General features: G+C 69.4%; 57 protein-coding genes and 1 tRNA gene (2 of these 58 only partly in view). 20 read left to right on the top strand and 38 right to left on the bottom strand.

What is annotated here, in order from left to right; all coding sequences use genetic code 11:
* Both NHL51_RS10605 and NHL51_RS10600 read left to right on the top strand, forming a co-directional pair.
* Positions 1-178: the final stretch of an aldo/keto reductase gene (locus tag NHL51_RS10605; RefSeq protein ID WP_434143608.1), read on the top strand. It extends 656 nt beyond the left edge of the window; only the last 178 of its 834 coding nucleotides appear in the window; the start codon falls outside the window, past its left edge; the stop codon is at positions 176-178.
* 119 nt (positions 179-297) lie between these two features.
* Positions 298-786, top strand: coding sequence for a Dps family protein (locus NHL51_RS10600; protein ID WP_434143606.1), 489 nt, complete (start codon positions 298-300; stop codon positions 784-786).
* Between the two features lie 49 nt (positions 787-835).
* On the opposite strand, the gene NHL51_RS10595 is transcribed toward NHL51_RS10600, so the two are convergent.
* Entirely contained in the window at positions 836-1630 is a 795-nt protein-coding gene (locus tag NHL51_RS10595; protein ID WP_434143605.1) for a glutamine amidotransferase, read from the bottom strand.
* 141 nt (positions 1631-1771) lie between these two features.
* On the opposite strand from NHL51_RS10595, the gene NHL51_RS10590 reads away from it, so the two are divergent.
* On the top strand, positions 1772-2227 hold the full coding sequence (locus tag NHL51_RS10590) for a VOC family protein (RefSeq protein WP_434143604.1): 456 nt from the start codon (positions 1772-1774) through the stop codon (positions 2225-2227).
* 67 nt (positions 2228-2294) lie between these two features.
* Here the strand turns inward: NHL51_RS10590 and NHL51_RS10585 are convergent, their stop codons facing one another.
* The 6 genes from NHL51_RS10585 to aceE form a co-directional block, all read right to left on the bottom strand.
* Positions 2295-3536, bottom strand: coding sequence for a beta-ketoacyl-[acyl-carrier-protein] synthase family protein (locus NHL51_RS10585; protein WP_434143603.1), 1242 nt, complete (start codon positions 3534-3536; stop codon positions 2295-2297).
* A 144-nt stretch (positions 3537-3680) separates the two neighbouring features.
* On the bottom strand, positions 3681-3929 hold the full coding sequence (locus NHL51_RS10580; protein ID WP_434143601.1) for an acyl carrier protein: 249 nt from the start codon (positions 3927-3929) through the stop codon (positions 3681-3683).
* A gap of 95 nt (positions 3930-4024) precedes the next feature.
* Entirely contained in the window at positions 4025-5029 is a 1005-nt protein-coding gene (locus tag NHL51_RS10575) for a beta-ketoacyl-ACP synthase III (protein WP_434143600.1), read from the bottom strand.
* A gap of 19 nt (positions 5030-5048) precedes the next feature.
* On the bottom strand, positions 5049-5981 hold the full coding sequence (locus NHL51_RS10570) for an ACP S-malonyltransferase (RefSeq protein ID WP_434143599.1): 933 nt from the start codon (positions 5979-5981) through the stop codon (positions 5049-5051).
* An 80-nt stretch (positions 5982-6061) separates the two neighbouring features.
* Positions 6062-7363, bottom strand: coding sequence for a PucR family transcriptional regulator (locus NHL51_RS10565; RefSeq protein WP_434143597.1), 1302 nt, complete (start codon positions 7361-7363; stop codon positions 6062-6064).
* Complete coding sequence (gene aceE, locus NHL51_RS10560) at positions 7275-10001, bottom strand: pyruvate dehydrogenase (acetyl-transferring), homodimeric type (RefSeq protein ID WP_434143595.1); 2727 nt, start codon at positions 9999-10001, stop codon at positions 7275-7277. The genes NHL51_RS10565 and aceE overlap by 89 nt, the downstream gene beginning before the upstream one ends.
* A 386-nt stretch (positions 10002-10387) precedes the next feature.
* Between aceE and NHL51_RS10555 the strand changes: the two genes are divergently transcribed.
* Together NHL51_RS10555 and NHL51_RS10550 are read left to right on the top strand one after the other, a co-directional pair.
* A complete protein-coding gene (locus NHL51_RS10555) occupies positions 10388-10852 on the top strand; it encodes a peroxiredoxin (protein WP_434143593.1) in 465 nt (154 codons plus the stop codon).
* Between the two features lie 72 nt (positions 10853-10924).
* Positions 10925-10998, top strand: a tRNA-Val gene (locus tag NHL51_RS10550).
* Positions 10999-11273: 275 nt separating this feature from the next.
* Here the strand turns inward: NHL51_RS10550 and NHL51_RS10545 are convergent.
* Positions 11274-12497: a benzoate/H(+) symporter BenE family transporter gene (locus NHL51_RS10545; RefSeq protein WP_434143592.1), complete on the bottom strand. Its 1224-nt coding sequence runs from the start codon at positions 12495-12497 to the stop codon at positions 11274-11276.
* Positions 12498-12520: 23 nt separating this feature from the next.
* Here NHL51_RS10545 and NHL51_RS10540 point away from each other — a divergent pair, with 23 nt between their 5' ends.
* Entirely contained in the window at positions 12521-13051 is a 531-nt protein-coding gene (locus NHL51_RS10540; RefSeq protein ID WP_434143590.1) for a helix-turn-helix domain-containing protein, read from the top strand.
* A gap of 41 nt (positions 13052-13092) precedes the next feature.
* Here NHL51_RS10540 and NHL51_RS10535 read toward each other — a convergent pair whose 3' ends face one another.
* From NHL51_RS10535 to NHL51_RS10525, 3 genes are read right to left on the bottom strand one after another with little or no spacing between them, the layout of a single operon-like run.
* Positions 13093-13881, bottom strand: a complete 789-nt coding sequence (locus tag NHL51_RS10535) for a phosphatase PAP2 family protein (RefSeq protein ID WP_434143588.1) — start codon at positions 13879-13881, stop codon at positions 13093-13095.
* Positions 13878-14702: a TrmH family RNA methyltransferase gene (locus NHL51_RS10530; protein WP_434143586.1), complete on the bottom strand. Its 825-nt coding sequence runs from the start codon at positions 14700-14702 to the stop codon at positions 13878-13880. Before NHL51_RS10530 ends, NHL51_RS10535 begins: the two co-directional genes overlap by 4 nt.
* Entirely contained in the window at positions 14699-15601 is a 903-nt protein-coding gene (locus NHL51_RS10525) for an alpha/beta fold hydrolase (RefSeq protein ID WP_434143584.1), read from the bottom strand. The genes NHL51_RS10530 and NHL51_RS10525 overlap by 4 nt, the downstream gene beginning before the upstream one ends.
* A 123-nt stretch (positions 15602-15724) precedes the next feature.
* Here NHL51_RS10525 and NHL51_RS10520 point away from each other — a divergent pair, with 123 nt between their 5' ends.
* The gene (locus NHL51_RS10520) at positions 15725-16426 is read left to right on the top strand and encodes an exonuclease domain-containing protein (protein WP_434143583.1); all 702 of its coding nucleotides are present in this window, start codon (positions 15725-15727) and stop codon (positions 16424-16426) included.
* A 53-nt stretch (positions 16427-16479) separates the two neighbouring features.
* Here NHL51_RS10520 and NHL51_RS10515 read toward each other — a convergent pair whose 3' ends face one another.
* Both NHL51_RS10515 and NHL51_RS10510 read right to left on the bottom strand, forming a co-directional pair.
* Positions 16480-16728 (bottom strand): type B 50S ribosomal protein L31, encoded by a 249-nt coding sequence (locus NHL51_RS10515; protein ID WP_434143580.1) that lies wholly within the window; start codon positions 16726-16728, stop codon positions 16480-16482.
* A 95-nt stretch (positions 16729-16823) separates the two neighbouring features.
* The gene (locus NHL51_RS10510) at positions 16824-17615 is read right to left on the bottom strand and encodes an ABC transporter ATP-binding protein (RefSeq protein WP_434143579.1); all 792 of its coding nucleotides are present in this window, start codon (positions 17613-17615) and stop codon (positions 16824-16826) included.
* 81 nt (positions 17616-17696) lie between these two features.
* On the opposite strand from NHL51_RS10510, the gene serB reads away from it, so the two are divergent.
* The gene (gene serB / locus NHL51_RS10505) at positions 17697-18341 is read left to right on the top strand and encodes a phosphoserine phosphatase SerB (RefSeq protein WP_434143577.1); all 645 of its coding nucleotides are present in this window, start codon (positions 17697-17699) and stop codon (positions 18339-18341) included.
* A gap of 11 nt (positions 18342-18352) precedes the next feature.
* Here the strand turns inward: serB and NHL51_RS10500 are convergent, their stop codons facing one another.
* Together NHL51_RS10500 and NHL51_RS10495 are read right to left on the bottom strand one after the other, a co-directional pair.
* Positions 18353-18667 (bottom strand): EthD family reductase, encoded by a 315-nt coding sequence (locus NHL51_RS10500; protein WP_434143576.1) that lies wholly within the window; start codon positions 18665-18667, stop codon positions 18353-18355.
* Positions 18668-18711: 44 nt separating this feature from the next.
* Entirely contained in the window at positions 18712-19266 is a 555-nt protein-coding gene (locus NHL51_RS10495; RefSeq protein WP_434143574.1) for an amino acid synthesis family protein, read from the bottom strand.
* A gap of 123 nt (positions 19267-19389) precedes the next feature.
* Here NHL51_RS10495 and NHL51_RS10490 point away from each other — a divergent pair, with 123 nt between their 5' ends.
* Positions 19390-20235 (top strand): LysR family transcriptional regulator, encoded by an 846-nt coding sequence (locus tag NHL51_RS10490; RefSeq protein ID WP_434143573.1) that lies wholly within the window; start codon positions 19390-19392, stop codon positions 20233-20235.
* Between the two features lie 37 nt (positions 20236-20272).
* On the opposite strand, the gene fabG is transcribed toward NHL51_RS10490, so the two are convergent.
* Entirely contained in the window at positions 20273-20983 is a 711-nt protein-coding gene (gene fabG / locus NHL51_RS10485) for a 3-oxoacyl-ACP reductase FabG (RefSeq protein WP_434143572.1), read from the bottom strand.
* A 76-nt stretch (positions 20984-21059) separates the two neighbouring features.
* On the opposite strand from fabG, the gene NHL51_RS10480 reads away from it, so the two are divergent.
* From NHL51_RS10480 to NHL51_RS10465, 4 genes are read left to right on the top strand one after another with little or no spacing between them, the layout of a single operon-like run.
* Positions 21060-21467 (top strand): DUF3099 domain-containing protein, encoded by a 408-nt coding sequence (locus NHL51_RS10480; protein ID WP_434143570.1) that lies wholly within the window; start codon positions 21060-21062, stop codon positions 21465-21467.
* Positions 21464-21703: a hypothetical protein gene (locus NHL51_RS10475; RefSeq protein ID WP_434143569.1), complete on the top strand. Its 240-nt coding sequence runs from the start codon at positions 21464-21466 to the stop codon at positions 21701-21703. The genes NHL51_RS10480 and NHL51_RS10475 overlap by 4 nt, the downstream gene beginning before the upstream one ends.
* A complete protein-coding gene (locus NHL51_RS10470) occupies positions 21696-22601 on the top strand; it encodes an SURF1 family cytochrome oxidase biogenesis protein (protein WP_434143567.1) in 906 nt (301 codons plus the stop codon). The genes NHL51_RS10475 and NHL51_RS10470 overlap by 8 nt, the downstream gene beginning before the upstream one ends.
* Positions 22594-23445, top strand: coding sequence for a cutinase family protein (locus NHL51_RS10465; RefSeq protein WP_434143565.1), 852 nt, complete (start codon positions 22594-22596; stop codon positions 23443-23445). Before NHL51_RS10470 ends, NHL51_RS10465 begins: the two co-directional genes overlap by 8 nt.
* Before the next feature lie 39 nt (positions 23446-23484).
* Here NHL51_RS10465 and NHL51_RS10460 read toward each other — a convergent pair whose 3' ends face one another.
* From NHL51_RS10460 to sufB, 10 genes are all read right to left on the bottom strand, one after another.
* Positions 23485-25083, bottom strand: coding sequence for an ABC-F family ATP-binding cassette domain-containing protein (locus tag NHL51_RS10460; RefSeq protein ID WP_434143563.1), 1599 nt, complete (start codon positions 25081-25083; stop codon positions 23485-23487).
* 85 nt (positions 25084-25168) lie between these two features.
* A complete protein-coding gene (gene pgl / locus NHL51_RS10455) occupies positions 25169-25903 on the bottom strand; it encodes a 6-phosphogluconolactonase (RefSeq protein ID WP_434143561.1) in 735 nt (244 codons plus the stop codon).
* Positions 25903-27339 (bottom strand): NADP-dependent phosphogluconate dehydrogenase, encoded by a 1437-nt coding sequence (gene gndA, locus NHL51_RS10450; RefSeq protein ID WP_434143559.1) that lies wholly within the window; start codon positions 27337-27339, stop codon positions 25903-25905. Before gndA ends, pgl begins: the two co-directional genes overlap by 1 nt.
* On the bottom strand, positions 27332-28300 hold the full coding sequence (locus tag NHL51_RS10445; RefSeq protein ID WP_434143558.1) for a glucose-6-phosphate dehydrogenase assembly protein OpcA: 969 nt from the start codon (positions 28298-28300) through the stop codon (positions 27332-27334). The genes gndA and NHL51_RS10445 overlap by 8 nt, the downstream gene beginning before the upstream one ends.
* Complete coding sequence (gene zwf, locus NHL51_RS10440) at positions 28297-29832, bottom strand: glucose-6-phosphate dehydrogenase (RefSeq protein ID WP_434143556.1); 1536 nt, start codon at positions 29830-29832, stop codon at positions 28297-28299. Before zwf ends, NHL51_RS10445 begins: the two co-directional genes overlap by 4 nt.
* A gap of 115 nt (positions 29833-29947) precedes the next feature.
* Complete coding sequence (locus tag NHL51_RS10435; RefSeq protein ID WP_434143554.1) at positions 29948-30298, bottom strand: metal-sulfur cluster assembly factor; 351 nt, start codon at positions 30296-30298, stop codon at positions 29948-29950.
* A 28-nt stretch (positions 30299-30326) separates the two neighbouring features.
* Positions 30327-31088, bottom strand: coding sequence for a Fe-S cluster assembly ATPase SufC (gene sufC, locus NHL51_RS10430; RefSeq protein WP_434143552.1), 762 nt, complete (start codon positions 31086-31088; stop codon positions 30327-30329).
* A gap of 4 nt (positions 31089-31092) precedes the next feature.
* Positions 31093-31419 carry a non-heme iron oxygenase ferredoxin subunit gene (locus NHL51_RS10425; RefSeq protein WP_434143550.1) on the bottom strand — a complete coding sequence of 109 codons (327 nt, stop codon included), beginning with the start codon at positions 31417-31419 and terminating at the stop codon, positions 31093-31095.
* Positions 31419-32606: a Fe-S cluster assembly protein SufD gene (gene sufD, locus NHL51_RS10420; protein WP_434143548.1), complete on the bottom strand. Its 1188-nt coding sequence runs from the start codon at positions 32604-32606 to the stop codon at positions 31419-31421. Before sufD ends, NHL51_RS10425 begins: the two co-directional genes overlap by 1 nt.
* Before the next feature lie 2 nt (positions 32607-32608).
* The gene (sufB, locus tag NHL51_RS10415; protein ID WP_434143546.1) at positions 32609-34027 is read right to left on the bottom strand and encodes a Fe-S cluster assembly protein SufB; all 1419 of its coding nucleotides are present in this window, start codon (positions 34025-34027) and stop codon (positions 32609-32611) included.
* Positions 34028-34306: 279 nt separating this feature from the next.
* Here sufB and NHL51_RS10410 point away from each other — a divergent pair, with 279 nt between their 5' ends.
* Entirely contained in the window at positions 34307-35236 is a 930-nt protein-coding gene (locus NHL51_RS10410) for a COX15/CtaA family protein (protein WP_434143544.1), read from the top strand.
* A gap of 196 nt (positions 35237-35432) precedes the next feature.
* Here the strand turns inward: NHL51_RS10410 and NHL51_RS10405 are convergent, their stop codons facing one another.
* Together NHL51_RS10405 and NHL51_RS10400 are read right to left on the bottom strand one after the other, a co-directional pair.
* Positions 35433-36590: a trans-sulfuration enzyme family protein gene (locus NHL51_RS10405; protein WP_434143543.1), complete on the bottom strand. Its 1158-nt coding sequence runs from the start codon at positions 36588-36590 to the stop codon at positions 35433-35435.
* Between the two features lie 113 nt (positions 36591-36703).
* Positions 36704-37636, bottom strand: a complete 933-nt coding sequence (locus NHL51_RS10400) for a heme o synthase (RefSeq protein WP_434143541.1) — start codon at positions 37634-37636, stop codon at positions 36704-36706.
* 83 nt (positions 37637-37719) lie between these two features.
* Between NHL51_RS10400 and tkt the strand changes: the two genes are divergently transcribed.
* Genes tkt through NHL51_RS10385 form a run of 3 tightly spaced genes read left to right on the top strand, consistent with a single transcriptional unit; the run spans position 37720 to position 42499 of the window.
* A complete protein-coding gene (gene tkt, locus NHL51_RS10395) occupies positions 37720-39783 on the top strand; it encodes a transketolase (protein WP_434143539.1) in 2064 nt (687 codons plus the stop codon).
* Positions 39784-39815: 32 nt separating this feature from the next.
* Complete coding sequence (gene tal, locus NHL51_RS10390; protein WP_434143537.1) at positions 39816-40925, top strand: transaldolase; 1110 nt, start codon at positions 39816-39818, stop codon at positions 40923-40925.
* Positions 40922-42499 carry a glucose-6-phosphate isomerase gene (locus NHL51_RS10385; protein ID WP_434143535.1) on the top strand — a complete coding sequence of 526 codons (1578 nt, stop codon included), beginning with the start codon at positions 40922-40924 and terminating at the stop codon, positions 42497-42499. Before tal ends, NHL51_RS10385 begins: the two co-directional genes overlap by 4 nt.
* A 71-nt stretch (positions 42500-42570) precedes the next feature.
* On the opposite strand, the gene NHL51_RS10380 is transcribed toward NHL51_RS10385, so the two are convergent.
* The 9 genes from NHL51_RS10380 to uvrA form a co-directional block, all read right to left on the bottom strand.
* Positions 42571-42936, bottom strand: a complete 366-nt coding sequence (locus tag NHL51_RS10380) for an RNA polymerase-binding protein RbpA (protein WP_434143533.1) — start codon at positions 42934-42936, stop codon at positions 42571-42573.
* A 47-nt stretch (positions 42937-42983) separates the two neighbouring features.
* Positions 42984-43232, bottom strand: a complete 249-nt coding sequence (secG, locus tag NHL51_RS10375) for a preprotein translocase subunit SecG (protein ID WP_434143531.1) — start codon at positions 43230-43232, stop codon at positions 42984-42986.
* A gap of 72 nt (positions 43233-43304) precedes the next feature.
* On the bottom strand, positions 43305-44099 hold the full coding sequence (gene tpiA / locus NHL51_RS10370; RefSeq protein ID WP_434143529.1) for a triose-phosphate isomerase: 795 nt from the start codon (positions 44097-44099) through the stop codon (positions 43305-43307).
* Positions 44096-45298 carry a phosphoglycerate kinase gene (locus NHL51_RS10365; RefSeq protein WP_434143528.1) on the bottom strand — a complete coding sequence of 401 codons (1203 nt, stop codon included), beginning with the start codon at positions 45296-45298 and terminating at the stop codon, positions 44096-44098. Before NHL51_RS10365 ends, tpiA begins: the two co-directional genes overlap by 4 nt.
* Before the next feature lie 55 nt (positions 45299-45353).
* A complete protein-coding gene (locus NHL51_RS10360) occupies positions 45354-45971 on the bottom strand; it encodes a superoxide dismutase (RefSeq protein ID WP_434143526.1) in 618 nt (205 codons plus the stop codon).
* A 104-nt stretch (positions 45972-46075) separates the two neighbouring features.
* Positions 46076-47050, bottom strand: coding sequence for a DNA-binding protein WhiA (gene whiA, locus NHL51_RS10355; RefSeq protein ID WP_434143524.1), 975 nt, complete (start codon positions 47048-47050; stop codon positions 46076-46078).
* 63 nt (positions 47051-47113) lie between these two features.
* Positions 47114-47992 (bottom strand): RNase adapter RapZ, encoded by an 879-nt coding sequence (rapZ, locus tag NHL51_RS10350; protein ID WP_434143522.1) that lies wholly within the window; start codon positions 47990-47992, stop codon positions 47114-47116.
* Positions 47989-49947 (bottom strand): excinuclease ABC subunit UvrC, encoded by a 1959-nt coding sequence (uvrC, locus tag NHL51_RS10345; RefSeq protein ID WP_434143521.1) that lies wholly within the window; start codon positions 49945-49947, stop codon positions 47989-47991. Before uvrC ends, rapZ begins: the two co-directional genes overlap by 4 nt.
* Entirely contained in the window at positions 49944-52943 is a 3000-nt protein-coding gene (uvrA, locus tag NHL51_RS10340; RefSeq protein WP_434143519.1) for an excinuclease ABC subunit UvrA, read from the bottom strand. The genes uvrC and uvrA overlap by 4 nt, the downstream gene beginning before the upstream one ends.
* 143 nt (positions 52944-53086) lie before the next feature.
* Here uvrA and NHL51_RS10335 point away from each other — a divergent pair, with 143 nt between their 5' ends.
* From NHL51_RS10335 to NHL51_RS10325, 3 genes are read left to right on the top strand one after another with little or no spacing between them, the layout of a single operon-like run.
* Complete coding sequence (locus NHL51_RS10335) at positions 53087-53725, top strand: hypothetical protein (protein WP_434143517.1); 639 nt, start codon at positions 53087-53089, stop codon at positions 53723-53725.
* Positions 53722-54393 carry a hypothetical protein gene (locus tag NHL51_RS10330; protein ID WP_434143516.1) on the top strand — a complete coding sequence of 224 codons (672 nt, stop codon included), beginning with the start codon at positions 53722-53724 and terminating at the stop codon, positions 54391-54393. The genes NHL51_RS10335 and NHL51_RS10330 overlap by 4 nt, the downstream gene beginning before the upstream one ends.
* Positions 54394-54424: 31 nt before the next feature.
* Positions 54425-55108 (top strand): GyrI-like domain-containing protein, encoded by a 684-nt coding sequence (locus tag NHL51_RS10325; protein WP_434143515.1) that lies wholly within the window; start codon positions 54425-54427, stop codon positions 55106-55108.
* Positions 55109-55142: 34 nt separating this feature from the next.
* Here the strand turns inward: NHL51_RS10325 and uvrB are convergent, their stop codons facing one another.
* Positions 55143-55400: the 3' portion of an excinuclease ABC subunit UvrB gene (gene uvrB / locus NHL51_RS10320; protein WP_434143513.1), read on the bottom strand. The gene runs 1833 nt beyond the window's last position; 258 of the gene's 2091 nt are visible here — the last part of the coding sequence; its start codon lies off the right edge, out of view; the stop codon is at positions 55143-55145.

Raw genomic sequence — 55400 nt, 5'->3', positions numbered from 1 at the left:
GCTGCGCTGGCACCTGCAGCAGGGGCGCATCGTGATTCCGAAGTCGGTCACCCCGTCGCGCATCGCCTCGAACCTCGACGTGTTCGGCTTCGTGCTCGACTCCGACGAACTCGCTGCGATCGACGGTCTCGAGCGCGACGGGCGCACCGGCCCGCACCCCGCCAGCTTCAACGGCTGAGCAGGCCGCACGAGCCGTGCGCGAGTTGAGCGCAGCCTAACCTTGCTTGCGGCATCACAGACGCGACGCGTACCGTGAGCAGTAGACAGAACCGACCGAACGAATAGGGGATCATCCAGATGGCAACCAAGCAGATCAACATTCCCGCAGCGCAGGGCGACCTCCAGCGCCCGACCGGCGTGGCCCAGTACCTGAGCCCGGTGCTGCACGACCTCGTCGCACTCGCGGTCAACGGCAAGCAGGCGCACTGGCACGTGCGCGGCGAGAACTTCATGGGCGTGCACGAGTTCCTCGACCAGGTCGTGCTGCACGCGCAGGACGCGGCCGACGAGGTCGCCGAGCGCGTCGTCGCACTGGGCCTGCCGATCGACGGCCGTATCGGTACCGTCGCGGCGCGCACGACGACGCCCGAGCTGAGCTCCGGCTTCCAGCAGTCGAACGTCACCGTGCGCGAGATCGTCGCCCAACTCGATGCTGCGCTCGTCACGCTCTACGCAGCGGTCAAGGGCCTCGACGAGATCGATCTCGTGAGCCAGGACATCGTGATCGGCATCGCGCAGCAGCTCGATAAGGATCGCTGGTTCCTGTTCTCGCACTACGCCGAATAATCGATGCGGGGGAGCGCGGCTCCGCCCGGCCCGGCCTCGTCGGTACGCCCTATGCGGCGACCGGCGAGGCCGGTTCCGTTCCCGGGCCGGGAATCGGCGCAGGGGCCGGGGAAGACGACAGGTACTCCTCGACGAAACGGCCGAGCACCATGTGCGACGCGCGAACGTCGGCTCGAGCGACCTGCTCGATGATCGCATCGACCTCGCCGGGATGGAAATACCCGTGATCGGCATAGGCGCGTACGCGCGAGGCGAACGAATCGGGGTCGAGCTCGGGATGGAACTGGGTCGCGTACACGTTGCGGCCCACGCGGAAAGCCTGCACCGGGCAGGTCGGCGAACCGGCGAGCACGACGATGCTCTCGGGCACCTCGCTGATCGCCTCCTTGTGCCCGACGAACGCGTCGAAGCGAGCGGGGAGCTGGTGGAAGAGCCGATCCCTGGCGCCCTCATCGGTCAGCGAGATGCGCACCGCCTGCGAGGATTCACCGTAGGTGCGATCGACCCGCGCACCCTGGTGCGCACCGATGGTGCCGATGCCGTAGCAGACGCCGAGGAACGGCACGTCGAGACGGACGACCTCGTCGAGCAGGGACGAAAGCTCGCGCTCGACCCGCAGTTCGGTCTCGGTCTTCTTCTCGACGGGCTCGCTCACGGTGAACGGGCTGCCGGCGAGGATGATGCCCGAGTACCGGTCGAAATCGACCGGGCCGAGCGGTGCGCGGTCGAGGCGCCGCCACTCGAGGTCTTCGGGCAGCAGGCCCGTCAGCCGGCAGTACGCGGCATGCTCGTCTGCGGCCTCGAGGTCTTCACCACGGGTCGAGATCAGCAGGAACGGCTTCATCCCTCTACCGTATCGCGATTCGGAGCGCACCGAGGCCGAGCCGTCACCCGGCGACATGCGCGGTCGAGAGCCGGAGGAGACGACCTGTTCAACAGGCCCGTGCCTTGCGTACGGGCCACGACCGGGGATAGAACTGGAGTCATGGCACTGCATTGGAAACTCGTGATCGATTGCGCCGATGCGCCCGCACTGTCGGAGTTCTGGGCTGCAGCGCTCGACTATACGCTGGAGGACTCGTCGCCGCTGATCGCCGCGCTGCTCGCAGCCGGGCGTCTCGATGAATCCGCGGTCGTGGATCGCGATGGGCGCCGACTCTTCCGCGGCCTCGCCGGCATCCGGCACCCCGATGACCCGTTCGATGCCGCCAGCGGTGCCGGGCACGGGCGCCGATTGCTCTTCCAGGAGGTGCCGGAGCACAAGGCGGCGAAGAACCGGCTCCACATCGATGTTCACGCCGGAGACGAGACGCTCGATCGGCTCGTCGTGCGCCTCGAGGCGATCGGCGCGACGAGGGTGCACGAGGTCGATCAGGGCCCCGCCGGCCACTGGTGGGTCATGCAGGATCCCGAGGGCAACGAGTTCTGCGCCGCGGGGTAGCCGAGGCCGTGCAGACGGTCGGGGCCCGGGACGACGCATCGCGCGTCCCGGGCCCCGACCGTGGAGGTCACGCGTCGTAGCTGCGGATGGCGACGACGGCGTTGTGCCCGCCGAACCCGAAGGAGTTCGAGATCGCCAGCTGCGGGCCGTCGCCGAGGGGCTGCGGCTCGCGCGAGGCGCGGAACGGAATCTCCGGATCCTGATCGACCAGATTCGCCGTCGGGGGAGCGACCCGGTTCTGCACGGCGAGCACCGTGAAGAGCGCCTCGAGCGCGCCGGTACCGCCGAGCAGGTGACCGGTCGCGGCCTTCGTCGCCGAAACAGGGATCTCGTTCACGCGCTCGCCGAACACCTTCTGCAGCGCCACGAATTCGTTGATGTCGCCGACAGGGGTCGACGTCGCGTGCGCATTGATGTGCGTGACCTCATCGACCTCGGCGCCGGCGACGCCGAGCGCGAGCTCGACCGCACGGATCGCACCGCGGCCCTCGGGGTCGTTGGCCGTGATGTGGTACGCATCGGCGGTCACGCCGCCGCCTGCGATCTCGGCGTAGATCTTCGCCCCGCGGGCGAGCGCGTGCTCCTCGGTCTCGAGCACGAGCGCGGCCGCGCCCTCGCCCATGACGAAGCCGTCGCGGTCGGTGCTGTAGGGGCGCGAGGCCGACTCGGGGGAGTCGGTGCGCTTCGAGAGCGCCTGCGCCGAATTGAACGCGGCGAGGGTGATCGGGTGGATCGCGGCCTCCGAGCCGCCGGCGATGACGACGTCGGCGAGCCCCGCCTGCAGGTGCTCGTACGCGTTGACGATGGCCTCGGTGCTCGAGGCGCACGCCGATGCGACGGTGCGCGCAAAGGCGCGGCCCTCGAGGTGCATCGAGATCGCGGCCGAGGGCGCGTTCGGCATGAGCATCGGCACCGTCAGAGGCATGACGCGGCGCGGACCCTTCTCGCGCAGGGTGTCCCATGCATCGAGCAGCGACCACAGGCCGCCGATGCCGGTGGCCCAGTCGACGCCGAGACGCTCGGCCGGAATCTCGGGGCTGCCCGCGTCGGCGAAGGCTTCGAAGGCCGCGACGAGCGCGAACTGGCTCGACGGGTCGAGGCGCTTCGCGACCGGGCGCTCGAGCACCTCATCGGGGCGCACCTTCGCCTTGCCGGCGAAGTCGACGGCCAGTCCGTACTTCTCGGCCCAGTCGTTGTCGAGGGTATGGATGCCGGTCTCACCGGCGAGGAGCGCCTCCCAGCTCTCGGGGGCGGTGCCGCCGATCGGGGTAGAGGCACCGATTCCGGTAACGACAATCTTCTTCGTCATGATGCGTGCTCCGCTGATCTGAGGAATGGTGTGTATTCGGGTGTCCCGAGAAGTCTGTGTGTGCGGCGCAGGGCGCGCGCTGCTGCCGCCGAGTGCTGGCGGGTGGCTCGTGCCAGGGGCGACGGCCACCCGCCTCGCAGCAGCTTAGGCCTGGGCCTGGGCGATGAAGTCGACGGCGTCGCCGACGGTCTTGAGGTTCTTGACCTCTTCGTCGGGGATCTTGACGTCGAACTTCTCTTCGGCGTTGACGACGATGGTCATCATCGAGATCGAGTCGATGTCGAGGTCGTCGGTGAACGACTTGTCGAGCGCAACGACGTCAGCGGCGATGCCGGTCTCGTCGTTGATGAGCTCTGCAAGACCTGCGAGGACCTCTTCGTTGCTGAATGCCATGGGGTTTCTCCTTGTATTGATGGGGGATTGAGTGGATTGTAGGGCCGTACTAGTCTGGCCCGGAACCGCGGGTCGCAATGCGCGACTCGCGGAAATCAGGGCAGCTCGACGACCTGCGCGGCGTAGACGAGTCCGGCTCCGAAGCCGATGGTGAGCGCGAGGCCGCCCGAGAGCTCGGGCTGAGCTTCGAGCAGCGTGTGCATCGCGAGAGGGATCGAGGCCGCGGAGGTATTGCCCTGCATCTCGATGTCGCGCGCGATCGCGACGGTGTCGGGGAGCTTCAACTGCTTCGCGAACTCGTCGATGATGCGCATGTTGGCCTGGTGCGGGATGAAGGCGGCGAGCTCGCCGGGTTCGACGCCGGAGACCTCGAGGGTGCGGCGGGCGACCTTGGCCATCTCCCATACGGCCCAGCGGAACACGGTCTGGCCGTCCTGGCGGAGCGTCGGCCAGGCCACCTCGCCGGGGTTGCTGCGGTACTCCTCGAACGTGGAGGTGACACGGATGGTGTCCCACTTCTCGCCGTCGGAGCCCCACTCGGTCGGGCCGATGCCGATGTGGTCGCTCGCGCCGACGATCACGGCGCCGGCACCGTCGGCGAGCAGGAACGAGATGCTGCGGTCGGTCGGGTCGACGATGTCAGAGAGCTTCTCGGCGCCGATGACGAGCACGTTCTTGCACTGACCCGAGCGCACGAGCGCGTCGGCCTGCGCGACGCCGTATACGTAGCCGGCGCAGGCGGCCGAGATGTCGAATGCGGCCGCGGGGGTGAGCCCGAGCCGGTGCGCGGCGAGCGAAGCCATCGAGGGCGTCACCGCGACGTTCGAGATCGTCGAGATGATCACGCCGTCGATGGCGGCGCGGTCGAGGCCCGAGCGAGCAATGGCCTCTTCGCCGGCTTCTACGGCGAGGTCGACGGCCTGCACCGATGCGCTGGCGCGGCGGCGCTGGACGATGCCGGTGCGCTGGCGGATCCACTCGTCGGAGGAGTCGATCGGCCCGACGAGGTCGTCATTCGGCACGTCGAGGTCGCCGCGCGCGGCGCCGACCGAGAGGATGCGCGTGTGGGCAGGGCCGGTCTGCTGGAGCAGGGATGCCATGGTTCGGGAGTCCTTCCGGTCAGGCTGCGTCGGCGATCATCGCGACCGCGGCTTCGAGGTCGTCGGGCGACTTGATCGCGACCGAGGGCACGCCCTTCAGCGCGCGCTTCGCGATGCCGACGAGGGCGCCGGCGGGGGAGAGCTCGATGATGCCGGTGATGCCCGCATCCTGGAAACCGGTCATACAGGCATCCCAGCGCACCGGGTTCGCGATCTGCGTGACCAGCGAGTCGAGGAAGGCCGTGCCGCTCCTCACGAGCGATCCGTCGGCGTTCGTCCACAGGGCGCGCTGGGGGTCGTGCACTCCGTGCTCGCCGGCCGCGACGCCGTCTGCGGCTTCGCGCAGTACAGGGATCGCCGAAGCCATGTAGTCGGTGTGGAAGGCGCCCGCGACCTGCAGCGGGATGACGCGTGCGGCGCGCGGTGCGTTCTCCGACAGCGCGGCGAGCGCATCCTTCGCACCGGCCGCGACGATCTGGCCGCCGCCGTTGCGGTTCGCCGGGGTGAGGCCCTGGGCCTCGATCGCGGCGATCACATCGGCTTCGACGCCGCCGACGACCGCGGACATGCCGGTCTCGGCGCGGGCCGCGGCCTCCGCCATCGCGCGGCCGCGGATGCCCACGAGGCGGAGCGCGTCGCTCGCGTCGAGCACGCCGGCGACCGCGGCGGCGGCGAATTCTCCGACCGAATGGCCGGCCACGCCGGCGGCCGACGTGTCGGCGCGCTGCGAGAGCGCCTCGAAGGCGAGCAGGCTCGCTGCGACGATGAGCGGCTGCGCGATCGAGGTGTCGCGGATCGTATCGGCGTCGCTGACGGTGCCATGGGCGATGAGGTCGGTGCCGGCGCTCTCTGAGGCGGCGCCGAGGCGCTCGCGCGCGCCCGGAAGTTCGAGCCACTCGTTCAGGAAGCCGGGGGTCTGTGAGCCCTGTCCAGGGCATGCGATAACGATCACGTGTTTCAGTCTCTCAGATCAAACGGCACGATTCTGCATATATTCCACCACAAATCTGCCGGAGTGCTGTCGGAAAGCGCCTAATTCCGACCGGATGTCGGCCCTCGGCGGGCCTGGTGGGCGATCGAACCGGCGATGAGCGCCGACTGCAGGATGAGCGCTTCGCGCGCACCCGTCGCGTTCCACCCGATGAGCTCGGACACCTTCTTGAGCCGGTAGCGCACCGTGTTCGGGTGCACGAAGAGCTCGCGGGCCGTCGCCTCCAGCGAACGGCCGTTGTCGAGGTAGCACCAGAGGGTCTCGAGCAGTTCGGGGGACTGCGCGCGCAGCGGTTCGTAGATCTGCTCGATGAGCGTGCGCCGGGCGAGTCCGTCGCCCACGAGCGCGCGCTCGGGCAGCAGATCGTCGGCCGCGACCGGGCGCGGCGAATTGCGCCACGAACGCGCCACCGCGACGCCTGCGAGAGCGGCGCGCGCGCTGCGCGATGCCTCGATCAGGTTGTCGACGGTAGGCCCGAGCACGAGCGGGCCGTCCGAGAAGCCGTCGGCCAGGCGCCCGGCGATCTCGAGGAAGCTGAGCGCCTCCGCCGGCTGGCCCGACGCGTCGCGCTGCTTCGGCTCGATGCGCCCGAGCACCAGCACGAGGCGGCTGCCCTGAAGGCCGACGAGCAGGTCGGCGCCCGCGTGGCGCGCGCTGCGCCGCAGCTGGTCGACATCGACGACCCGTTCGGCGGTGCCCACGAGCACCGCCGATTCTCCGTCGCCGTGCCAGCCGAGGGCCGCGATGCGGCTCGGCAGCTCGTCATCGCTCTCGCCCGTGAGGATCGAGTCGACGACGAGGGCCTCGAGCCGGGCGTCCCAGAGCCCGCGCGCCTCGGCGGCGCGGGCGTACACGTCCGCCGCCGCGAAGGCGACATCGCGCGAATAGTGCAGCACAGCATCCCGGAGGGCCGCGCTGCGGGGTGCGACGCGCTCCTCGACGACCGAGACGACGACGCGGATCAACTGCAGGGTCTCCTGCAGGCTGATCGAGCGCAGCAGCTCGCGCGGTGCGGCCCCGAAGACATCCGAGGCGATCCACGGAGTCGATGTCGGGTCCTCGTACCACTGGATGAACGATGTGATGCCCGTCTGCGCGACGAGGCCGACGGCGCTGCGCCTGGACGGCGGCATATCGCCGTACCAGGGCAGCGTGTCATCGAGTCGTGTGATGGTGCGGGTGGAGAGCTCGCCCGTGATCGAGCGGAGCCACGCCAGCTCCTTATCCTTCACCGCTCCGTGTCCGGTCACCGGGTCAGGCCTCGCCGCCCGCTCCGCCCGTCGAACCGGCGTTGACGTCGTCGAGGCGGTACTTCTCGGCCGCGCGGCGCGGCACGTCGGCATCGATCTTGCCCTGCAGGGCGAGGCGCTGCAGCACCTTCACGACGACGGACTCGCGGTCGATCCCGAAGTAGCGGCGCGCCGCAGCACGGGTGTCCGAGAAGCCGAAGCCGTCGGCGCCGAGCACCGAGTAGTCGCCGGGCACGTACGGGCGGATCTGCTCGGGGACGAGGGTCTCCCAGTCGCTGACCGCCACGAAGGGGCCCTCGGCGCTCTGCAGCTTCTGCGTGAGGTAGGGCACCCGGGGGTCGTCGCCGAAGTGATGGAAGTTGTGCTGCTCTGCGGCGAGGCCGTCGCGCTGCAGCTCGTTCCAGCTCGTGACGCTCCACACGTCCGCCGCCACGCCCCAGTCGTCGGCGAGCAGCTGCTGCGCCTCGATCGACCACGGCACGGCGACGCCCGAGGCGAGGATCTGCGCGCGGACGCCGTCCCCTGCGGCTTCGCTCACGCGATGGATGCCCTTGACGATGCCTTCGGCATCCACGTCCTCGGGCTCGGCCGGGTGGATGATCGGCTCGTTGTAGACCGACATGTAGTACATGACGTTCGGGTCGGGGTGGGTGCCGCCGTACATGCGCTCGAGCCCCGAGCGCACGATGTGCCCGATCTCGTAACCGTACGCCGGGTCGTACGAGACGACCGCGGGGTTGGTCGACGCCAGCGCCATCGAGTGGCCGTCGGCGTGCTGCAGGCCTTCGCCCGTGAGCGTGGTGCGGCCGGCGGTGGCTCCGATGATGAAGCCGCGCGCCATCTGGTCGCCGGCGGCCCAGAACGCGTCGCCGGTGCGCTGGAAGCCGAACATCGAGTAGAAGATGTAGATCGGGATCAGCGGCTCGCCCTGCGTCGAGTACGAGGTGCCGACGTTCGTGAACGCGGCGGCGGCACCGGCCTCGTTGATGCCGACGTGGAGCAGCACGCCCTGCGCGCTCTCCTTGTACGCGAGCAGCAGCTCGCGGTCGACCGAAGTGTAGTTCTGGCCGTGCGGGTTGTAGATCTTCGATGTCGGGAAGTAGGCGTCCATGCCGAAGGTGCGGGCCTCGTCGGGAATGATCGGCACGAAGCGCTCGCCCATGCCCTTGTCGCGCATGAGATCCTTCAGCAGGCGCACGAACACCATGGTGGTCGCGGCCTCCTGGTGGCCGGTGCCCTTCGCCGCGATCGCGTAGGTCTTCTGCTCCGGGAGCGCGAGCGGCGCATGCGACGAGCGTCGCGAGGGCAGAAAGCCGCCGAGTTCGCGACGGCGTTCGTGCATGTACTGGATCGTCGGATCGTTCTCGCCCGGGTGGTAGTACGGGGGCAGGTACGGGTTCTCCTCGAGCTGCGCATCAGTGATCGGCACCTGCATGGTGTCGCGGAACATCTTCAGATCGTCCAGCGTCATCTTCTTCATCTGGTGCGTCGCATTGCGCCCGGCGAAGTGCGGGCCGAGACCGTAGCCCTTGATCGTCTTCGCGAGGATGACGGTCGGGCGGCCCTTGTGCTCCGTCGCGGCCTTGAAGGCGGCGTACACCTTGCGGTAGTCGTGGCCGCCGCGGCGCAGACCCCAGACCTCGTCATCGGTGTAGTTCTCGACGAGACGCAGAGCGCGCTCGTCCTTGCCGAAGAAGTGGTTGCGCACGTAGGCGCCGTTCTCGGCCTTGTAGGTCTGGTAGTCGCCGTCGGGCGTCGTGTTCATGACGTTGAGCAGCGCGCCGTCGGTGTCGCGGGCGAGCAGCTCGTCCCATTCGCGACCCCAGATGACCTTGATGACGTTCCATCCGGCACCGCGGAAGTAGCTCTCGAGCTCCTGGATGATCTTGCCGTTGCCGCGCACCGGGCCGTCGAGGCGCTGCAGGTTGCAGTTGATGACGAAGGTCAGGTTGTCGAGGCCCTCGTTCGCGGCGACCTGCAGCTGGCCGCGGCTCTCGACCTCGTCCATCTCGCCGTCGCCGAGGAAGGCCCAGACATGCTGATCCGAGGCATCCTTGATGCCGCGGTTGGTGAGGTACTTATTGAGCTGCGCCTGGTAGATGGCGTTGATGGGGCCGAGGCCCATCGACACCGTCGGGAACTGCCAGAAGTCGGACAGCAGACGCGGGTGCGGGTAGCTGGGGAGTCCGTTCGCGGCACGCGACTTCTCCTGGCGGAAGCCGTCCAGCTGATCGTTGCTCAGGCGCCCTTCGAGGAAGGCGCGCGCGTAGATGCCGGGGGAGGCGTGGCCCTGGATGAAGATCTGGTCGCCGCCGCTCGGGTGATCCTGGCCGCGGAAGAAGTGGTTGAAGCCGACCTCGTAGAGCGACGCCGCCGACGCGTAGGTGGAGATGTGGCCGCCGACGCCGATGCCGGGGCGCTGCGCGCGGTGCACGGTCATCGCGGCGTTCCAGCGGATCCAGTGACGGTACTTGCGCTCGAGCGGCTCGTCGCCCGGGAAGTCGGGCTCGTCATCGCTCGCGATGGTGTTGACGTAATCGGTCGTCGGCACCATCGGCACGTTCAAGTGCAGCTGGCGCGAGCGATCGAGCAGGCTCGTCATGACCTCGCGACCCCGGCCTGCGCCGCGCTCCTCGACGACTGCGTCGAGCGATTCCCGCCATTCCGCGGTCTCCTGCGGATCGATATCGTCCTGGTCGGGGGCGTAGGGATCCTGAGTGTTCACAGCCAAGATTCAATCTCCATTCACCATGTTTGCGTACCTGGCGGGGCGCGGGTAGACGCACGAACGCGGCACAGCGGGTCGGCCGCGTGATTCGCGGTCTTCCCTCAAGACTATCGAAAGTCCACTGCGAAACACGGAGTACGCTTGTAGAAAGTGTCACAGCTGCACAAAATTCGCATACCCCGCAGCGGATCAGCCGCAAAACAACCGATTACGAACCAACGGATACGAAATTGCACTGATTTCGTGCATTTTTCATTTGTGATATCAAATGCACGCGAAGAAGCTTCGGATATTCTTCGGTGAAGCGTCGCTTTATGCGTTCGGATACTCTGGGGGAGTAGCCGACTGCGGTGCGCACGGCGTCCGCACACATTCACTGAGGAGTATCGATGGTTCTCGAGCCCGGCGCACAGGCGCCCGACTTCACCCTTTCCGATCAGCACGGCGAGGAGCGCACCCTCTCCGAGCTCGTCGCCTCGGGCCCGATCGCGCTCGTGTTCTTCCCGCTCGCATTCACCGGCATCTGCACGGGGGAGCTGTGCGAACTGCGCGACAACCTCTCGGTGTTCGACGACGGCGAGGTGCGGCTCTTCGCGATCTCGGTCGACACAGTGCCGACGCTGCGCGAGTTCTCGGTGCGCGAGGGATACGAATTCCCGATCCTCTCTGACTTTTGGCCGCACGGTGCCGTAGCGCGCGACTACGGCGTCTTCATCGAGGAGCGGGGCATCGCGACCCGGGCGACGCTGCTCATCGGCGAGGATCGGCGCGTGCTCGCCTCGTTCGAGACCGCACCGGGGCAGGCCCGCGACTTCGCCTCGTACCGCGAGGCGATCGCGGCGATCGGGGAGTAGCCCGGAGCGCCGCAGTGCGATTCGTCGTGATGCGACCCCGTACCCTATGCTGGTGAGGTTCGTTTCGCGAATGCGCCCTTAGCTCAGTTGGTTAGAGCATCTCGTTTACACCGAGAGGGTCGGGAGTTCGAGTCTCTCAGGGCGCACCGTTTCCTCCACATACGTCGTCCGGCCCGTACGCCGTCGACGTCGGGCGCGGCCCGATCGAACGGACACTTCGCCCGTAGAAACATCGAGGCCCGGAGTCGTCGACTCGCGCGGCGCGACGCACCGAGCTCGTGGCGGACTTCGTCGCATCGCAACGGCTCGGAGCTTCCCTCGGTGCCGCTCGGCGGGAAGCGCAGTTCGGGCCGTGCGGGGAGTCGTGGCGTCCCTGCTCGAAGTGCAAACTGACATAATATAGATTATCGACACTCGACCATCACGCCGAATCCTTTGAGACGGACCGTGTCGCACTGGCCTTGCCCGCTGCGGTGACGAGCCACGTGATCAGGCCGATGGCGAGCGCCCAGAATGCGGCGCCGAGGCCGGCGACGACGACGCCCGATGCGGCGACGAGCATCGTGACGATCGCCGCGATGCGCCCGCGCGGGTCGCTCAGCGCTTCGACGCACGCGGATGCCAGTGCGCCGAACAGCGCGACGCCGGCGACCGCCTGCATGATCTCCGGCGGCGCCGCGACGGTGACCGCGACGAGTCCGGCGCTCGCGAGCCCGAGCACGATGTACAGGCAGCCGGCGGTGAAGCCCGCGATCCAGCGTCTCTGCTTGTCGGCGCCGGCATCCGCGCCCGCAGCCAGCGCCGCGGTGATCGCCGCGAGATTGAGTGCGAACGCTCCGAAGAATGCACCGACGACGGTGCCGAAGCCGGTCGTGACGAGCGCCGGTTTCCAGGGCACGGTGTACCCGAAGCTCTGCAGCACGGCCGCACCCGGGATGTTCTGCGACGCCATCGTGACGATGTACAGCGGCAGCGCGACGCCGGTGAGCGCCTGCAATGCGACGACGGGCATCGTCCACTCGAAGTGCGGCACGAAGGCGGCCGCATCGAATGCCGCGCCGGTGAGCGCGCGATGCGCACCGACGGCGATGAGCCCCGCGGCCACCGCGGCGAGCACGGCCCATCGCGCCCGCAGTCGCATCGTGACGAGCCAGGCGATCAGCACGGGCGCGACCAGCCACGGCTCCTCGACGAGCGCACGGAACGGCGCCAGGCACAGCGGCAGCAGAATGCCCGCGAGCATCGCCTGCGCGAGCGACGCCGGTATACGCTGCACGAGCGATGCGAGCTGCGGCCACAGCCCGGTCAGTGCCAGCAGTACGCCGGTGACGGCGAAGGCTCCGACCGCCGCAGGCCATCCCCCGGCGACGGCGCCGACGCTGATGAGCAGCGCCGCGCCGGGCGTCGACCAGACGACGGTGATCGGCATACGGTACCGCCACGAGAGCAGCACAGTCGCAAGCCCCATCAGCACTGTCACCGCGGCGAGGCCCGATGCGGCCTGGGCCGGGCTCGCGCCGACGGCGGAGAGACCCGCCAGCACCACGGCGAACGTCGAGGCGAAGCCCACTACCCCGCTGGCGATACCTGCGGTGAGCGGCTCGGCGATCCCTGGCCCAGTTGTTCTGTTTACGGAACGATGCACGGGTTCACTGTAGCATCCTCAGCATGAGCACACTCGAGATCGGCCTGCGCCTGCGCCGCGCACGCACCGAGCAGGGGCTGAGCCTCTCCGAGCTCGCACGCAGATCGGGCGTCGGCAAGGGGTCGCTCTCGGAGATCGAAACGGGCAAGCGAAACCCGACCGTCGACACGCTCTACGCGCTCTGCCGGCCGCTCGGCATCCCGCTCAGCGCGCTGCTCGGTGGCACAGCCGGGTCCGAATCCGTCGCTCCGGGCGGCATGCGCACGATCCTCATCTCGGTGCGCGAGCTCTCGGATGCGACCGTCGAGGTGTTCCGCCTCGAGTTCCCGGCGAGCGCCGACCACGTCTCCCCCGCCCACGGCCCCGGCGTCACCGAGCACATCACCGTCGTCGCCGGCGCCCTCGAGGTCGGCCCCGACGGCGCCGGCAGCACCGTCGTCGCCGGCGAGAGCACCAGCTGGGCGAGCGACCGGCCGCACCGCTACACGGCGGTCGACGGGCCGGGCGAGGCGGTGCTCGTGATCAGGAGCCCGAGGGGCTCGCGGCCGGCGTAGCCCAGCCGCAGGGATCCTCCCCGCCGCATGCCGCCGAGCGCTCAACGGGGCTCGGCGAGCGCGAGCACCGTGCGCGCGGCGAAGGCGCTCACGCCGATCGAGCCGAACTGGCCGGCCGTGAGCATGAGGCCCATCTGATCCTTCGCGACGGCGACCGCGAGCAGTACGAGCGCCCCGACGATGACGAGCAGCGCGGCGAGCAAAAGGCCTGCGGCGACCAGCCGGCCGAGCGGCGAGCGGCGACCGGCGTCGAGCGGCTTCACGATGGCGGCGCACGAGAAGGTGAGCACCCCGAGCGCAATGCCGCCGAGCACATCGCTCGGCCGGTGCCACCCGTAGGCCAGCAGCTGCCAGGCGACGGTCGAGAGCAGCACGGCTCCCCCGACGGCCGTCGCCGAGCGCAACGCCACGGGCACCGCCCATGCCGCGGCCGCGACGACGACGACGAACGCCGTCATGTGACCGCTCGGAAAGGTGTTGTCGATGTTGAAGTCGAGCAGCTGCGGCCGCTCGAGCACCCGCAACTTGAGCAACTGGGACGCGATGATCGCCGCGGCCGAGGCTCCGACGACGCCGATGGCGCGCCTCCAGCCGTACGTGGCGAGCGCGATGACGCCGATGACCGCCATCGCGATGAGCAGCGTCGGCGCCGACATGAGATCGAGCGGCGCCGGCGGATCGGTCGTGAATCGGGCGGCGGCGAGCACGCTCTCCTCGGCGCGCTGCCCGAGCGAGCTGCCGACGCCGAGCACGAACGAGCCGACGCCGAGCACCGCCCAGAAGACGGCCGACCAGATCGCGCTGCGGCGCCGGCCGAGCGCATGCCTCACCGGCGGCCCCGCCGATCGGAGGTGCGCACGGCGAACAGCGCGAGCGCCGCTGCGGTCGCGACGTTGAGCGAGTCGACCTCGTGCTCCATCGGGATCACGACGGAACGCGTCGCCGAGGCGAGGGCCCGCCGGGACAGCCCGGTGCCCTCGGTACCGAACATCAGGGCGAGCCTCTCGGGTACGTCGAGCATGAAATCAGCGAGGTCCTCCGCCTCGTCGTTCAACGCGAACGCGGCGAGTTCGAAGCCGGCGTCGCGGATCAAGGGACCGGCGACCCGCCAATCGGGCAGACGCGCCCAGGGCACCTGCAGCACGGCGCCCATGCTCACGCGCACGGCGCGCCGGTACAGCGGGTCGGCGCAGGCCGGCGAGAGCAGCACCGCATCGGCGCCGAGCGCGGCCACGGAGCGGAAGATGGCCCCGACGTTCGTGTGATCGGCGAGGTCGTCGAGCACGATCACGCGGCGCGATGCGCGCAGCAGCTCCGCCGGGTCGAGCAGCGCCGGCCGGTGCATCGACGCGAGCGCGCCGCGATGCATATGGAACCCGGTGAGGGCCTCCAGCTGCTCAGACTCCCCCACGTAGACGGGTACGTCGGGGAAGGCCGCGAGCATCGGCTCCACCTTCGGCAGCCACTGCTCGAGCAGCAGCACCGAGCGCGGGCGATGCCCTGCCTGCAGGGCGCGCTCGATCACCTTCGGCGACTCCGCGAGATACAGGCCCTCTTCGGGTTCGCGAACGCGGCGCAGGGCGACATCGGTCAGCTGCGTGTAATCGGCGAGCTCGGGAATCGTGAGGTCGTCGATGCGGATGACCCTCACGCGGCGGCCTCGACCGCGTCCGCAGCGTCGAGCCGGGTCGGCTCCGAGAGGAACTCCCGCACGAACGCGCAGGCGTCGCCGACGGCCTCGTAGTGCACCAGATGCCCCGTGCCCGGGACGATGCGCAGCCGCGCGTCCGCGATGCGGTGGGCGAGATCGAGCTGCTTCGCGAGCGGCGTGATGTCGTCCCGCTCCCCCGCGATCAGCAGCGTCGGCATGCCGATCGCATCCGCGAACTCGGCGACCGTATGCGATACCGAGGCGCGGAACGCCTGCAGCAGCGTCCTCGGGTCGGAGAACGTGCTGAAGTACTCGGCGTGCTGCCCGTGGATCCATGAGCGCAGCTCTGCATCGCCGGTCTTCGCCATCACCTCGCTCATCCCGCGCACGATGAGCGGGTTGCCGAGCAGCTGACGCGATGCGGCGCCGGGCAGCAGGTCTGCGGCCCGATAGTAGCCGATCGCGAGCTGGGTGAGCAGGGCCTGCGGCCCCTCGAGCGCCGGCGCGGAGATCGGATTGACGAGCACCAGTCGCCGGGGTGCCAGCCCGCCGGCGATCGCCGCCGACACGACTAGGGACCCGAACGAGTGCCCGAGCACCGCGAAGCTCTCGGGGGCCGCCGCGGCCGCGAACTCCCGCAGCCATTCTCCGTAGAGGGCGATGTCGTGCTCGCGGCCGGGAACAGCGGGCGTCTCGCCGAAACCCGGCAGGTCGGGCACGATCGCGCGCAGACCCGGGGTCGAATCGACCAGCGCCCGTGCGAGCCCTTCGAGGCCGTGGTGGTCGCCGCGGAAGCCGTGCACGAGGATCAGCGTCGCACCTGCGGGGTCGCCGTAGGCCCAGGCCCGGGTCTGGATGCCGAGCGTGGCGGCGGCAATTGGATTCGGCGCGATGGTCACGGATCGAGTGTAATGGCGCGCCCTGGAAAGCCCCTTGGCGCCCCGCGGAGTTTCGCAGGGCGTGCACCGGCCGCGGCGGCGGTTCGGGAATGCCCTAGCATCGTGGGAGACGAAAGGACTCCCGTGACCAACAGAATGCCGCTCTGGGCCGAGAACATCGCCGTGTTCGACACCGAGACGACCGGGGTCGATACCGACCATGCGCGCATCGTGAGCGCGACGATCGCGCTGCTCGGCGCCGACGGCACCGTGCGCGAGCGCTACGACTGGCTGCTCGACCCGGGCATCGAGATTCCGGCAGGAGCGGCTCAGGTGCACGGCATCACGACCGAGGTCGCGCGGGCCAGCGGCATCAACGCGGCCGTCGGCGTGCAGCAGATCGTCGCGCAGCTGCTCGAGATGATCGAGCGCGGCTTCCCGATCGTCGCATACAACGCGCCGTACGATCTCAGCCTGCTCGCCTCGGAGGCCGCGCGCCACGGCATCGCCTGGCCCGCGAGCATCTCCCCCGTCGTCGACCCGCTCATCATCGACAAGCAATTCGACCGCTACCGCAAGGGCAAGCGCACCCTCATCGCAGTGTCGGCCCACCACGGCGTCGCGCTCGGCAACGCGCACGATGCCGGCGACGATGCGATCGCCGCGGGGCGCGTGCTCCAGCGCCTCGCACTGAAGTACGCCGATGTGCTGCCGCAGGAGCTCGACGACCTGCACCGCGCCCAGATCGATTGGGCGGCCGCGCAGGCCGCGAACTTCCAGGAATACATGCGGCGGGTGCGCGACCCGAACTTCGTGGCCGATGGCCGCTGGCCGCAGAAGGCATAGTAAAAGGACCTCCGGGGCGCGAGCTCCGGAGGTCCTTCTGCAGGGATCGTGCCTTAGGCGCCGAAGCCCTTGAAGCGCTGGTTGAACTTCTCGACGCGGCCGGCCGAGTCCATGATGCGCTGCTTGCCCGTGTAGAACGGGTGCGATGCGCTCGAGATCTCGACGTCGATGACGGGGTAGGTCGCGCCGTCGAGCTCGATGGTCTTCTCGCTCGTGAGCGTGGAACGGGTCAGGAACGTCTCGCCCGACGCGAGGTCGCGGAATACGATGGCGTTGTACTCGGGGTGGATTTCGTTCTTCATGAGTGTTCCTTCGGATTGGTGCCTGGATACGGGCGTGTAGCAGCACGCCCCGAGGTCTTGGGAGTGCGCGGATAACCGCACAAGGTTCTATCTTATCAGATGCTCGGCCGGGCGACGGCGGTGTAGCGGCCGTTCGTTTCGGTGAGCTCGAACGGCATGCCGAATGTCGCCTCGAGGTTCGAAGCGGTCAGCGTGAGCGCGATCGGGCCGGCGGCCTGCACTCGGCCGTCGCGCACGAGGAGCACATGGGTGAATCCGGGCGGAATCTCCTCCACGTGATGGGTCACCATGATCATCGCCGGGGAGTACGGCGACTGCGCGAAGCCCGAGAGCATCTGCAGCAGGCGCTCGCGGGCGCCGAGATCGAGGCTCGCGCTCGGCTCGTCGAGCAGCAGCATCTCGGGGTCGGTCATGACCGCGCGGGCGATGAGCGCGCGCTTGCGCTCGCCGTCGCTCAGCGTGCCGAAGGTGCGATCGGCGAGATCGGTGAGATCCCACTCGGCGAGGATGCGGTCGGCCTGGCGCACATCGATGTCGTCGTAGTGCTCGTTCCAGCGGCCCTCGACCGAGTGCGCTGCCGTCAGCACGAGGTTGCGCACCGACTCGTTCGCGGGGATGCGGCGGGACGTCGCCGAGGAGACGAGGCCGATGCGGCTGCGCAGTTCGAAGATGTCGATCTTGCCGAGACGGTTCTCGAGCACGTCGACGGTGCCCGTCGACGGATAGTCGTTGCCGGTGGCGAGCTTCATGAGCGTCGTCTTGCCCGCCCCGTTCGGCCCGAGCACGACCCAGCGCTCCGAATCCTCGACGCTCCAATCGAGATGATCGAGGATCGCGCGGCCGTTCCGTGCGTAGGTGACGTCGGTGAGGCGCAGAACATTGACCATGCCCACCATGCTACGAGTGATCTGCCCGCACGGGGCGACGGCGCGCTGAAGCGGGTCGCGCGAGTTCCCTAGACTGGGGGTATGACCGTTTCACCCCTCGTCGTGCTCGATTGCGATTCCACCACCATTCAGGACGAGGTGATCGAACTGCTCGCCGAAGCCGCGGGCACGCGGGAGCTCGTCGCCGAGGTGACCGAGCGCGCGATGCGCGGCGATCTCGATTTCTCGGCAAGCCTCGCGGAACGCGTCGCGACCCTGCGGGGCACGCCCGAATCGGTGTTCGCGGAGGCGTACGGCAAGGTGCGCCTCTCCCCCGGCATCCGCGAGCTCATCGCGGCCGTGCACGCACGGGGCGGCAAGGTCGGCGTGATCTCGGGCGGTTTTCACGAGGTGCTCGACCTGATCGCGGCCGATCTCGGTCTCGACTTCTGGCGCGCCAACCGGCTCGAGATCGTCGACGGTGCTCTTTCGGGGCGCACCGTCGGCCCGGTGATCGACGCCGAGGCGAAGGCGAGCGCGCTGCGCGAGTGGGCCGAGGCGAGCGGAACACCGCTCTCGGCGACGATCGCGATCGGCGACGGCGCGAACGACCTGCGGATGATGGAGCTCGCTGCGATCGGCGTCGGCTTCAACGCGAAGCCCATCGTCGTCGAACGGGCCGACGTCTCGCTCGAGCACGACCTCGCGGGAGCGATCCCGCTGCTGGATCGCCTGCCTATTTCCTGAGAGCGATTCGTCTATCCCTCGAGGATGCGATGCTCCTCGACGAACAGCCGCTGCCGACCCGAGACGTTCGCGAGCGAGTCGGCAGCGACCCGCTGACCGAGCTCGGAAGCGTAGGCCGCCTCGAACGCCGACTGAGAGTCGAACCAGAGCTCCGAGATGCCGTCCACTCCCCCGGTCTCATCCCCGAGCACGAGGTTGAAACGCGCATCCCTGACATCGGGGAGCTGCCGCGCGAGCGGGGCGTGCCGCCGCAGCCACCACTCGGCGAACTCGTCGCGGCTCATCCCGTCCCGCCGGGTCAGCATGATGATCGCCTTGAACGCCATCTCGATCGCCTCTTCCTCTTATCTCCAGCCGATGGTTCTCCCGCTCATGCGGGCTTCGGTACGCGGTGCAACGGGCGCCCGCCGATCGCGAGCACGACCGCTACGAGCATCTCGTCATCGCGCGGCGCATCGCCGATCGCGATGTCGGCGGCATCCATGTCGTCGAACTCCCAGATGCTGTTCTTGTTCGTCAGCGGCATCGTGATGACGGCTCCCGCGCCGCCCATCTTCTTCGTGCCCGGGATGATGTCGTCGCCGTGATCGACCGCCGCGCGCACCGGTGCGCCGAAGCGGGGATGCAGAATGGCGGCGGCATGCTCGATCTCGCCCGCGAGCCCGATGATGGCGCCCTTGCCGTACGACTCGACGGCGCCGGGCTCGACGCCGAGTGCCTCGACCGCGCGGCCGGCGAGGAGGCCCCCGAGCTCGGCGCCGAGATCGTAGAGCGGCGAGAGGTCTTCGACGTACCGCCCGGCGTAGGGGTTGTCGACCACGGCGGCGGCGATGGCCTTGCGCGTCGGCGGGTCGACGGGGCGTCCCATCTCCGAGTGCGTCTCTTCGACCTGCACCACGAGCTTGCGCAGCTTGAGCAGTGACATCTTCGCCTCCTGTGTGCCTCGTACGGCGCCGTCATCGGCTGCCGATCTCAGGCTACGGCGATAAGACGATGAAGAAAATCAGAAATACTTGACCTGACGATTCGTATTCTGGAAACTATCGCCATGAGTCTCGACCTCGACCAGTTGCGCACGCTGCTCGCCTTCGCCGACACCGGCAGCGTGAAGAACGCGGCCCGCGTCGTCCGCAGAACGCCGTCGGCAGTGAGCACCCACCTCTCGAAGCTCTCGACCTCGATCGGCCGACCGCTGCTGCAGCGACGGGGGCGGGGTCTCGAACTCACGCCGGACGGCGCGGAGGTCGTGAAGATCGCGCGACGCATGGTCGGCCTCGAGCACGAGCTCCTCGCGCGCTTCGACGCCTCGGCGTTCGCCGGCACGCTGCGGGTCGGTCTGCCCGACGACTACGTGCCGACGCTCATGTCGCCCCTCTTCGACGCGCTCGGCGCGGTCGCCCCTCAGGCGCGCCTCGAAGTGCAGTGCGCCCCGAGCGCCGAGCTCCGGCCGCTCATCGCGAATGCCGATCTCGACCTCGCAGTGCTCTCGGAGCCCGCCGGCTCCGGCGCGGGAGTCCTGCTGCGCCGGGAGGAGGTCGTGTGGGCATCGGCCCGGCACGAGACGGCGCTCGCCGATGGCGCGATCCCGCTGGCGCTCTTCCCCACGGGCTGCATCGTGCGGGCCGCGGCCCTCGCCGATCTCTCGACGCTCGGCATCGCCACCGACATCGTCTGCGAAAGCCGCAGCATGTCGGCGGTGCAGGCCGCGATCCGCGCCCGGCTCGCGATCGCGCCGATCGCGCGCAGCTGCATGCCCGAGGGAGCCGAGATCATGGGCGCCGGGAGCGGGCTCCCCCGTCAGCGCCCCATCGACATCGTGCTCGCGGCGTCGGCGACGGCGCCGCGATCGTTGACCGCAGCGCTCGTCGCCCGCCTGCGCGAACGGCTCGGGTGATCCCTGTCGAGAACAGGGAGCCCTGGGAACGAAGCTCTCAGTGACCCATGCCGAGGCCGCCGTCGACCGGGATGACCGCGCCCGAGATGTAGGCGGCGTCATCGCCCGCGAGGAACGACGCCGCGCCCGCGATCTCTGCGACATGACCGAAGCGGGCCGCCGGGATGGACGAGAGGTACTGCTGCTGCTGCGCCTCCGGGAGTGCCGCAGTCATATCGGTCTCGATGAAGCCCGGGGCGATCACATTCGCGGTGATGTTCCGCGCACCGAGCTCGCGGGTGAGCGAGCGGGCGAAGCCGACGAGCGCGGCCTTCGACGAGGCGTAGTTGATCTGCCCCGGCGACCCGTAGAGGCCGACGACGGAGGAGATGAGGATGACGCGGCCGAAGCGCCCCTTCAGAAGGCCCTTCGCGGCCCGCTTCACGACGCGGAAAGTGCCGGTGAGATTGATGTCGATGACGCTCGAGAACTCCTCCTCGCTCATACGCAGCAGCAGCGTATCCTTGGTGATGCCCGCGTTCGCGACGACGATCTCGACCGGGCCGAGCTCGGCCTCGATCTGCGTGAACGCCGCGTCGATCGATGTGGCGTCGCCCATCTCGGCGTGCACCGTGAAAGCGCCCTCGGGGCCGGTGCCCGAACGGGAGGTCACGGCGACGCGGTGGCCGTCGGCGAGCATGCGCTCGGCGATCGCGTATCCGATGCCGCGGTTGCCTCCGGTGACGAGTACGGTGCGCGAGGTGGTCATGTGTGGATCCTTCCGTCTGGCCAGCTGAGCACCAGCCTAGACGGCGTAGGCTGGTGGGGTACGGAGATAGGGGCGCATGTCGAAGAGCTACAGCGTGACATCGGCGGGTGTGAACCCGGCGCAGGATCGCGCGCACCGCATGCGCATGTACTACGTCGCCATGGTGCTGCGCGTGCTCTGCGTCATCTCCCTCTTCTGGGTGCGGGGCTGGTGGGTGCTGCTCGTCGGCATCGCGGTGGCGGTGCTGCCCTGGTTCGCGGTGATGGTCGGCAACGCGGTCGCGCACGGCGGCGAGGTCGAGCCCGACGCCCCCGAGCCGCTGCAGCTGCAGGCGTCGACGGCGCCCGCTCCGCGCGAGGACGCGGCCGAGACGCTGATCGTCGTCGATGTGGAGCCCGCGCGGCGCGGGGGCCCCGCGGCGCCTCCCGCCGAGCCCGATCCTTCGCCGGACGGCGATGCGGTGCCGGGTGAGGCGGACTCGTGAACGCCATCGGCCTACCCGGGCTCGGCGGCGACACCGGGCAGCGCTTCGAGTGCTCCCGCGCGGGCTGCACGAGACCGGCCGTGAACGCGATACGCTGGCGCAATCCGAAGATCCACGACGCCGGTCGTCGCAAGATCTGGCTCGCATGCGACGAGCACCTCGGCACCTTGCACGAGTTCCTCGCCGCCCGCGATTTTCCGCTCGACATCGTCCCGGTAGGTGCCCTCGATGACTGACCCGACCCCGCAGACCGCTGCACCGCAGCACGTCGGTTGGACGTTCCTGTACTCGCGCCGCTGGCTCGGCTATTTCGCGATGCTGATCGTGTTCGCGGTGGCCTGCGTCTTCCTCGGCAACTGGCAGTTCGACCGACGGGCCGAGGCCCGCGCGGAGATCGCGCGCATCGACGCCAACTACGACGCTGCGCCCGTGCCGCTCGCAGACGAGCTGCCGACGCTCGAGAGCTTCGACCTCGACGGCAACAAGTGGCAGACGGTCACCGCGACCGGCGAGTACGTCGGCGAGCCGTACTTCGCGCGCAACCGGCCGGGCCCTCAGGGCGTGGGGTCGAATCTGCTGCAGATGCTGCGCACCGAGCAGGGCGACATCTTCTTCGTCGACCGCGGCTGGGTGCCGGTCGACGGCATCACCGCCGACAGCATCGACGACGGCTCGCTCTCGCTCGAGAACCTCGACCTGCCGCTGCCCGCGACCGGCACGGTGACCGTCGAGGCGCGACTGCGCGCCTCCGAACCGCAGATCGGCGGCCGCACCGCCACCGGCAACACCGTCGCGAGCATCGATCTGCACGAGCTCGCCGGGCTCAGCGGCACCGCGGGCGAGGCCTACACGGGCGCCTACGGCATGCTCGTCTCCGAGAGCCCCGCGCGCGCGCACGGTGCGCTGCCCGAGCGGCCCGAGCGCGACGAGGGCCCGCACCTGTCGTACGCGCTGCAGTGGTACGTGTTCATCCTCATCGCGGGCATCGGCGTGGCCTACGCCGCCAGGCGCGAGTTCCGCGGCCTGAACAGCGGTAGCGACGCCGTCGCCGAGCAGGATCGTCGCAGCGCCGAACGCCGGAGCCGGCGCCGCCCGAGCGATGCCGACGAGGAAGACGCGCTGCTCGATGCGTGAATCGGCGCTGCGTTTCGGCCTCGGGTCCGGCCTGCTCGTCGCGCTCGGGCTCGGGCTGGCCGGCTGCGCCCAGCCCGCCGACCCGGTGGTCGCACGGGAGTCGCTCGAGCAGGTCACGGAGGACCCGGCACCGCCCGATGCGGCCGAGGAGTACGATGCGTCGCTGCATCCCGCCCCGATCGTCGCACCGAACGAGGACTGCACCCCCGTGCTCGTCATCACCGTTCGCGGAACGGGCGAACCGACGAAAGGGCAGCTCGTCTCGGGGATCGCGAAGGCGATCGAGAAGGCGGAGCCCGACAAGACCGAGGTGATCGACCTCGACTACCCCGCCGACACCGAGGTCAAGGAGGGCGGCACCCTCGGCGTGCGCACGCTCATCGATACGCTCAACGTGCAGGCGGAGCACTGCCCCGGTCAGCAGTTCGTGCTGCTCGGCTACTCGCAGGGCGCGCTCGTGATCGGCGATGCGCTCAGCGCGCCCGATACCCGACTCGTGGGCGCGACGGCCGGAGAGGTCGGGATCGACGCGGCGGCCGGCATCTGGGCCGTCGCACTCTTCGGCGACCCGCGCTTCAACGCCGCCGAGGCGTTCAACGCGGGCACCTACGACTCGGCCTACAGTGGCCTCCTCCCCCGCCCGAGCGGCGCGCTCGCCGCGTACGAGGAGCGCCTGCTCGACTTCTGCGTCGCCGAGGACTTCATCTGCCAGAGCGGCATCGTGCTGCGCGACGACGGCGAGATCGACGAGGAGGGCCACGTCGACTATTTCAAGAACGGCATGCGCAAGCAGGCCGCGGCGTTCGTGCTCGAGAAGCTCGGCTGGAACAGCGCTGCGCCGTAACCCGCGCTGGGCCGCAGTATCGCTGCGCCGCAGCGCGGGCTACGCGAGTTCGATGAGCTCGAGGTACTCCTTCGACCAGTGATCCTCGGTCGCCTCGGGCATGATGAGCACGCGCTCGGGATTCAGCGCCTCGACCGCACCGGGGTCGTGCGAGACCAGCACGACGGCGCCGGAGAAGTGCGCCAGAGCGTCGAGCACCTCCTCGCGGCTCGCCGGGTCGAGGTTGTTCGTCGGCTCGTCGAGCAGCAGCACGTTCGCGCTCGAGACCACGAGCATCGCGAGGGCGAGGCGCGTCTTCTCGCCGCCCGAGAGCACCCCTGCGGGCTTGTGCACGTCGTCGCCGGTGAAGAGGAACGAGCCGAGCACGCGCCGCGCTTCGGTCTCGGTCAGGTGCTGCGACACCGAGATCATGTTCTGCAGCACGCTCGCCTTGACATCGAGCGTCTCGTGCTCCTGCGCGTAGTAGCCGACCTTGAGGCCGTGCCCGGCGACGAGCTCGCCGGTGTCGGGCGCGTCAACGCCCGCGAGCAGCCTGAGCAGCGTCGTCTTGCCGGCGCCGTTGAGGCCGAGCACGACGACCTTCGATCCTCGATCGATCGCGAGGTCGACGCCCGCGAAGATCTCGAGCGAGCCGTACGACTTCGACAGCCCCTCCGCCATGAGCGGGGTCTTGCCGCAGGGAGCGGGGTCCGGGAAGCGCAGCTTCGCGACCCGATCCGCCTGGCGCACCTCTTCGAGCCCCGACAGCATCTTCTCGGCCCGCGCGACCATCTGGTGGGCGGCGGCCGCCTTCGACGCCTTGGCACCGAACTTCGCGGCCTGGTCCTTGAGCGCCGAAGCCTTCTTCTCGACGTTGGCGCGCTCCTTGCGTCGACGCTCCTCGTCGGCGGCGCGCTGACGCTGGTACAGCTTCCAGTTCATGTTGTAGACGTCGATGACCTGGCGGTTCGCGTCGAGGTAGAACACACGGTTCACGGTCTCGCCGACGAGGTCGATATCGTGCGAGATGACGATGACGCCGCCCTTGTAGCTCTTGAGGAACTCGCGCAACCAGATGATCGAGTCGGCGTCGAGGTGGTTCGTCGGCTCGTCGAGGATCATCGTGTCGGCGTCCGAGAACAGGATGCGGGCGAGCTCGATGCGACGCCGCTGACCGCCCGAGAGGGTCTTGAGCGGTTGCTCGAGGATGCGGTCGGGCAGGCCGAGGTTGTGCGAGATCGACGCCGCTTCCGACTCGGCGGCGTACCCGCCGAGCGCTTGGAAGCGATCGGTCAGATTTCCGAAGCGCCGCATCGCCTTCTCGGCGATCACGGGATCCTCGGAGGCCATGTCCTCGGTCGCCCGGGCGAGGTTCTGCTGCAGCGTGCCGAGACCGCGGGCGTCGAGGATGCGGTGCCGCGCGATCTGCTCGGGATCGCCCGTGCGCGGATCCTGCGGCAGGAAGCCGAGCTCTCCCCCGACCGTGATCTTGCCCTCCGCGGGCTGCAACTCCCCCGAGAGCGTGCGCGTGAGGGTGGTCTTGCCGGCGCCGTTGCGCCCGACGAGACCGATCTTGTCGCCCGGGTTCACTCGGAAGTCGACGCCCGACATGAGGCGCCTGGCGCCGACGTCGATCGCGAGGTCTTCGACGATGATCATGCTGCGGGGCTCCTCAAGACGACTGGAAAGGCTGCCCAGTCTGCGGGCAACCTTTCCAGTCTACTCCCTCGATCGAGGAGGGGGTTCAGGAAGCGGAGGCGACGAGGCCGAGGGCGGCGCCGTCGGCCCACAGCGTCGCGTCGAGCCCGGTGCTCACCCGCTCGGCGGGCAGCGCATCGGCGCCGTCGGCCCGCTCGAGCACATCGCGCAGCGCCTCGGCCTTGCCGGCGCCGGCGGCCACCAGCCACACGCGCTCCGCGCGGCGCAGTGCGGGCAGCGACAGGCTGACGCGCTCGGGCGGCGGCTTCGGGGAGTCGCGCACGGCGAACGCCGACGGCACACCGTCGTCCTCGCGCAGCAGATCGTCGCGTCCCGGGAAGATCGAGGCGACGTGGCCGTCCTCGCCCACCCCGTTCACCGCGATGTCGATGCGATCGATGCGGTCGACGATCGCGGCGTACTGCGCGGCGGCCTCGTCGAGCGAGAGGCCCGAATCGGGGCCCGCGATCCGGTGCACGAGCTCCGGGTCGGTCTCGACCGCGCCGAGCAGGCTGTCGTCGGCGAGCAGGTCGTTGCGATCGGCATGACCGGCCGGTGCCCAGCGCTCGTCGCCCCAGATGAGGCGCACGCGCTTCCAGTCGACCGTGTCCCGATCCGCGTGGTCGCGCAGGCCGATGAGCACCTGCGCTCCCCCGCGACCGCCGGTGAGCACCAGGCACGGGACGCCGCCCGCGGCCTGGCGTTCGCGGAAGACGCTCAGGATCTCGCCCGCGGCACGCGACCCCAGATCGGCGAGGTCGGCGACGCGTTCGATGCGCATCAGATCTCGACCTCCGAGCGGTCGCCCGACCACAGGGTGTGGAACACTCCGTCGCGATCGACGCGCTTGTAGGTGTGCGCGCCGAAGAAGTCGCGCTGACCCTGCACGAGGGCGGCCGGCAGGCGCTCGGCGCGCAGGCCGTCGTAGTACGAGAGCGACGACGAGAACGCGGGCACCGGGATGCCGGCCTGGGCCGCGTGCACCACGACGCGGCGCCATGCCGCCTGGCCGCGGCCCAGCGCCTCGGCGAAGTACGGTGCCGTGAGCAGCGCGGGCAGCTCGGGCTCGGCGGCGTAGGCGTCGGCGATGCGGTTGAGGAACTGGGCGCGGATGATGCAGCCGGCACGCCAGATCTTCGACACTGCGCCGAGGTCGATGCTCCAGTCGTACTCTGCGGCGCCGGCGCGGATCTCGTCGAAGCCCTGCGAGTAGGCGACGATCTTCGATGCGTAGAGCGCCTGCCGCACATCCTCGATGAATGCGGCCTGGTCCGCGACCGCGACGGACGCGTCGGGGCCGGGAAGCGCCGCCGCCGCAGCGCGCTGCTCGGGGTGCGACGACAGCGAGCGCGCGAAAGTCGCCTCGGCGATGCCCGATACCGGCACGCCGAGCGAGAGGGCCGTCTGCACCGTCCAGGCGCCGGTCCCCTTGGCGCCGGCCTGGTCGAGGATGACATCGACGAGGGGCTTGCCGGTCGCGGCGTCGTTCTGACGCAGTACCTCCGCGGTGATCTCGATGAGGTACGACTCGAGCTCGCCCGTGTTCCATTCGGCGAAGATATCGGCGATCTCGGCGGGGGCCATGCCCGTGCCGCGACGGATCATGTCGTAGGCCTCGGCGATGAGCTGCATGTCGGCGTACTCGATGCCGTTGTGCACCATCTTCACGAAGTGGCCCGCGCCGTCGTGCCCGATGTGGGTGACGCACGGCACGCCCTCGGCGACCGCGGCGATCGACTTCAGGATCGGCCCGAGGGTCACCCACGACTCGTCCGAGCCGCCGGGCATGATGCTCGGGCCGTTCAACGCGCCCTCCTCGCCGCCCGAGATGCCGGCGCCGACGAAGTTGATGCCGGTCTCGCGCACGGCGCGTTCGCGACGGATCGTGTCGGGGAAGTAGGCGTTGCCGCCGTCGACGATGATGTCGCCCGGCTCGAAGACCTCGACGAGCGCGTCGATGGTGTCGTCGGTCGGCTGCCCGGCCTGGACCATGATGATGGCGGTGCGGGGGCGCTCGAGGCTCGCCGCGAACTCCTCGTACGAGAACGCGGGCACGAGTCCCGCCTCGGGGTGCTCGGTCACCAGCGCATCGGTGCGCCCGCGGCTGCGGTTGAGCACCGCAACGGTGTTGCCCTCGCGGCTCGCGAGGTTGCGCGCGAGGTTCGCGCCCATGACTGCCAGGCCGACAACGCCGATGTTCGCCTTGCCATCACTCATGTTCGGTGCTCCATTCACTTGTTCGGTTCTGATGCGCTTCCTGCTCCGTGCGGATGCTGCTGAGCCGCGCCAGCACGCGCCCGTACATGACGTCCTCGTCGAGGCGCCGCAGCTCCTCCGCGAGGCACTCGCTCAGCGTGCGTCGGGGCAGTACGATGCGATGCTCGGGGTGGCCCGGCTGGCGCAGCGACGTCTGCACGGGCGTCATGCGCTCCATGACCGAGTCGCCGGCATCGCGGCGCAGCGTCACGGATCGCACGCCCTCGACGGTCTCGTCGTCGTGCGGCATGCGGCAGGTCGTGGGCACGCCGAGGGCGAGCTCGAGCCATGCCGCGAGCAGCTGGGTCGACAGGGATCCGGCGGCGCCGACGACCTCGACGCTCGTCACGGGGTCGTGCGGCGGCTGATCGAGGATCGCCGCGAGGTATTCGCGCCAGCGCGTGATGCGCGTCCACGCGAGGTCGGTGTCGCCGGGAATGTAGCCGGCGAGCCGGCGTTCGAGCTCCGGTCCGTTGAGCCCCTCCGTGCTGTTGGTGATGCGGCGCTGCGCGATGCGGCCGAGCGGGCTGCAGCCCGGGCATTCCGGGGCCTGGCCGGGCCACCAGACGACGACGGGCGCGTCGGGCAGCAGGAGCCCGGTGACGAGGCTCTCGATGCCGCTGCAGACGTCGCCGAAGGCGCGCAGCACGACGACCTCGCTGGCGCCGGCATCGGCGCCGACGCGGATCTCGGCGTCGAGCCGATCCTCGCCGTCGGTCTCGGTGATGACGACGACGACCCGCATCGGGTGCTCGTTCGACGCGGCGTTCGCGGCCTCGACGGCGGCTTCGTCGAGTTCGCCCTGAGCGGCGATGACGAGGGTGAGCACGCGTCCGAGCGCCGAGACGCCGCTCTCCTGCCGCATCGAGACGAGGCGCTTGGCGACCTCGCTCACGGTCGTCTTGGGGAGTTCCTCGATCACGGTCGCCTCCAGACCCTGCCGTCGCGGGCGAGTAGTTGATGGGCCGATGCCGGGCCCCAGGAGCCCGGCGAGTACTGCTCGAGCGGCTCGTCGAGCGACGCCCAGTACTCCTCGACCGGGTCGAGGATGCGCCAGGAGAGCTCGACCTCGCGCTGGCGCGGGAAGAGCGGAGCATCGCCGAGCAGCACATCGAGGATGAGCCGCTCGTAGGCCTCGGGGCTCGCCTCGGTGAAGGCGTGGCCGTAGCCGAAGTCCATCGTCACATCGCGCACGCGGGCCGCGGTGCCGGGCACCTTGGCGCCGAAGCGCATCGTGATGCCCTCATCGGGCTGCACTCTGATGACGAGGGCGTTCGATCCCTGCTCGGTGGTCTCGTTCTTGCCGAACAGCTCGCCCGGCTCCTTGCGGAAGACCACGGCGATCTCGGTGACGCGGCGCCCGAGCCGTTTGCCGCTGCGCAGGTAGAAGGGCACATCGGCCCAGCGGCGCGTGTTCACGAACAGCTTCATCGCCGCATAGGTCTCGGTGCGCGAGGCCGGGTTCATGCCCTCCTCGTCGAGGAAGCCGTGCACGAGCTCGCCGCCCTGCCAGCCGCCCGCGTACTGCCCGCGGGCGCTCGCCTCGCCGAGATCGCTCGGCAGGCGCACCGCCTCGAGCACCTTCTCCTTCTCGGCGCGCAGATGGTCGGCGCTGAGACTGATCGGCTCCTCCATCGCGGTCAGAGCGAGCAGCTGCAGCAGATGGTTCTGGATGACGTCGCGGGCGGCGCCGACGCCGTCGTAGTACCCGGCTCGGCCACCGACACCGATGTCTTCCGCCATCGTGATCTGCACGTGGTCGACGTAGTTGCGGTTCCAGATCGGCTCGTACATCGTGTTGGCGAAGCGCAGCGACAGGATGTTCTGCACCGTCTCCTTGCCGAGGTAGTGGTCGATGCGGAAGATCGACTCGGCCGGGAACGACGCCTCGAGCGCATCGTTGAGGGCGCGCGCCGAGGCGAGATCCTCGCCGAAGGGCTTCTCGATGATCACTCGGCGCCAGGGCCCGCCGTCGGCCGAACGGTCGACGAGACCCGAGCGCGAGAGCTGCTGCGCGACCTCGGGGAACATGCGCGGCGGGATCGAGAGGTAGAAGGCGTGGTTGCCCATCGTGCCGCGCTCGCTGTCGAGCGCGTCGACCGTCTCCTTCAGACGCCGATAGGCGGAGTCGTCGTCGAACTGGCCCTGCACGAAGCGGATGCCCTCGGCGAGCTGCTGCCAGGTCTCCTCGCGGAAGGGCGTGCGGGCGTACTTGCGCACGGCCTCCCGGACGATCTCGGCGAAGTCGCGATCGGCCCAGTCGCGGCGGGCGAAGCCCACGAGCGCGAAGCCGGGGGGCAGCAGGCCGCGGTTCGCGAGGTCGTAGACCGCTGGCATGAGCTTCGTGCGGGAGAGGTCGCCCGTCACCCCGAAGATGACGAGCGCGCTGGGGCCGGCGATCCGGTTGAGACGGGGATCATCGGGCGAGCGGAGCGGATTCTCGGGGGGAAGCATCCCGGCCTTTCTCGAGGTTGCAGGGAGTGGAAGGCGATCCGACGAGCCGGCACGAGCCGTGCGCATCGCCTCCGGCGGCGATGCGCACGGCCCGCCGCCGGTGCGTCGTGATCGGTCAGATGGCGAAGCCCAATGCTCTCATCATGTCGCGACCGTCATCGGTGATGCGCTCCGGAGTCCACGGCGGCATCCATACCCAGTTGATGCGGAAGGCCGTCACGAGACCGTCGAGGGATTCGGCGATGTCGGCCTCGATCACGTCGGTCAGCGGGCACCCCGCGCTCGTCAGCGTCATGCTGATCACGAGCGCGTCGTGCTCCTCGTCGAAGGCGAGATCGTAGATGAGCCCCAGGTCGACGATGTTGACGCCGAGCTCGGGGTCCGAGACGTTCTTGAGCGCCTCGATCGCCTGTTCCTTGAACTCGGGGTCGATCGACTGCGGAACTGTCGTTGCTTCGTCGCTCATGAGTCCAGCCTAGACCAGTGCCCGCCGCTTACGCAGCCTCGGTGAGGAAGCGGTCGTAGCCTTCCTCCTCGAGACGCTCGGCGAGCTCCGGGCCGCCCTCTTCGGCGATCTTGCCGTTGACGAAGACGTGCACGAAATCGGGCTTGATGTACCGCAGAATGCGGGTGTAGTGCGTGATGAGGAGCACCCCGAGACCCGTGTTCTCCTTCGCGCGGTTGACGCCCTCGGAGACGATCTTCAGCGCGTCGACGTCGAGGCCCGAGTCGGTCTCGTCGAGCACGGCGAACTTCGGCTTCAGCAGCTCGAGCTGCAGGATCTCGTTGCGCTTCTTCTCGCCGCCGGAGAAGCCCTCGTTGACGTTGCGGGACGCGAACGACTCGTCCATGCGCAGGTTGCCCATGGCCTCCTTGACGTCCTTCATCCAGGTGCGGATGGCCGGGGCCTCGCCGTCGATCGCGGTCTTCGCGGTGCGCAGGAAGTTGGCGTTCGTGACGCCCGGGATCTCGACCGGGTACTGCATCGCGAGGAAGAGGCCGGCCTGGGCGCGCTCGTCGGCACCGCTCTCGGTGATGTCCTCGCCGTCGAGCAGCAGCTGACCGCTGGTGATCTCGTAGCGCGGGTGGCCCGCGACGGCGTAGGCGAGCGTCGACTTGCCCGAGCCGTTCGGGCCCATGATGGCGTGCGTCTCGCCCTTCTTGATGGTGAGGTTGACGCCCTTCAGGATCTCCTTGGGACCCTGTTCGGTCTCGACGCTGACGTGCAGGTCCTTGATTTCCAGAACGGAGCTCATGTGTTCAAATCTCTTTCGTAACGTTGGGGTCGATGAATACGTCGCCGTCTACGATCTCGACCGTGTAGACGGGTACCGGCTCGTACGCCGGGAGGTTCTGAGGCATTCCGGTGGTCAGCGAGAACTGGGAGCCGTGCGCCCAGCACTCGAGCGTGTCGCTCTCCACGAATCCCTCCGACAGGCTGACCTGGCCGTGGCTGCAGGTATCGCCGATGGCGTGCACTTCGCCCTGCGCATCGAGCACGACGGCGATGGGCGTGTCGTCGATGACGACACGGACCGCCTGATCCTGCGCCAGATCGCTCAGAGCGAGCGCCTTCTGACGGGCCATTACGCCAGCACGCTCTGCTGCAGCTCGGCGTCGATGGCCCGCTGCAGGCGCTCCTCGACCTGCTCGCTGCCGATGCGCTGGATGACCTCGTACAGGAAGCCGCGCACGACGAGCTTGCGCGCCTCGTCCTCGGAGATGCCGCGACTGCGCAGATAGAAGATGTGCTCCTCGTCGAAGCGGCCCGTGGTCGAGGCATGACCGGCCCCCTCGATGTCGCCCGTCTCGATCTCGAGGTTCGGGATCGAGTCGGTGCGGGTTCCTTCGGTGAGGGTGAGGTTGCGGTTCTCCTCGTACGAGTCGGTGCCTTCGGCCACTCGGCGGATCAGCACGTCGCCGATCCAGACCGCCTGCGCACCCTCGCCCTGCAGCGCGCCCTTGTAGGCCACGCGGCTGCGGGTGCGGGGAGCATTGTGATCGATGTAGACCTGGTGCTCGAGATGCTGGCCGGCATCGGCGAAGTACGCACCGTAGCCCTCGCCGTTCGCGCCCGGGCCGTCGAGGTGGATCGTGGGGTTCACGCGCACGATCTTGCCGCCGAGCGAGACCACGATGTGCTGCAGGTTGCCGTCGCGGGCGACCGTCGCGCTGTGGCTCGCGAGATGGATCGCGTCGTCGTCCCACTCCTGGATCGAGACGACCGAGAGGTTCGCCCCTTCGCCGACGACGATCTCGAGCGACTCGGTGAGCTGCGCGCTGCCGGAGTTCTCGATGATCACGAGCGCGTTCGCGTTCGGTGCCGCCTCGATGATGGTGTGCGCCGCGGTCGGCTCGGAGCGGAGCGCCGAGCGACGGATCGTGACGGTCTGGCGCTCCTCGCCCGAGAGCAGGATGCGCTGCGCCTCCCGCACCTGGCCCCAGGCGTTCGCCGCGGCCTGATCCTCGGGGATGCCGGCGCGGCCGACGAGCTCAGAATCCATGCCGAGGGCAGACACCTCGAGGCCGGCGCTCTCCGAGATCTCCACGGGCAGCGGGCCGCCGTCGAGCTCGCCGGTCAGCAGCGCCCCGAGCTCCGCGACCGGGGTGAACTTCCAGTTCACCTCGCGGCCGGTGACCTCCGGGTAGTCCGCGATGTTCTTCGACTTGAAGCGGTCCGAGCGGGTCTGCACCGGGGCCCGGTGATCCCAATCGCCGTCGGTGTGCGCCCGGTGGCCCATCTGTTCAGCTTGTGCTGTCTGAAGCGTTGACATCTTTAACCGACGGATCCTTCCATGCTCATGTCGATGAGCTTGTTCAGTTCGAGTGCGTACTCCATGGGCAGCTCGCGCGCGATCGGCTCGATGAAGCCGCGCACGATCATCGCCATCGACTCCTCCTCGGAGAGGCCGCGGCTCATCAGGTAGAAGAGCTGCTCCTCGCTCACGCGCGTCACCGTCGCCTCGTGTGCGAGCGTCGCGTCATCGGTGCGGATGTCGATCGCCGGATAGGTGTCCGAGCGCGAGATCGTGTCGACGAGCAGGGCGTCGCACACCACCGAGTTGGCCGCGTGGTGGGCGTTCGCCTCGACGCGCACCTCGCCGCGGTAGCCGGTGCGCCCGCCGCCGCGCGCGATCGACTTCGAGAGGATCGAGGACTTCGTGTGCGGCGCCAGGTGCACCATCTTCGCGCCCGCATCCTGGTGCTGGCCGGGGCCGGCGAAGGCGACCGACAGGGTCTCGCCCTTCGCGTGCTCGCCGACCAGGAACACCGACGGGTACTTCATGGTGACCTTCGAACCGATGTTGCCGTCGACCCACTCCATGGTGGCGCCGGCCTCGGCGAGCGTGCGCTTCGTCACAAGGTTGTACACGTTGTTCGACCAGTTCTGGATCGTCGTGTAGCGCACGCGGGCGTTCTTCTTCACGACGATCTCGACGACGGCCGAATGCAGCGAGTCCGACTTGTAGATCGGCGCCGTGCAGCCCTCGATGTAGTGCACGTAGCTGTCCTCATCGGCGATGATCAGCGTGCGCTCGAACTGGCCCATGTTCTCCGTGTTGATGCGGAAGTAGGCCTGAAGCGGGATCTCGACGTGCACACCCTTCGGCACGTAGACGAACGAGCCGCCCGACCACACCGCGGTGTTCAGCGCCGCGAACTTGTTGTCGCCCGACGGGATGACCGTGCCGAAGTACTCCTTGAAGATCTCCGGGTGCTCGCGCAGCGCGGTGTCCGTGTCGAGGAACAGCACGCCCTGCGACTCGAGATCCTCGCGGATCTGGTGGTAGACAACCTCCGACTCGTATTGGGCGGCGACGCCCGCGACGAGGCGCTGGCGCTCGGCCTCGGGGATGCCGAGCTTCTCGTAGGTCTCCTTGATCTCGTCGGGGAGCTCCTCCCAGGTCGTCGCCTGCTTCTCGGTCGAACGCACGAAGTACTTGATGTTGTCGAAGTCGATGTCCGACAGATCGGCGCCCCACGTGGGCATGGGTTTGCGCTCGAAGATCTTCAGGGCCTTGAGCCGGCGCTCGAGCATCCACTCGGGCTCGTTCTTCAAGGCCGAAATCTCGCGCACGACCTGTTCGTTGAGGCCGCGTTTTGCGATCGCGCCCGCCTCATCGCTGTCGTGCCAGCCGAATTCGTACTGGCCCAAGCCTTCGAGCTCGGGTCGGTCGATCAATACCTCAGGCATGATCACTCCCTCATCTTCGTCCTCGCAGGGCAGTCGTACCGTGCACTCGCGAAAACGAATCGGGTGCACAGATTATGCCCTGCACCGGTGCAGTAGTCTGGGCTTCGGGCGTTTCGGATGCTTCCGATCAATCGTCAGACGTTTTGAAACGCCGCACTAAACCACGACTTCCGAGTCTACAGGCTCTTGCCCGGAATGGGGCGAGATCGGCTCGTGTCCACACAAGCGCCCGTTCCCCGGGCGATTCGGCAGTGGAAAACGTCAGCAGAAGGGAACCCCGTGCCCAGCACGACCGCATCCAGCGAAACCCGCCTCGCGCAGAGGTCGTTCCCGAGGCTCCTCCCCATCGCGGCGTGGGTCTCGTTCGCGCTCAACGTGCTGATCATCGGCACCGGCGGCGCCGTGCGGCTCACCGGCTCGGGCCTCGGCTGCTCGGAGTGGCCCTTGTGCACCCCCGGTTCGCTGGTGCCGACCCCCGAGCTCAGCTACCACTCGCTCATCGAGTTCGGCAATCGCACGATCTCGGGCCCGCTGCTGATCTTCGCCGTGCTCGTGTTCGCGCTGACGCTCCTGGCCCGGCGCTCGCGCCGCGACCTCGTCGTGCTCGCCTCGGTCGTGCTCGGTCTCGTGCTGCTGCAGGCGTTCGTCGGCGGAGTCATCGTCTGGCTGCACCTGAACGCGAACCTCGTCGGTTTCCACTACATCGTCTCGGTGCTGCTGGTGTGCATCACCGCTGCGTACCTCGTGCGCCTCTACGAGCCCGCCGGCGCCCGCGAGCGCGCGGTGCCGCGGGCCTTCGCGATCCTCGCGCACATCACCACCGTCGTCTTCGCGATCACGACCCTCGTCGGCGTGCTCACCACCGCTTCGGGGCCGCACTCGGGCGACGCGAACATCCAGCGCGACGGCATCGACGCCGTGCTCATGAGCCACATCCACGCCTGGCCCGGCTACCTGCTGGCGCTGCTCACCGTCGTGCTGCTCGTCTGGGCGCGACGCGACCGGCTGCGCCCCGCGGCCTGGCTCACCGCGCTGCTCGTCGTCGAGGCGGTGCAGGTGGGTCTCGGCCTCTACCAGGCGCGCAACGGCCTGCCTCCCCTGATCGTCGGCATGCACATGGTGCTCGCATCGCTCGCCGCGGCCGCGATGACGGTCACGGTGCTGCGCCTGAAGCGCCCCATCGCAGGCCCGAGCGAGAACGAGGCCTGAGCACCCGCGTCGCAGAGCTGCGCGCGAAGCCCCTCGATAGGCCCTCGCCGTGGGATGGTGCTCGAGGGGCGAGAGATTCGACAGGGATTGATCCCTGGCCCTGATTTCTCGCCCTTCGAGACCGATTGCCCCGGTCAGAGCCGGGCCGGGCGGGCAGCGGGCCGAAGACCGGATCCGGTCGCGGGAGGCGCCCGGGTCAGCGCGCAGCGGCCTCGAGCGCCTGCGAGATGTCGGCCCACAGATCATCGACGTGCTCGATGCCGATGCTGAGCCGCACGAGCGACTCGGGCACCTGCACCGGCTCGCTCGTCTGGCGCCTCCGGCGCTCCGCGAGCGTCTCGACGCCGCCGAGGCTCGTCGCGGGCGTCACGAGGCGCAGCGCCCTGACGAAGGCGTCGGCGTGGTCGGCGCCGCCCGCGAGCTCGATCGAGACGAGCGCGCCGTAGCCGTCGAGCTGCGCGGTCGCGAGCGCGTGGCCCGGGTCGTCGGGCAGGCCCGGATACCGCACCCGCGACACGCCCGACGCGGCGCTCAGCCGCCGAGCCAGCTCCCCCGCCGTCGCCTCGGCGCGATCGAGCCGCAGCGAGAGGGTGCGCAGACCGCGCAGCGCCAGCCACGCCTCGAACGGGCCGGCGATCGCACCGTGCAGCGTGCGCTGCGCGACGAGCCGCGCCCGGGTCTCGGCGTCGCGGGTCGCCACGATGCCGAGCAGCACATCCGAGTGGCCGGCGATGAACTTGGTCGCGGAGTGCACGACGACGTCGGCGCCGTGCTCGAACGGCCGCTGCCGCAACGGGGTCGAGAAGGTGTTGTCGACGACGGTGCGCACGCCACGCTCTCGGGCCGCCCCGATGAGCCGCGGCAGGTCGACGACCTCGAGCAGCGGGTTCGTCGGCGACTCGAGCCAGATGAGGTCGGCGCCGTCCATCGCCGCGACCGTGGCCTCGATGTCGCACGGGTCGATCTCGCGCAGCCGCAGTGCGCCCGCCTCGGCCAGGGATCGGGCGAGGCCGATCGTGCCGTTGTACGAGGTCGCCGGCACCAGCGCGACGCCGCCGACCGGCACCAGCGACAGCGCGGCCGAGACCGCGGCCATTCCCGAGGCGTAGGCGAGCGCGGGCAGCGGCGATCCCTCGAGCGCGGCGACGGCCGCCTCGAGCGGCTCCCACGACGCGTTCGCGAAGCGCGCATAGCCGCGATCGGTGTCGCCGTCCGGGGTATCCCACCCGACGAACGTCGAGGCCAGCGCGATCGGCGGGTTGAGCGCGGCGCCGACTTCGCGCGGCGGCCGACCCAGCGAGACGACCGCGGTGCTCGGGTCGATTGCTGACAGCGGATGCGCGGAGTCGTTCATGCGCACCACGTTACTCCCGCGCCCCGGGGGCTCGCGGCGCGTGTTACCGGCCGTTACGCGGGTACCGCGCCGCGAGCGATGAAGTACCGGAGCGCCGCGGCACCGGCGCCGGGTCAGAAGGGCAGCAGCGGGTCGATCGCGATCGCGAGCGAGAGCAGCGACAGATAGCTGATCGAGCCGTGGAAGACCTGCATCGGCTTGCCCTCGCGGCCGCGGATCGCGCTGCCGTAGAGGCGGTGGGCCTGGAAGATGAAGTAGCCGCCGGTCAGCACCGCGATGACGGTGTACACCCAGCCGATACCGGCCGCGGGGATCAGCAGCAGGCTCGAGATGACGGTCGCCCACGCGTACAGGATGACCTGCAGGCCGACCGTGGCGCGGCCGCGCACGACGCCGAGCATCGGCACCCCCGCCGCGGCGTAGTCGTCGCGGTAGCGCATGGAGAGCGGCCAGTAGTGGGCAGGCGTCCACAGGAAGATGATGAGGAAGAAGACCCAGGCCGGCCAGTCCAGCGACTCGGTGACCGCGGCCCAGCCGATGAGCACCGGGAAGCAGCCCGCGATGCCGCCCCAGATGATGTTCTGCTCGCTGCGGCCCTTGAGCCACATCGTGTAGACGACGACGTAGGTGAAGATCGCGGCCGCGCTGAGCAGCGCCGCCAGCCAGTTCGTGGTGACGTACAGCCAGACGATCGAGGCGATGCCGAGCACCCAGGCGAAGACGAGCGCATTGCGGTCGGAGATCTCGCGGGTCACGAGCGGCCGGTTCTTGGTGCGCTTCATCACCCGGTCGGCTTCGCGGTCGATGTAGCAGTTGAACGCACCGGCCGAGCCGGCGCTCATCGCGCCGCCGATCAGCGTCGCCAGCACGAGCCAGAGGTTCGGCAGCCCCTGCGCCGCGAGGATCATCGCCGGCACCGTCACCACCAGCAGCAGCTCCATCACGCGGGGTTTCGTCAGCGCGACGTAGTTCATGATCGTACGACCGAACGAGCGGCCGGACCGGGAGGGCGCCGTGCTGGTATTTGCTGAGATCTCGGTGGACATCACTCCCTATCGTACCCCGTACTGCCCTAGGATTGGCCTGTGTGCGCAACCGCGCCCGAACCTCTCCGCAGAAAGGTGAATCGTTGGGAAACGAACTGCAGTGGAATGAGCTTGACGAGGCCGCGGTGAACACCGCCCGAGTACTGGCGGCGGACGCCGTCGAGAAGGTCGGCAACGGCCATCCCGGCACCGCGATCAGTCTCGCACCGGTCGCCTACCTGCTCCACCAGAAGGTCATGCAGCACGATCCCTCCGATGCCCACTGGGCCGGCCGTGACCGCTTCATCCTCTCGGTCGGCCACTCGTCGCTCACGCAGTACGTGCAGCTCTACCTCGGCGGCTACGGCCTCGAGCTCGAAGACATCGAAGCACTGCGCACCTGGGGTTCGAAGACTCCCGGCCACCCGGAGGTCGGCCACACCGCCGGCGTCGAGATCACGACCGGCCCGCTCGGCCAGGGCCTCGCCTCGGCTGTCGGCTTCGCGTACGCCGCCCGCTACGAGCGCGGCCTCTTCGACCCCGAAGCGGCCGCCGGCACGAGCCCGTTCGACCACTTCATCTACGTCATCGCGGGCGACGGCGATCTGCAGGAGGGCGTGACCAGCGAGGCGTCGTCGCTCGCCGGCCATCAGGAGCTCGGCAACCTGATCGCGATCTACGACTCGAACCAGATCTCGATCGAGGACGACACCAACGTCTCGTTCACCGAGGACGTCGCGAAGCGCTACGAGGCCTACGGCTGGCAGGTGCTCGAGGTCGACTGGAAGAAGACCGGCGAGTACGTCGAGGACATCGCGGAGCTGAACCGCGCAATCGAGGCGGCAAAGGCCGAGACCTCGAAGCCGTCGCTGATCGTGCTGAAGACCATCATCGGATGGCCCTCCCCCGGCAAGCAGAACACCGGCGGCATCCACGGCTCGAAGCTTGGCGCCGATGAGCTCGCCGCGCTGAAGACCACGCTCGGCTTCGACCCGGCAGCGCACTTCGCCGTGGCGCCCGAGGTCATCGCCCACACCCGTGGGGCCGTCGACCGCGGCACCGCCCGACATGCCGAGTGGCAGACCCGCTTCGACGCGTGGGCCGCGGCGAACCCCGAGCGCAAGGCGCTCTTCGACCGCCTCGAGGCGCACGAGCTCCCCGAGGGCGTCGAAGACGCCCTGCCGGTGTTCGAAGCGGGAATGAGCATCGCGACCCGCGCCGCCAGCGGCAAGGTGCTCGCCGGCCTCGGCGCCGTCATGCCCGAGCTGTGGGGCGGATCGGCCGACCTCGCCGGTTCGAACAACACCACGATCCCCGGCGCGGCGTCGTTCATCCCCGAGAAGCACTCCACCTCGAGCTGGCAGGGCAACCCGTACGGCCGCGTGCTGCACTTCGGCATCCGCGAGCACGCGATGGCGGCCATCCTGAACGGCATCCAGCTGCACGGCAACACCCGCAGCTACGGCGGCACCTTCCTGCAGTTCGCCGACTACATGCGCCCCGCTGTGCGTCTCGCCGCCCTCATGAACACGCCGAGCATCTTCGTCTGGACGCACGACTCGATCGCCCTCGGCGAGGACGGCCCGACGCACCAGCCGATCGAGCACCTCGCCGCGCTGCGCGCCATCCCGAATCTGGCGATGGTGCGCCCGGCCGACGCGAACGAGACGGCGTACGCGTGGCACGAGATCCTGTCGCGCCACGCCGGCCCGACCGGCATCGCGCTGACCCGCCAGAACGTCCCCGTGCTCGAGGGCACCTCCGCAGACGGCGTGCGCCGCGGCGCATATGTGCTCGCGGACTCCCCCACCGGCCGGGTCGACGTGATCCTCATCGGCACCGGTTCCGAGGTGCAGCTCGCCGTCGAGGCGCGCGAGCGCCTGGCCGCCGACGGCATCGGCGCCCGCGTCGTGAGCGCCCCCTGCCTCGAGTGGTTCGCCGAGCAGAGCGATGAGTACCGCGAGAGCGTGCTGCCCGCCGCCGTGACCGCGCGCGTGAGCGTCGAAGCCGGCATCGCGCTCGGCTGGGAGCGCTACGTCGGAGATCGCGGCCGCTCGATCTCGATCGAGCACTTCGGCGCCTCGGCCGACTACGAAACCCTCTTCCGCGAGTTCGGCATCACCGCCGACGCCGTCGTCGACGCGGCACGCGCGACCGCCCAGGCTTGATATCAGAACAGGTTGAAGGAGACCGAAACACTATGACGAATGCTCGTACCGCAGAACTCAGCAAGGCCGGCGTCAGCATCTGGCTCGACGATCTCTCCCGGGAGCGCATCGAGAGCGGCACGCTCGCCGCGGCGATCTCGAGCCACAACGTCGTCGGCGTCACCACGAACCCGACGATCTTCGCGAACGCGATCGGCGGCGGCGTCGGCTACGGCGATCGCATCGCCGACTGCGCGAAGCGCGGCCTGAGTGCCGACGCGACGATCTTCGAGCTCACGACCTCCGATGTCGCCGATGCCTGCGACATCTTCGCCGACGTCTACGCCGCGTCGCACGGCTTCGACGGCCGCGTCTCGATCGAGGTCGAGCCGCACCTCGCCCGCGACACCGCCGGCACCATCGCGCAGGCGCGCGAGCTGTGGGCCAAGGTCGACCGCCCGAACGCGATGATCAAGATCCCGGCGACCGTCGAGGGGCTGGAGGCGATCACCGCCACGATCGCCCAGGGCATCAGCGTGAACATCACGCTCATCTTCAGCCTCGAGCGCTACCGCCAGGTCATCAACGCGTACCTCACCGGCCTCGAGCAGGCGCGCGCCGCAGGCATCGACCTGTCGACCATCCACTCGGTCGCGTCGTTCTTCGTATCGCGCGTCGACTCCGAGGTCGATGGCCGCCTCGCCGCGATCGGCACGCCCGAGGCGCTCGAGCTGAAGTCGCAGGCCGGCCTCGCCAACGCGCGCCTCGCCTACGAGGTGTACGAGCAGGCATTCTCGTCCGAGCGCGCGAAGCACCTGCTCGACCAGGGGGCGAACCGTCAGCGACCGCTCTGGGCATCGACCGGTGTCAAGGACCCGGCGCTGCCCGACACCCTCTACGTCGCTGGGCTCGTCGCCGATGGCGTCGTGAACACGATGCCCGAGGCCACGCTGAACGCCTTCGCCGATCACGGCGAGGTCGCGGGCGACACCGTCACCTCCGAGTACGCCGCGTCGAACCAGCTGCTCAACGCGCTCGACGCTCAGGGCATCGGCTACGCCGAGGTCACCGAGAAGCTCGAGGTCGAGGGCCTCGAGAAGTTCGACGTCTCGTGGGCCGAGCTCCAGCAGACCGTCGACGAGGCGCTGGAGGCGGCACGATGAGCATCGGCGTCTCCCTCTCCTCGGCGCTCGAGGCCGACGAGCGCTACCGCTCGGCGCTCGACGCGCTCGTCGCCGACAGCGCCGCATCGCGCATCTTCGGGTTCGATGCGACGCTGTGGGGCGAGGCCGCCGAGGCCGAGGCCCGCATCCGCCTCGGCTGGACGGATATCGCCCCCGCGGCGGCCGACCTGGTCCCGGCCATCGAACGACTGCGCGGCGAGTTCGCCGCACGCGGCATCGACCGCATCGTGCTGTGCGGCATGGGCGGCTCGAGCCTCGCGCCCGCGGTGATCACCCGTCGGGCGCGGGTCGAGCTGACGATGCTCGACTCGACGCACCCCGCGGCCGTCGCGCGCGCGCTCGAGGGCGACCTCGCGCGCACCGCGGTGGTGGTCAGCTCGAAGTCGGGCAGCACGATCGAGACGCGCAGCCATCTCGCGCTCTTCGAGCACGCCTTCCGCGAAGCCGGGCTCGTTCCCGGCGAGCACGTCGTCATCGTCACCGATCCCGGTTCGCCGCTCGATCAGGAGTCGCGCGAGGCGGGCCGCATCGTCTTCAACGCCGACCCCGATGTCGGCGGTCGTTTCTCGGCGCTCACCGCGTTCGGCCTCGTGCCCTCGGGACTCGCCGGCGTCGATATCGCGGCTCTCGTGAACGAGGCGGTCGCGGTGCGCGCGGGCTTGTCCGAGAACTCGGCGTCGAACCCGGCGCTGCGGCTCGCCGCGGCGCTGGCGGCCGGGCTGCCCGATCAGTACATCCTCGCGGTGCGCCAGGCCGCTGACGCCGATTGGGCGCTCGGCGCCTGGATCGAGCAGCTCATCGCCGAGTCGACGGGCAAGGAGGGGCACGGCGTGCTCCCCGTCTCCCTCACCGACGCGGCCCCGGAGCTCGGCGCGAACGCACCCGCGAACGTGCTCTCGGCGACCGTATCGGCCGACACCGCGGTCGACGCCGCCGACTCCGGCACGGCGATCGCCGTCGGCGGCCCGCTCGGCGCCCACTTCCTGCTCTGGGAGACTGCGACCGCCGCGCTCGGCCGCCTCATGGGCATCGATCCGTTCAACCAGCCGGATGTCGAGGCGGCGAAGGTCGCGGCTCGCGCGGCGCTCGCGGCCGCGGCCGGAGCCGGCGCGCAGCAGGACGCGCAGGTCGAGCCGGTGCCCACGGGAGCCGAGCTGGTCGAACGCCTGCGCGAGGCGCTTCCCGAGAACGGGTACCTGGCGATTCACGCCTACCTCGACCCTCATGCGCCGCATGCCGAGGTGCTGCGCGGCCTGCGCGACCGTCTGGCCGCCGCTCTCGGTGCTCCGGTGGCTCTGGGCTGGGGCCCGAGCTTCCTGCATTCCACCGGCCAGCTCCACAAGGGCGGGCCGCGCGTCGGCGTCTACCTCCAGTTCACCGACGCCCATCCCGGCTCGCTCGAGATCCCGGGCCAGGGCAGCACGTTCGAGGCGCTGATCGCGGCTCAGGCCCGCGGCGACCGCGACGTGCTCGTCGAGCGCGGCCGCCCGGTCATCACGGTCGCCTGCGACGACCCGGAGGCGGTGCTCTCCAGCCTCGCGGCCGCGATCTGACGACGGCGAGACGAAGAAACCCCCGGGGCTGAGGCCCCGGGGGTTTCTTTCTGCGCTCTGCGCTGCGTCGCCTACGCCGAGGCCTTCAGCGAGCCGCGACGGGTGCGCAGTTTCACGAGGGCCGCTTCGAGCAGCTCCTCAGCTTCCTCGGGCGTGCGGCGCTCCTTCACGTATGCGAGGTGCGTCTTGTAGGGCTCGTTCTTGGGGAGCATCGGCGGATTCTCCCGGTCGCGCCCCGCGGGCAGGCCCGTGCTCGGGCAGTCGATCTGCTCGGGGATGTCGTCGGCCGACACGTCGGCTGCGAAATAGCGGACGGTCTCGTTGCCGAGCGCGTCCCAGTACGAGATCTGAATACGATCGGCGCGCGCTCCGTGATCCATCTCGCCCATGGGGCCGGATCCGACGCGGGCACCGCGAATGGCGTTACTGCCGGCCATCGGTGACCTTTCTGGATTGTGGTGCTGAGTTCCCGGTCGCTACCGGGTTAGACGACGGCGAACCGCGACAGCAGCCCGAGGCCGATGATCGACGCGCCCCACACGAGCGAGACGATGATCGTGACGCGGTTCAGGTTGCGCTCCGCGACGCCCGAAGAGCCGAGGCTGGACGTGATGCCGCCGCCGAACATATCGGAGAGGCCGCCGCCGCGCCCCTTGTGGAGCAGGATGAAGAGCGTGAGCAGCAGGCTCGTCACCACGAGGAGGACGATCAGTGCGATCTTGAGAATGAACACTCGGTTCGCCTTTCGGGTCGAGGGGGCCGTGGGCCAACGACCAGTATACCGCCCCGTTTCCGAGGCCTTCCTTTACGCGCCGGTGACGTGCTTCTTGAACTGCACGATCTTCGAGAACTCGTCTGCCTTCAGGCTCGCGCCCCCGACGAGGGCGCCGTCGACGTTCGGCTGGCGCATGAAGCCGGCGACGTTCTGGCTCGCGACCGAGCCCCCGTACAGGATACGGGTCGCATCGGCGCGATCGTCGCCGCGCAGCTCGCGCAGCGCTTCGCGGATGGCCTTCGCCACTTCCTCGGCCTGCTCGGGCGTTGCGGCCTGACCGCTGCCGATCGCCCAGACCGGCTCGTACGCGATGACGAAGTCGGCGTCTTCGGGCAGGTCGGCGATCGCGGCGGTGAGCTGCGCGACGGGGATCGCGGCGGCGCCGTGCTCCTCGAGGTCCTCTGCGGTCTCGCCGACGCAGATCATCGGCACCAGGCCTGCGGCCTGCGCGGCGCGGGCCTTCGACGCCACCACGTCGTCGCCTTCGCCGTGGCCCTGGCGCCGCTCCGAGTGGCCGACGAGCGCGTAGTCGACGTCGAGCTTCAGCAGCATGTCGGCGGAGATATCGCCGGTGTAGGCGCCCGAGGCGTGCTGCGACAGGTCCTGCGCGCCGAGCGACATCGAGATCTTATCGGCCGAGAGCAGCGTCTGCACCGAGCGGAGATCGGTGAAGGGCGGGAACACCGCGACCTCGACGTCGCCGTAGTCGTGACGCGCATCCTTCAGGCTCCACGAGAGCTTCTGCACGAAAGCGATCGCCTGCAGGTGGTCGAAATTCATCTTCCAGTTGCCTGCGATGAGCGGTGTACGCTGCTGCTCACTCACGCGAGCACCTCCAAACCGGGAAGATGCTTCCCTTCCAAGAACTCGAGGCTGGCCCCGCCTCCGGTAGAAATATGGCCGAACTGATCGTCTGCAAAGCCGAGCGCGCGCACGGCGGCCGCGGAGTCGCCGCCGCCGACGACGGTGAAGCCGTCGGTCTCGGTGAGCGCCTGCGCGACGGCACGGGTGCCGCCCGCGAACGCCTCCATCTCGAACACGCCCATCGGGCCGTTCCAGAAGACGGTGGCCGACGCCGCGATCTCCGCGGCGAAGGCGCGCGCGGAGTCGGGACCGATATCGAGTCCGAGACCGGCCGCGCCGAAGCTCGAGCTCTCGATCGCATCGGCCGCGACGACCTCGTGCGCGGCGTCGGCCGCGAAGGCCTCGGCCACGACCACATCGGTCGGCAGCACGATGCGCACACCGCGCTTCTCCGCTTCGGCGAGGTATCCGCGGACGGTGTCGAGCTGATCCTCCTCGAGGAGGCTCGCGCCGACGCCTCGGCCCTGCGCCGCGAGGAAGGTGAAGAGCATGCCGCCGCCCACGAGCAGCGTGTCGACGCGCTCGAGCAGGTGGGCGATCACGCCGAGCTTGTCCGAGACCTTCGACCCGCCGAGCACGACCGTGTAGGGGCGCTCGGGGTTCACGGTGAGGCGCTCGAGCACCTCGAGCTCAGCGGCGACCAAGCGCCCGGCGGCGCTCGGCAGGATCGCTGCGAGCTCCGTCACGCTCGCCTGACGGCGGTGCACGACGCCGAAGCCGTCCGAGACGAACGCGTCGGCACCGCGAGCGAGCTGCTCGGCGAAGGCGCGGCGCTCGGCCTCGTCCTTGCTCGTCTCCCCCGCGTTGAACCGCAAGTTCTCGAGCAGCAGCACGTCGCCGTCCGCGAGCGCCCCTCGCGCGGCTTCGGCCTCGGGACCGACGGTCTCCGAGGCGAAGCCGACGGGGGCGCCCAGCAGCTCCGACATGCGCGCCGCGACGGGCCGCAGCGAATACTTCTCGTCGGGCGCGCCGGCCGGGCGACCGAGATGGCTCACGAGCACCAGTCTGGCGCCGGCTTCGCGCAGCTCCCGGATAGTGGTGAGCGAGGCGCGGATGCGGCCGTCGTCGGTGATCTCACCCTCTTTCAGCGGAACGTTCAGATCGCAACGGACAACCACGGTCTGCGAGCGAAGGTCGCCCAGCGTATCGAGTGTGCGCATGAATGTGGGAGTCTCCCTGGGTGAGTGCGTGACGAGAAGCGGTGGGTGGTACGGGTCAGATGAGGCCCGGGGTCTGCTTGCGTGCAGCCTCGAAGCGCTCGGCGACATTCTGCCAGTTGGCGATGTTCCATGCGGCCTTGATGTAGTCGGCCTTCACATTCAGGTAGTCGAGGTAGAAGGCGTGCTCCCACATGTCGAGCTGGAACAGCGGAACGGTGCCCTGCGCTGTGTTGGAGTGCTGATCGAACATCTGCTGCACGATGAGCTGCGAACCGAGCACGTCCCAGCTGAGCACGGCCCAACCGGAGCCCTGGATGCCCGCGGCGGCGGCGGCGAAGTGCGCCTGGAACTTCTCGAACGAACCGAAGTACTCGTCGATGGCGGCCTTCAGCTCGCCCTCGGGCTGTCCGCCGCCCTCCGGCGACAGGTTGGTCCAGAAGATCGAGTGGTTGACGTGGCCGCCGAGGTTGAAGGCCAGATCCTTCTCGAGCTTGTTGACGTTCGCGAGGTTGCCGGTCTCGCGCGCTTCGGCGAGGCCTTCGAGCGCAGCGTTCGCGCCGGCGACGTATGCCGCGTGGTGCTTGTCGTGGTGCAGCTGCATGATCTTGCCGCTGATGTGCGGCTCGAGGGCAGCGTAATCGTAAGGCAATTCGGGAAGTGAGTAGGCAGCCATAACGGTGCTCCAATCTCTGCGATCGACGGTGGTCGCTTCCAGCTTAGTCCTCGGCGCGTTCGCGCCGCGCGAAGATTCACTCCTGGCGGAACGCGCCCCGCGGGCTAGTCGAGCTCCTCGGGCAGGCTCGCCTCGGTGCCCGGGATGCCTCGGGCGGAGGCCTCCTTGTCGGCCATCGCGAGCAGGCGGCGGATGCGCCCCGCGATGGCGTCCTTCGTCAGCGGAGGCTCTGCGCGCGCGCCGAGATCGTCGAGGCTCGCCTCGCGGTGGGTGAGGCGCAGTGATCCTGCGTAGCGCAGGTGCTCAGGCACCTCGTCGCCGAGGATCTCGAGCGCGCGCTCGACGCGGGCGCAGGCCGCCACCGACGCCTGCGCCGAGCGGCGCAGGTTGGCGTCGTCGAAGTTCACGAGACGGTTCGCGGTGGCGCGGGTCTCGCGCGCCTTGCGCAGCTCGTCCCAGGCGCTGCGGGCCCCGGTCGCGCCCATGACGCCGAGCGCCTGGCCGATGGTCTCGCTGTCGCGGATCAGCACCTTGTGCTGCCCGCGGATCTCGCGGCTCTTCGCTTCGACGCCGAGACGGTGCGCCGCGCCCACGAGCGCCATCGCGACCTCGTTGGTCGGGCAGCCGATGTCCAGGCCGACCGAGCGGCCGGGAGGCGTGAGCGTACCGCGCGCGAGGAAGGCGCCGCGCAGGATCGCGGCGAGCTCGGGCTGGGCGCCCGTGGTCAAGCGGTTCGGCAGGCCGCGGATCTGACGGCGGCGCTGATCGAGCAGGCCGAGCTGGCGTGCGAGGGTCTCGCCGTCGATGACGCGCACGAGGAACTGCGGGGCGCCCGGTCGCGTGCTCGTCGGCGGCAGCTGCTTCGCTTCCGAGCGCACGCCGTAGAGCTGAGCGAGATCCTTGCGCACGCGCTGCACGATCTGCGGGGTGTGCAGTTCAGCCTCGAGCGCGATGCGTCCCGAGATCGTGTGCAGTCCGCCCGCGAGGCGCAGCACGGTCGCGACCTCCGCGATCCGCTCCCCCGTCTGCGCGACGGGGATGCGTACAAGCTCGCTCTTGACCTCAGCGGTTGACGGCACAGATGATCCTCTCTGGAACGATGATAGAAAACGGCGATCGGCGGCAGCAGCCGCGGCGCGGGATTATTCGCGGCCGAGATCGCGGTGGCGCAGACTGACGCTGACACCGGGCAGACCCGCGAGGCGATCGGCCAGTTCACGAGCGCTCGCCACCGAACGGTGCTTGCCGCCGGTGCACCCCACCGCGAGCGACGCATGGCGCTTGTTCTCGCGTTGGAAGCCCGCGAGCACCGGGGTGAGCGCTGCGACGTAGTGGTCGAGGAACTCGGCGGCGCCGTCGCGGCTCAGCACGTAGTCCTTCACCTCGGGGTCGACTCCCGTGAGGGCGCGCAGCTCTGGCTCCCAGAACGGGTTCGGCAGGAAGCGCATGTCGACCATCAGGTCGACATCGGTCGGCGTGCCGTACTTGAACCCGAAGCTCATCACCGACAGCTGCAGTCCCGGGGTGTCCTCGTCCGAGAACAGCTCCCGCGTCGCGGTCGACAGGTCGTGCACGTTGTAGCGGGACGTATCGATCACGACGTCGCTTGAGGCCCGCAGCTCCTGCAGGCGCTCGCGCTCGAGCCTGATGCCTTCGAGCAGGCTGCCCGTGTCGGCCTGGAGCGGATGCGGACGGCGCACGGATTCGTATCGGCGCACCAGCGTCTCGTCGGTCGCGTCGAGGAAGACGACGCGCACATCGGCGTTCTGCCCGAGATCGGTCACGGTCTGCTGGATGTCCTCGAACAGATTGCGGCCGCGCACGTCGACCACGGCGACGATGCGGGGCAGGGCGCCGCCCGAACGATCCGCCATATCGGCGAGCGTCTTCACCATGGCGAGCGGCAGATTGTCGACGACGTACCAGCCGAGATCCTCGAGCGTGTTCGCCACCGTGCTGCGACCAGCGCCCGACATGCCCGTGACGATCAGGATCTCCTGAATCGACGCTGTGCCGTTCATTCGGTTTCCCCCTCGTCTGCATCCGGTAGCTTCGTCCCACCCAGCTTAGCGTCAGCGACGGCGTTCGGTTGCTCGGTTTCGCCCTCCGCCGATGGATCTGCGATATGCGAGGCGATCTGCTCCGCGAGCTTCGGCCCGACGCCCGGGGCTGAGGCGAGCTCGTCGAGCGAGGCGGCCCTCAATCGGGCGACCGACCCGAAGTGCTTCAGCAGTGCCTGCACCCGCTTCGGGCCGAGCCCGGGGATCTCGGAGAGCCGGCTCGAGATGGAGGTGCTGCGGCGCTGCCGCTGGAAGGTGATCGCGAATCGGTGCGCCTCGTCACGGATGCGCTGCACGAGGAACAGCGCCTCGCTCGTGCGCGGCAGGATGACGGGGAAGGGATCGCCGGGCAGCCAGATCTCCTCCAGCCGCTTCGCGATGCCGCAGAGCGCGACATCGGTGATCCCTGCGGCGTCGAGCGCGCGCGCCGCCGCTTTCACTTGCGGCTCGCCGCCGTCGACGACGAGCAGCTGCGGCCGGTCGCGGTAGACGCCCGACGGCAGGTCGCCGTTCTCGGCCGCCGCATTGAGCTGCGCGGCCCGGCGCGACACGACCTGGTGGATCGAGTCGGTGTCGTCGCGCGTCGATTCGATGCGGTACTTGCGGTAGGCGCCCTTGGCGGGCAGTCCGTCCTCGAACACGACGAGCGACGCGACGACGCCCGTGCCCTGGAGGTGCGAGACGTCGATGCATTCGATGCGCAGGGGCGGCTCGTCCATGCCGAGCGCCTGCTGCAGCTCCGCGAGCGCGTCGGTGCGGGCGGTGAGGTCCGCCGCACGCTTCAGCTTGTGCCGGATCAGGTGCTCGCCCGCGTTCAGCACCGCGCGCTCCATGAGCTGCGCCTTGTCGCCGCGCTCGGGCACCCGCACCCGCACGCGCCCCCGGCGCGGCCGCCGCTCGGCCAGCGCGTTCTCGAGCTCGAGCGAGTTCTCGGGCAGCTGCGGCACGAGCACCTCGGGCGGCGGCTCGCGGTCGTCGGCGTAGGCCGACTGGATGACCTGCTCGAGCAGCGTGCCCGGAGAATCGTCGAGCTCGACGTCGACGATCCAGCTGCGTTCGCCGCGGATGCGGCCGCCGCGGATGATGAACTGGTGGGCGGCGGCGGCGAGCTCGTCGGAGCGCAGCCCGAAGACGTCGAGATTGACGTCGAGGCCGAGCACGACGGCGTTCTTCTCCATCACGTGCTCGACCGCCTCGGCCTGATCGCGCAGCCGCGCGGCGTCCTCGTAGCGCTGCTCCCCCGCCGCGGTGCGCATCTCGCTCTGGAGGGCCCGCAGGTGGCTGCGATCGCCGCCCGAGAGAAAGGCGACGAGCTCGTCGACGCGGGCGCGATGCTCGGAGACGGTGAGCAGCTGGGAGCACGGGCCGCTGCAGCGTCCGATCTGCCCGGCGAGGCACGGCCGCCCCGATTGCATCGCGCGCCGGTAGTCGGCGTCGTTGCAGGTGCGGATCGGGAACGCCTGCTGCAGCAGGCGCGTGGTCTCCTTGAGGGCCCAGACCTTCGGATACGGACCGAAGTAGCGGGCGCCCCGGATGCGCTCGTTGCGGGTGATGATGAGGCGGGGCGCCTCCTCGCGCAGCGTCACCGCCAGGTACGGATAGGTCTTGTCGTCCTTGAACTGCACGTTGAAGGGCGGCTTGAACTCGGTGATCCAGGTGTGCTCGAGCACGAGCGACTCGGTGTCGGTCGCGACCACCGTCCAGTCGAGCTTCGCGGCGAGCATCAGCATGCGCCGCGTGCGCGGCATGAGCGCGTCGAGCGGCTGGAAGTAGTTGGCGAGCCGCGCGCGCAGATTCTTCGCCTTGCCGATGTAGAGCACGCGCCCGTAGCGATCGCTGAAGCGGTAGACGCCCGGGCTCGTCGGGATCTCGCCCTGGGCGGGCCGGAAGGCCGCCCGACGATCGTCGGGGCTCACGCCCGGGCCTTCGCCTTGCCCGCCGCCGGCTTCCGGGCCGCCGGCTGCTTCCGAGCTGCCGCCTTCGAGGTGTGCGCCGCCTTCGCCGAGTTCGCCGCCTTCGCGGCGCGTCCGTGCAGCACTTCTGCGAGGAACCGGCCGGTGTGGCTCTCCTCGTGCTCCGCCAGCTGCTCCGGAGTTCCCACGGCGAGGATCGTACCGCCCCCGGAACCGCCCTCGGGGCCGAGGTCGATCACCCAGTCGGCGCTGCGGATGACATCCAGGTTGTGCTCGATGGTGATGACCGTGTTCCCCTTGTCGACGAGGCCGTTCAGCACCAGCAGCAGCTTGCGCACATCCTCGAAATGGAGGCCGGTGGTCGGCTCGTCGAGCACGTAGATGCTCCGCCCGTTCGAGCGCTTCTGCAGCTCGGTCGCGAGCTTCACGCGCTGCGCCTCGCCGCCCGACAGGGTCGTCGCGCTCTGGCCGAGACGCACGTACCCGAGGCCGACGTCGACCAGCGTCTTCATGTAGCGGTGGATCGACGAGATCGGCTCGAAGAACTCCTCGGCCTCGGCGATCGGCATCTCGAGCACCTCGGAGATGTTCTTGCCCTTGTACCGCACCTGCAGCGTTTCGCGGTTGTAGCGCTTGCCGCCGCAGGATTCGCAGGCGACGTAGACATCGGGCAGGAAGTTCATCTCGATCTTCAGCGTGCCGTCGCCCGAGCACGCTTCGCAGCGCCCGCCCTTGACGTTGAAGCTGAATCGGCCCGGCAGGTAGCCGCGGATCTTCGACTCGGGCGTCTCGGCGAAGAGGGTGCGGATCTTGTCGAACACCCCGGTGTAGGTCGCCGGGTTCGAGCGCGGCGTGCGCCCGATGGGCGCCTGGTCGACGTGCACCACCTTGTCGAGGTGCTCGAGCCCGGTCACGCGCGTGTGCTTGCCCGGCACGAGACGCGCGCCGTTGAGCTGGTTCGCGAGCACACGGTACAGGATGTCGTTCACGAGCGTCGACTTGCCCGACCCAGAGACGCCGGTGACGGCCGTCATCACCCCGAGCGGGAAGGTGGCGTCGACGTTCTGGAGATTGTTCGAGCGCGCCCCGACGACCGTGAGTTCGCGCCCGCGCTCGCGTCTCCGGCGCTTCCTCGGCGTCTCGATCGAACGGCGCCCCGCGAGATAGTCGCCGGTGATGGAGCGCGGGTTCTCGAGCAGCCCCGAGTACTCCCCCGAGTGCACGACCGTGCCGCCCTCGACGCCCGCGCCGGGGCCGATGTCCACGATCCAATCCGCGGCCTCGATCGTCTCCTCGTCGTGCTCGACGACGATGAGCGTATTTCCGAGATCGCGCAGCTTCACCAGCGTCTCGATCAGCCGACGGTTGTCGCGCTGGTGCAGGCCGATGCTGGGCTCGTCGAGCACGTAGAGCACGCCGGTCAGCCCCGAGCCGATCTGGGTCGCGAGGCGGATGCGCTGCGCTTCGCCGCCCGAGAGCGTGCCCGCTGCGCGCGCCAGCGTGAGGTAGCCGAGGCCCACCTCGATGAGGAAATCGAAGCGGAGGCGGATCTCACGCAGCACCTGGGCGGCGATCTTCGCCTCGCGCTCGGTGAGCACGACGTCGTCGAAGAAGCGCTTCGCGTCGCTGAGGCTGAACTCGCCGACCGCTGCGATGGATTCGCCGTCGACGGTGACCGCCAGGACCTCGGGCTTCAGGCGCTGCCCGTGGCAGGCGTGGCACGGCACTTCGCGCAGGAACTCCTGCCAGCGATCGCGCTTCGCGTCGGACTCCGCCTCGGCGTACTGCCGCTCGATGAACGGGATGACGCCCTCGAAGCCGCTCGAGTACTTCACCTCGCGCCCGAAGCGGTTGCGCCACCGCACGTTCACCTTGAAGTTGTTGCCGTAGAGCACGGCCTCCCGCACCTCGTCGCCCAGTTCCTCCCAGGGGGTCTTCAGCGAGAAGTCGAGATCGCGCGACAGCCCCACGAGCAGCTTCTCGTAGTACTGGTACAGGCTCTTGCCCTGGCTCGTCCACGGGACGATGACTCCTTCGGCGATCGAGAGCTGCGGGTCGCCGAGCACCAGATCCTCATCGACCGACATGCTCGTACCGAGCCCCGAGCATGTCGCGCACGCGCCGAACGGCGCGTTGAACGAGAAGGTGCGCGGTTCGATCTCCGTGAGCTGCACGGGGTGCTGGTTCGGGCACGAGAGGTGCTCGGAGAATAGCCGGGTGCGGTCCTCCGCCGTCTCGTCGAGATCCACGAAGTCGATGGCGACGATGCCGCCAGCCAGCTTCAGCGCGGTCTCGAGCGAGTCGGTGAGCCGACCGAGGCCTTCGGGGCTCGCGACGAGGCGGTCGATGACGACCGAGATATCGTGCTTGATCTGCTTCTTCAGCTTCGGCGGGTCCGAGAGCTGCACGAGTTCGCCGTCGACGATCGCGCGCGAGTAGCCGCTCGCCGCGAGGTCGTGGAAGAGGTCGACGAACTCGCCCTTCTTCTTGCTCACCACCGGCGCGAGCACCTGGAAGCGGGTGCGCTCCGGGAGCTCCATGAGCCGGTCGGCGATCTGCTGCACGGTCTGCGATTCGATCTTCTCGCCGCAGACGGCGCAGTGCGGCACGCCGACGCGCGCCCACAGCAGGCGCATGTAGTCGTAGATCTCTGTGATCGTGCCGACCGTGGAGCGCGGGTTGCGGTTCGTCGATTTCTGGTCGATCGACACGGCAGGGCTCAGGCCCTCGATGAAATCGACGTCCGGGCGGTCGACCTGGCCGAGGAACTGCCGTGCATAGGCGCTCAGGCTCTCGACGTACCGGCGCTGGCCCTCCGCGAAGATCGTGTCGAATGCCAGGCTCGATTTGCCGCTGCCCGAAAGCCCGGTGAACACGACCATCGAGTCGCGCGGGATCGAGAGGTCGACGTCGCGCAGGTTGTGGACGCGGGCCCCCTGCACCTTGATATGCGCCTGGGCGGCCGAGGATCGGATCGGAGTCGTCTGCTGCGGAGTCACCACTTCATCCTACTTCGATTCGACTGAGTGTTCGAACATATCTACGAACTTTTCGGCCCCTCCCGGCGCCGCTGCTCCGCAGCAGGGTTCCCCGAAACTCGCCTTTCGCGTACTATTGATGAAAGATCACGTAAGGAGCCGAGATGTCGATCGCCCAACTGCCGGCCAGCGGCCGGAGCACGCACGGGGACGCGCAGGCCCGCACGGCGCGAGAGCGCCTCGCCGGCCTCGTCGCGCAGATCGACGCGGATCGCCTGAACGCGGCGGAGTCGCTGCTCGCAGGAGTGGTGGCCCATCAGCAGACCGACCTCCGCGGCCTCACCGAGGCCGAAACCGCGGCGCTCGCGCGGCTCGGGGCGACCGAGGATCAGCTGCAGCAGCCGACCGCCCTGCCCGCGTCGACGCGCGGCCTCGTGTGGGAGCAACAGCTGGGGGCGCAGAGCGTCTCCGTCGCCGAGGCCGCCGAGATCCTCGGCGTCACCCCCACCCGCGTGCGCCAGCGCTGCGCCGCCGGCACGCTGCTCGCGCAGCGGCGCAGCGACGGCTGGCACCTCCCCGCCTTCCAGTTCCACGACCGCCGCGAACCCCGGGGATGGGCGACCGTCGCGCAGGCCATCCCCCGCGCGACGCCGCTGCTGCTCGCGGAGCGCGTACTCACTTCGCCGGCCCCGCGGCTGCGCATCGACGGCGAAGAGCTCGCACCGCTCGAATGGCTGGCCCAGGGCGGCGACCCGCACGAGGCCGCGGCCGCGGTCGACGACGCGCTGAGCCGCCTGCCGTGAGCGAGGAGCTCCCGCCGCCGCGGGCCGACCGCTTCCCCGAACTCCGACCGGAGGGCGAATGGGTGCGGGAGATCCCTGCCGGCACCCTGCTGTCGCGCATCTACAAGGCCGGCGGGCCGCACCCGGTCGACTGGCACGAGTTCCGGGAGTACGGACCGCTCGACTCCCGCTTCGACCCGCACCCGGAACCGACGGGCGAGCATCCCGACGAGGGCGTCTACTATGCGGTGCTGGAGCCGCAGGGCGAGCACGCGTTCCCGGCGGCCGCCTTCGCCGCATGCCTCCTCGAGGCCTTCCAGAGCACCCGCATGGTGCAGCGCAGCGAGGGCGCGCCGACGCTCGTGATGTTCGAGAACGCCAGACCGCTGCGGCTGCTCGATCTCAGCGACAGCGACTGGCTGGCCGTCGCCGGCGGCAATGCCGCGATCTCTTCGGGCGAACGATCGCGCGCCCGAGCCTGGGCCCGCGCGATCAGGGTCGCGTACCCCGAACTCGACGGCGTCGTCTCCGCGTCCTCCGTCGTACCGCCGGTGCGCATCGCCGCGCTGTGGAGCCCGGCGCGCGATGCGCTGCCGCGCCACCCGCTCGCCCGCCTGAGACTCGACCGCGATGAACTCACGTCCCTCATCGACGCCGCAGCCGACCGCTACGGCTACCTCGTGCTCTGACGCCCGCCCCGCACCGCCTACACTGTTCGCCATGCCTCCAGAACACCCCGCGGCGCGCAAGATCGACTTCGTCCGGGAGGGCGACGCGTACCGGGCGAAGCCGGGCGAGTTCCGTCTCATCGACCTCCCGCCGATGCAGTACCTCATGATCGACGGCCACGGCGACCCGAACCGGGCGCCGGAGTTCGCCGCGGCGGTCGAAACGCTCTACCCGGTCGCGTACGGGCTCAAATTCGCGAGCAAGCGCGAACTCGGCCGAGATTACGTCGTGCCGCCGCTCGAAGGCCTGTGGTGGGCCGATGACATGAGCGCATTCACCGCGGCGCGGGACAAGTCGCTGTGGCACTGGACGCTCATGCTCATGCTGCCCGCGTGGCTCGGGCACGAGGATCTCGACCGCTCCGTGCACGCGGCGCGGCAGAAGGGCCGTGCGCCTCGACTCGACGCCCTACGCCTCGAGACATTGACCGAGGGGCTGTGCCTTCAGACGCTGCACATCGGCCCCTTCGACGATGAGGGCGAGACGCTAGCCCGCCTGCACGAGGAGATCGCACCGCGGCACGGGCTCGCACTCCGCGGCACGCACCACGAGATCTACCTCGGCGACTTCCGCAGAACGGCGCCCGAGAAGCGGCGCACTATCCTCAGGCAGCCCGTCCGCCGCGCCGAGGGCATCGCCGTGGAATCCCGCGCAGTCGGGTCGCAGCCGGTCTGAGCCGCCGACTCGCAGACACCGCGCGATCCGCGGCTCAGATGTGCCCAGCGGCATCCATGCTGCGCAGCTCGCGCTTCAGCTCGGCGACTTCGTCGCGCAGCCGCGCCGCGAGCTCGAACTTGAGCTCATCCGCCGCCGACAGCATCTGCTCAGTGAGGTCGGCGATCAGCTCCTCCAGCTTGTGCGCACCCTCGGAGGCGATCGCACCGGCGCGCGCAGCCGATTTGCCCTTCGCGCGCTGCGACGACGAGCCGCCCCGCTGAGCGTGCGCCCCGGTGCGGGAGAGCACCGC

Source organism: Leucobacter sp. gxy201 (genome assembly GCF_051043335.1).
Taxonomy (GTDB): Bacteria; Actinomycetota; Actinomycetes; order Actinomycetales; family Microbacteriaceae; genus Leucobacter.
This window is presented reverse-complemented; position numbering and strand designations above follow the sequence as displayed.

Coding starts and splice junctions, on each gene's coding strand:
- NHL51_RS10600 (WP_434143606.1), top strand. CDS start 298: ATGGCAACCAAGCAGATCAACATTCCCGCAGCGCAGGGCGACCTCCAG.
- NHL51_RS10595 (WP_434143605.1), bottom strand. CDS start 1,630: ATGAAGCCGTTCCTGCTGATCTCGACCCGTGGTGAAGACCTCGAGGCC.
- NHL51_RS10590 (WP_434143604.1), top strand. CDS start 1,772: ATGGCACTGCATTGGAAACTCGTGATCGATTGCGCCGATGCGCCCGCA.
- NHL51_RS10585 (WP_434143603.1), bottom strand. CDS start 3,536: ATGACGAAGAAGATTGTCGTTACCGGAATCGGTGCCTCTACCCCGATC.
- NHL51_RS10580 (WP_434143601.1), bottom strand. CDS start 3,929: ATGGCATTCAGCAACGAAGAGGTCCTCGCAGGTCTTGCAGAGCTCATC.
- NHL51_RS10575 (WP_434143600.1), bottom strand. CDS start 5,029: ATGGCATCCCTGCTCCAGCAGACCGGCCCTGCCCACACGCGCATCCTC.
- NHL51_RS10565 (WP_434143597.1), bottom strand. CDS start 7,363: ATGCCGACGTGCCGCGCCGCGCGGCCGAGAAGTACCGCCTCGACGACG.
- NHL51_RS10555 (WP_434143593.1), top strand. CDS start 10,388: ATGGTTCTCGAGCCCGGCGCACAGGCGCCCGACTTCACCCTTTCCGAT.
- NHL51_RS10540 (WP_434143590.1), top strand. CDS start 12,521: ATGAGCACACTCGAGATCGGCCTGCGCCTGCGCCGCGCACGCACCGAG.
- NHL51_RS10515 (WP_434143580.1), bottom strand. CDS start 16,728: ATGAAGAACGAAATCCACCCCGAGTACAACGCCATCGTATTCCGCGAC.
- NHL51_RS10510 (WP_434143579.1), bottom strand. CDS start 17,615: ATGGTCAATGTTCTGCGCCTCACCGACGTCACCTACGCACGGAACGGC.
- serB (WP_434143577.1), top strand. CDS start 17,697: ATGACCGTTTCACCCCTCGTCGTGCTCGATTGCGATTCCACCACCATT.
- NHL51_RS10500 (WP_434143576.1), bottom strand. CDS start 18,667: ATGGCGTTCAAGGCGATCATCATGCTGACCCGGCGGGACGGGATGAGC.
- NHL51_RS10495 (WP_434143574.1), bottom strand. CDS start 19,266: ATGTCACTGCTCAAGCTGCGCAAGCTCGTGGTGCAGGTCGAAGAGACG.
- NHL51_RS10490 (WP_434143573.1), top strand. CDS start 19,390: ATGAGTCTCGACCTCGACCAGTTGCGCACGCTGCTCGCCTTCGCCGAC.
- fabG (WP_434143572.1), bottom strand. CDS start 20,983: ATGACCACCTCGCGCACCGTACTCGTCACCGGAGGCAACCGCGGCATC.
- NHL51_RS10480 (WP_434143570.1), top strand. CDS start 21,060: ATGTCGAAGAGCTACAGCGTGACATCGGCGGGTGTGAACCCGGCGCAG.
- NHL51_RS10470 (WP_434143567.1), top strand. CDS start 21,696: ATGACTGACCCGACCCCGCAGACCGCTGCACCGCAGCACGTCGGTTGG.
- NHL51_RS10465 (WP_434143565.1), top strand. CDS start 22,594: ATGCGTGAATCGGCGCTGCGTTTCGGCCTCGGGTCCGGCCTGCTCGTC.
- NHL51_RS10460 (WP_434143563.1), bottom strand. CDS start 25,083: ATGATCATCGTCGAAGACCTCGCGATCGACGTCGGCGCCAGGCGCCTC.
- pgl (WP_434143561.1), bottom strand. CDS start 25,903: ATGCGCATCGAACGCGTCGCCGACCTCGCCGATCTGGGGTCGCGTGCC.
- gndA (WP_434143559.1), bottom strand. CDS start 27,339: ATGAGTGATGGCAAGGCGAACATCGGCGTTGTCGGCCTGGCAGTCATG.
- zwf (WP_434143556.1), bottom strand. CDS start 29,832: ATGCTTCCCCCCGAGAATCCGCTCCGCTCGCCCGATGATCCCCGTCTC.
- NHL51_RS10435 (WP_434143554.1), bottom strand. CDS start 30,298: ATGAGCGACGAAGCAACGACAGTTCCGCAGTCGATCGACCCCGAGTTC.
- sufC (WP_434143552.1), bottom strand. CDS start 31,088: ATGAGCTCCGTTCTGGAAATCAAGGACCTGCACGTCAGCGTCGAGACC.
- NHL51_RS10425 (WP_434143550.1), bottom strand. CDS start 31,419: ATGGCCCGTCAGAAGGCGCTCGCTCTGAGCGATCTGGCGCAGGATCAG.
- sufD (WP_434143548.1), bottom strand. CDS start 32,606: ATGTCAACGCTTCAGACAGCACAAGCTGAACAGATGGGCCACCGGGCG.
- sufB (WP_434143546.1), bottom strand. CDS start 34,027: ATGCCTGAGGTATTGATCGACCGACCCGAGCTCGAAGGCTTGGGCCAG.
- NHL51_RS10405 (WP_434143543.1), bottom strand. CDS start 36,590: ATGAACGACTCCGCGCATCCGCTGTCAGCAATCGACCCGAGCACCGCG.
- NHL51_RS10400 (WP_434143541.1), bottom strand. CDS start 37,636: ATGTCCACCGAGATCTCAGCAAATACCAGCACGGCGCCCTCCCGGTCC.
- tal (WP_434143537.1), top strand. CDS start 39,816: ATGACGAATGCTCGTACCGCAGAACTCAGCAAGGCCGGCGTCAGCATC.
- NHL51_RS10385 (WP_434143535.1), top strand. CDS start 40,922: ATGAGCATCGGCGTCTCCCTCTCCTCGGCGCTCGAGGCCGACGAGCGC.
- NHL51_RS10380 (WP_434143533.1), bottom strand. CDS start 42,936: ATGGCCGGCAGTAACGCCATTCGCGGTGCCCGCGTCGGATCCGGCCCC.
- NHL51_RS10365 (WP_434143528.1), bottom strand. CDS start 45,298: ATGCGCACACTCGATACGCTGGGCGACCTTCGCTCGCAGACCGTGGTT.
- NHL51_RS10360 (WP_434143526.1), bottom strand. CDS start 45,971: ATGGCTGCCTACTCACTTCCCGAATTGCCTTACGATTACGCTGCCCTC.
- rapZ (WP_434143522.1), bottom strand. CDS start 47,992: ATGAACGGCACAGCGTCGATTCAGGAGATCCTGATCGTCACGGGCATG.
- NHL51_RS10335 (WP_434143517.1), top strand. CDS start 53,087: ATGTCGATCGCCCAACTGCCGGCCAGCGGCCGGAGCACGCACGGGGAC.
- NHL51_RS10325 (WP_434143515.1), top strand. CDS start 54,425: ATGCCTCCAGAACACCCCGCGGCGCGCAAGATCGACTTCGTCCGGGAG.